Source organism: Priestia sp. D51 (assembly GCF_053345675.1).
This window is the reverse complement of record NZ_JBLTIR010000018.1, coordinates 1-43,415: the sequence shown is the minus strand read 5'-3', so window position 1 is coordinate 43,415 and position 43,415 is coordinate 1. Positions and strand designations below refer to the sequence as shown.

Below are 43,415 nucleotides of genomic sequence, written 5' to 3'. Positions count from 1 at the left end.
TTCCTCATGCAACCGACAGACTCGTTACCAAGAATGCCGTTTCGGATGGAGATCGTCTTTGCGTCTAGATGAGTAGCGTTAGCTACACTGTAAGAAAGCGACTTCTTGTCGCACCATAATCCAGATTCTAGGAACTCTTAAAAGCCTCTGTAATCTACAAAGGCCTTTTAAGAGTTTATTTAGTTAGGTTCTCTGTTTACAGTACCTTCTATTGCTAATAAGTACATTGTTTGAGATTTTGCGCAACCTTTTATCCATTCTGAAAAATCTTTTTGAGCTTGTTCTAACTTATCCTCTGTTATTGCTGCATCCTCTATCATTTGTTTTCCTTTAATTTGAGCTACATTAGCCCAAACTGCAATATGATTATGAAAATCGTGATCATCTTGTTTCGTCTTTTCATTTTGTTGAGTTATTTTTATATCTGTAAGCCCAACTTCTTTAAATATATCTTGAAGGTGATCTGCTATTTCATTGTCCATACCTGCATCAGAGCGCCACTGTAAAAAGGCTTTGTAGAAGGACTTCATTGTTTCAGGAATTTCTGGTTCCCAAGATATTTTTGTATGATTATAATCAAGAACTAAAACTCGACCATTCCTTTTTGTAGACTGAATCATTTGGGATAAAGCATCTTTGGGTTTTGATAACCATTGAAGAACTCTTGCAGAAGTAACAATATCAAATTCACCATAAAAGGGGAGATTATAGATATCAGCAATTTCAAAAGATAGCCCTGGAATATCTTTGTAAGTTTGGCGTGCTTTTTCTATCAAAGTTGGATTATTATCGATACCGACTACGTGAGCATTTGGACCGACTAGCTCTGCAATTCCTGAAGTAATTGTTCCTGTACCACACCCAACATCGAGTACAGTCATTCCTGGTTGTAGTATCTCTGCTAACCTCTTGTGAGAACTCTCAAGAGTACGGGTATCTATTACTGCTGTTTTTGTAAGTTTGGCTCTTTTCATTGCTGCATCATTAATCATATAAGTCTTTACCCCCATTTTTTGGATATTTAAATTAATCTAACACCAACCTATTTAACCGTCAACTACACTTTAACAATTATAATGCAAAGCTTTTTCATGTATACGATATACAGCCCTAGTTAACATAAACACTCTTAACGGAACATACCACAAAAAGAACCCCTTGTGCCACAAGGGGTTTGTTGAGTTCTCTTTTATGGTTTATGCAGCTTTTTATACATCCTTGGTAAATCAACGATGTACATGAGGAGAAATCCGAAAAGAATGAATAAAAAGTGCACCTTTTATTCATATGCCATAAAAGAAAAAAATAGTATTTATGGTAAAAAATATTATATAATTACTTACGGTGCTATGCTATGATTCTTCACTAATTTTGAATCATGAAGAAGCAACCTCGTCCGCCATGTCGAGGTTGCTTTTTATTTTGTTAATAATGTTAAAGTCAAATTATCTTTTCTCTTAGAATAGGTTATTTATTACAAAATATAATTCTTTTTATTTCCTTTTAGTGTAAAATTAACCTGATACTAAATTTTAAATATGGCGAGGATTTACGATGAAATCAATTATAGCAACAGCTTGTATAGCATTTATGGTTACGAGCCTTATGACAGCCTGTAGTGACGAGAAAGAAACTGTTCAAGCAGAACCTCAAAAAAAAGTTGAAAGTACTTTAACTCCTGCAGAAAAGCAAGAGAGGTTAGAGATGGAGCGATTAGAAAAAGGGATTTTGTCCTATCGAGAAAGCTTTAAAGGAGGAGATTATCTTATATCTGTTTTAACTGGAACATACGAGAAAACAAATGAAAGTTCAGGGGAAATTAAGGCCCAAGTCAAGGTGGAGAACGTTCATGATGATGGTACAGCTGTTAACCTTTCTCCCTTGAAGTTTTGGATAGAAAACGAAAAAACAAAACAAAAGGTTGTAGGAAAAGCTCTTCCTAACGATGCTCAACTATACAATAGTCTCCCTCAAGGGCAATCTATAGTTTTTAATGTTTCGTTCTTAATTAAAGATGTAAAGGAATTAGATCAATTCTATTTATATATAGACAGTAAAAATGATCCGTTAGATAACGTGCATTGGAAGCTCGACAATTTAGAAACCACACAACCATAATTTAACAATAGAAAAAAGGAAGGTATTCTTTACCTTCCTTTTTTTCTGTCAGCAATATTCATTTAAAGATTTTAATCCACATAGATAGTAATTATTGTTTGCTTAGAAAGAATAAGAAAAGCAAACCATTTGGATTCATCGGTCAATTAGAAGATAGCTTGTTTGAAGGTAACAAGTTTTTTCGTCTGTATATACTCAATACAATTCCAATTAAGAACGCATTTAACAGAGTCGGCATGAACCCATAGCTAATAAATGGTAAAGATATGTTTGTCATAGGGAAGAATCCGGCAATCATTCCCACGTTACCAACAAGTTGTACTATATAAATCATCATAACTCCCACTAACAATAGTTTGCTGTATGTGTCGTTTAAAGTTCGCGAAATAAATATAATTCTCATGGCAACTAAAGAAAGAACTAAAAGAAGAATTGCTGCAAACAACCAACCATAATAATACGTAAAACTTAAGAATACAAAGTTAGTATGAGCTTGGGGGATAAATTGATCCGCAAATGAATGCTTTCCAAACCATCCTGCCTCCATAAATAGATGATGGATCTTTAGAAGTCCAAATTGTGACGTTAAATATTCTGAGTTATAGGGATTTAGAAATGAAAGAACTCTATACTTTTGATAGTAAGCAACAGTCATCCATCCGATTACTCCCCAGATAACAACTAGAGCAGAGATAGTCCCTAATACAATCAAGATTGTCTTCTTTTTTAATTTGCTCCACCAAATCATCGTAAAAGTCATGGCTACATATATAAAGAGGGTTGTAACATCAAATTGTAAAAAGAAATACGATGAGAGAACAAATAACAGAAGGAATTTCCACATTTTAAAGCGATCGCTTTGAAAAAAGCCTGCCCATGCCAAAAGGAAAAAAGGAATGGCCATTAAACCTTCTATCTTTAAAGATCCTATTTTTAAAATAGCTTGGCCGTCTACTACAGTGTTAAAATGTCGAGTAAAGAACACTAAGAATAAAAGTCCTATTATATAGAATACCCATCCTTTATTGGCGAATTTTCTATAGTCTATAAACATCGTACCTAAAGCAATCATTCCTCCCATGATGACAAAGCCAGCCTTGTATGTAGAAAAATGATTTTCATTCAAATAACCTTGAGACAGCAGTGGAAGGAACCCTAAAAGAAGAGCAGCTGCAAATAACATTAAGGTCACCCAATCTATTTTTGGACGGTGAATACGGTTGAGGTTTTGCCCAATGTTGACGGGATTTCCCATTTGATTAACAGCCTTTTCTTCTGCTTGATCTTCGCTTAGCCCTTTTTGCAGCCAATAGGCTTTGACTTCGTTTAAATGATGGTGCAATTCTGAAGATACAAACGCTCTAGCTTCTTTAGATTTGATTTGAGATTTTACCTGTTCTAAAAATGAATTTCTTTGTTTATCCATATACTCCTTCACCCCTCTAATATTTCTTTAAGACTTACATGGTTAGATAATGGTTGCTTTTCTAATTTTTTTAGTAGTTTGCGCCCCTGTTTATTTAATTGATAAAATTTAGCATCGTCCTCTTGCCAACTGCTCTTTAAAACGCCTTTTAGCTCTAGACGGTGCAAAATTATATACAAAGATCCTTCATTTTCTTTAAAGTTTGAGATCCCTCGGCTTTGCAACAAGCTGACTAACTGATAGCCTGTTTTCTCCTGTACAAGCAATTGCATAATAGCAATTAGAATTTCCGCGTCATTATGAGTTTCCTGCTTAATTTTTGCCCGAATACGGTTCTTATGTTCTGCTGTAAATTTTAACTGCGCAAATACTTCACGATTCATTGTTTTTCGAAGGTTCTTAAGACGTTTCTCCATCATTCATTCCTCCAACATCTCTTTTAAAAGTGCTTTTGCACGTCTCAGTCTCGTTTTTACTGTGTTCGGTCCGGTCTTGGTTACTAACGCAATATCTTTAATCAATAATTCTTCATAATAAAAAAGGTAAATGACTTCTTTATATTTAGTAGGTAGTTTCATAACAGCTGATATTAGTTCGGTGTCTTCTTCCTGCTGAATGATGACTTGTTCTGTATTTTCTTTCTCATTGATACAACTTGAGAAATAGTCGTCCGTCGATACCGTGTTTTTGTTGTACCAACTTCTCAAAAAGTCTTTACAATGATTAATTGCGATTCGCCATAACCATGTTCGAAACTTGGCTTTCCCACTATACCTATGAAGGTTTTTGTAACATTTAATAAAAATTTCCTGTGTCAAATCTTCTGCAATGGCTACGCTATTTACGTAGGAGTACGCAAGCTGCAAGATTTCTTGTCCATATCGATCCATAATTTCATCTATAACTAGTTCTTTGTCTTGTACGTGTATCCATTCTACGGTCAGTTCTTTCACTTCTGCCTCTCCTTTCTTATTCTTAGACGAAGCATTTTATAAAAAGGTTTTTATATTCTCTTTTTTCTTTCACTATAAATAAAGAGTTTTTATCAAAAGATATGTTAATTGTAAAAAACAGTAACCTTTTCCAAATAGATAAGCCAGGTCATCATTAGATTATGACCTGGCTTATCTCCTTTAAAGTTAATTTAGTTTTTTCTCTCCTTTACCGTAAATAATAACCTGATAAAAGTCACCCTTTATCTTCTTCTTCATTTTTTCAGTTGTTAGGAATTCGTTAATGACTTTTTCGAGTTCCTTCGCGAATTCTTTGTCGCTGCTTGAATGACCTAATGAAGTATTTATTAATACTTTTGGCTCAGGATGAACAGAATAACCTACCGTTTTAACATGATATTTCTCTTTCCCTAATAAATCCTCGCCGACGTCATCAGCAATATCTCCCCATCTCATACTTTGTTCATTTTTCTTCATATTAATCCTCTCAATCTCTATAGGCATACCCTTCGCATCATTTTTCGCAAGTACTTTATTGAAAACTTCTTTAATTTCTTCAACACGATTTTTCGGCTCTGTATCAGGAATTTGTAGATGTACAGCCGGGTGCTCCTTACCTTCCTTATCCCTGTTCATACGCGTACCATATTCTAAGATAGGATAATCTAATGAATCTAGTGTATTACTTAAATCGTCTATAATATTTTGCCTCTTTTTTTCCTCAGGACCAAGCTCTTCTTCTTCTACGACAGGAACTTCTCTTGTAACCTTAAATGTGTACGTATCATAGTTTCTTTTCTGTATGATGTCACTAACTATTTTTTCAATGTCTCCTTTGACCTCGTTATAATATGACTCTGATCCTACTACATGTACCTCAATGCTATTTTTACTTCCTTGAAGGGAAATACTGGCACCATTGATGTTATATCCTTTCTTCCTCACCGTATTAACAATCTCATCGCCTAAAGGTTCCTTATAAAAAAGTTGTCCTAAGTAAGGAATCTTAGCCACCACTTGAGCCATAGCTGGAGAAACAAATGCTGAACTGATGAATACCCCACTCAAAATAATGACTGCTATTCCGGAGTACACAATATTTCTCAAAATTATATTTTGTTTAGTTGAGAAAAGGTTCCTTTTAAATCTTCTCTCGTATGAAGTATCTAGATGATCAATCGTCTTTAGGAGTCTTTCTTTTTGTTTTTGTTTTTGGTCTTGATTCCAAACTATAGCATCATTTAATTGTTTTAATGAGTCATTGTCTTTATCAGATTTAAATGGTCTTTTCATACACATATCCGTCCTTTACTAGCTGCTTTTTTAAAGCAGGAATTGCTCTAAACTGAGTCGATTTCACTTTACTTTCGGACCAATCTAATATGTTGGCCGTATCCGTAACAGAAAATCCTTGTATCTTACGTAATAAAATGACTTTTCGATAAGCTTCTTTAAGTTTTTCCAATGAATGATAAAATTCTGCGGAGGTTTCTTTAAGCTCAATCATTTCTTGAGGTAAACGACCCTCATCTCTTTTGGAAGAAAGGAAATCCCTCAAGAGTTTGATAGACCTATGTCTTCTAAAATAATCAATTGTTAGATTGTGAGCAATCCTAAATAACCAGGTCTTTTCGCTAGATTGTTGATGAAACGAGTCATAATGAAGGTAAGCTTTTACAAATGTTTCATGAGTGAGATCTTCTGCTTGTTGATAATCCTTTACTAACATTAAAATGAATTTTAATATTGCGTCACTATGATTATCATACCAACACTCAATGTCTTCTTTTTTAGTATTTATCAAAGTTCCAACCATCCTTTTAACTAATATTCTTTATTTAGACGTAATAGTTTAAAAAAAGTTGTGATTTTCATTAAAATAAAAAAACTCTCTTGGAAAAAGAGTCTTTTACCTTCCAAAATTATAGGATTATTATAATAAGGGGCTATTCAAAATTAATTTAAATATTTTTTAACGTATTTGTTTAATTCGGTCGTTTTTATTCTTTTCCACGCTATAGTATTCTCTTAGTCACAAAACCTTCAGTTAAAAGGCAATTGAAAACTTCTTATGACATTAACTCCTCACGAAAGAAACAACAGCTACTACTAATCATTTGTTTGTTCTCTTCTTTTTTATAAAAATTTTAAGCCAAATTCCACTTAACATTGTCTAATAAGTATAAAAGGAAAAAGCAGAGAGGAAGGATTTCAATTATTAGGATCGTTAAAAAAGCTCAAAAAGGTAATGATAAAGCTTTTTTGAAGCTTTTTCAGACATATGAACAAGATATTTATCGAATGGCTTATGTATATGTCAAAAATAAAGACGATGCCTTGGACGTGGTTCAAGAAGTAGCATACCGTTCTTTTAAAAACATAGATACTTTAAAAAAGCCAGAATACTTTAAGACATGGTTAATCAAAATTACTATTAGGTGTGCAATCGATCATCTAAGAAAGAATAGCAAGGTCGTTCAATTACATCCAGAATACGAAGAAATCATTGGTTCAGACATTGAAGATATCCCCCTTACAATATCCCTTCATCAATTAGTGGAAGAACTAAATGAAGATGAGAAAAGTGTTATTATTTTACGATTTTATGAAGGCTATTCTTTTAGGGAAATAGCTGAGACATTAACCATTCCCTTAGGCACGGCTAAATCTATTTTATATCGTGCTTTAGCTAAACTTCGTAAACAAGTGAAAGGCGTGGGTATTTATGAAGAATAAACTAAAAGAAGAACTTGAACAAATTGAAATCCCAAAAGAATTACATATGAGAGCCAAACTAGGTGTAGAAAAGGCTAAATCAGAGCAACCAAGAAGAACGTTTAAAAAAGCAATCGTATTTCCGGCTGCTGCAGTTTTATTCCTTATAGGTTCTGCAGGTGTAGGCGCAGCGACATTTCCAAGCTTCAACCACTTACTCTCTCTTGTTAGTCCCGACATTGCCTTGTTTCTTCAACCTATTGAAACCACTAGTGAAGATAAAGGAATAAAAATGAAGGTTGTAGGTGCCATGAACGACGACGAAATGGCTGTTATTTACGTTACGATGCAAGATTTAACAGGTAATCGCCTTGATAAAACGCTGGATCTTTATGATTACACATTAACTGACGGGCATATGTTTAATGGCCAAATTGTTAACTACGATAAAGATACAAATACAGCCACATTACGAATTCAAGCAAATGGAGGCACAAACTTTAATAATAAAAAAATCAAATTGCGAATAAGCTCTTTCCTTAGCCAAAGGTATAAGCATGAGGGAATCAAGATAGATACTGATCTGTCAGAGCTAAAGAATAAAAATGTAGATACAATCTCTCTTAGTACAGATAGTACATCTGGAGGAGGTGGGGAAATTACGGACCAACTCGACACGGGAGAAAGTATAGAAATCTTAAAGCCTAACGAAACCATTCTTTCTCTGCCCAAAATAAAATTTATGCATGTATCAAATATCGGATTTGTGAATGGTCAACTTCACGTTCAAACAAAGTGGTCCGATGAAGATATAGATAGCCATGGAGATTTTTATTTAGTTGATCCTTCGGGAAAGAAGATAAATGCTTCTTCTAACATCTCTTATGGAGTAGATAAATCAGGGGAAACTGTTTACGGAAATAACTACGTAGAATATATTTTTGATGTAAATAGTAAAGATCTTAGTAAGTTAAAGCTTATGGGAGACCTTGTATCTAATGGTAATTATACAAAGGGTGATTGGAGTACTACATTTAAATTGCATTCTGTAGAAAGCGAAAAAAGTCTGATCTTTAATGAAGACTTTGGCAGTTGGGAAGCAAATAAAATGACCCTTTCATCACTAGGTGTGACACTATACGGAAAAGGCCAATTTAAAGATACTGACGATATGAAAGTTAGTGTGGAAATGAGAAATGGAAGCATTCAATCACTCGATTCGTTACAAAACTTTAGTGATAATAAAAGCGTTAAAGCTAAATTTCTATCTTCTTCTCCTTTAGATTTATCAAAAATCAAAGCAATCAATGTAAATGGTACAGTTATTAAAGTACCTAAATAAAAGATAAAGCAAAGTTTCTTAATCCTATGAATAAGAAACTTTGCTTTTTTATTGTTCACGGTTTTAACGGCTACCTTAATATTAGTCCATTAAGATCACAACACACACAGTCCGTAAAAGTATACACATGCGGATATTAAGTTTATGAGCTATCTGTCTACTTGTATTCATTTTTAATAGGGATACAGAGTAACTAAGAGACAGTGATTGATATAACTACTATGCTGATTCATAATAGAAAAAAGCACCACCCTATTCTAAACGGGGTGGCGCTTTTTTGCTATCTCTAATATATATTTTATTAATTAAAATTTGAAAATGTCCTTATAATTGTCAATTTAAATTATATAATTATTGTTTATCGATAATTTTTTATTGATTTTATTGAGTTTAAATGGTAAGTTATTCCTATAGAAAATTTTGGAGGAATATTTAATGAACAGTAAAAAAGGTTATCGTGTGCTCTTTCATCTCATGAATAGTTTATTTTGGTTTCTTCTCGCAATTTCAGTAATAGGAGCGATGATAACAACTTATATTTTGTTTGACTCTTCAATCCTTAAAGAAATCTCAGGAATTCATTTTGCTATCTCTGAGGGAGTCCTTGGAATTAATTTAGACAACTATACACCGGATGTACAACTATTACAATTCACAATGGTATGTGCAATTATCGTAATGTTCTTTGTAACTATGATGTTTTGGAATTTTAGAGTTTTGTTTGAAAATGCATCTAAGGGATTTATATTTGTTGACAGTAGTACAAAGTCTATATTCTCAATAGGAATCATTTTATTAATACAATCATTTGCTAGTAGTTTGCCTAAAGTTTATATAGCTGCTAAAATGACTCCTTTTGTCCATATTACGAATGGTTCCTTTAAGGTTTCCTATTCAATAAATGAACTTCTTTTTATCACTGCTATATTCATTCTATTCTTAGGTGTTTTCTTTAAGCAGGCGGTTGCTATTGCTCAAGAAAATGAATTAACAGTATAGGAGAGGATATATGATCAGAGTGAATTTAGATGTAATGATGGCTAAGCGAAAAATTTCTTTAAATGACTTAGCAGAGAGAGTTGGTATCACCAAAAGCAATCTTTCTATTTTAAAGAATGAAAAGGCTAAAGCTATTCGCTTTACTACTTTGGATACCATATGTAAGGTTTTAGAGTGCCAACCAGGCGATATACTGGAATATGTAGAGGAAGAGTAAGGTATTTTCACTCTATATTTATACGTATAAACACTTTTGTAGATTAGAGCAATAAAGTAATTTATTCTAAAATAGAAAGGGGATAATTTCATCATATGAAAATGGCTATCCGCACACATAATTTAACCAAAGCTTATGGAAGACAAACGGTAGTAAATAATTTGAATTTAGAAATTAATGAAGGGCAAATATATGGATTTCTAGGGCCAAATGGTGCTGGAAAGACTACAACTATTCGAATGCTGTTGGGATTAATTACACCAAATAGTGGTCAAATTGAGGTATTTGGTAAAAGTCTAAAAGAGAATCGCCAACAAATTTTAAGACAAGTAGGAGCATTTATTGATTCACCTGCCTATTATGGCCACTTGACTGGATATGAAAATTTGCAAGTGATTCAGAAGATGTTGGGAAACAGTAATGAAAATATACTCCCTACTTTAGATATTGTAGGATTAATTCATGCAAAAAATAAGCTAGTAAAAGAGTATTCTTTAGGTATGCGTCAACGATTAGGAATAGCTTTTGCACTTCTAAACAACCCCAAATTATTAATTTTAGATGAACCAACAAATGGGTTGGATCCTTCTGGAATTCATGAGATTAGAGAATTAATTAAAAACTTAGCGAAAAATGAAGGGCATACAATTCTTGTATCTAGCCATAATCTAAATGAGATTGAGCTAATGGCTAGTCATGTAGGAATGATCCAAAAAGGACATTTAATTTATCAAGGATCTTTGGACAGCCTATTTTCTCAACAAGACTATCAAATAGAAATTGGCACAACTGACATATTAAAAGCAGAAAAAGTACTTAAGGATAAAGGTTATAACATTCAGAAAGAAAGAGACTTATTAATTACTAAAGGTACATCGGAAGATATTATTCATATGAATCAACTTATGGTGAATAACGGTAATGGAGTTTATCATCTTTATCAGAAAAAAAATACACTAGAGGATATTTTCCTATCCCTTACGAGTGGGAAAAGTGAGGCCATAGAATAGTGTACATCAATCTTTTAAAAGCAGAAATACATAAATTAAAAAGAAATAAACTGCTATATGCAATTTTTCTTCTTCCATTCTTTTCAATAGGAGTTCAATTCTGCGTGTTTTTTTATAAGAAACAAGTTACATCTATAAGTTGGAAAGAATATATTGCAATGAATCATGGGTTCTTCCCTTGCTTTTTATATATCTTTTTATCAATTTTTTATTACATAATTGTATGTAGTGAATATAACTATCGAACTTGGGGAGTTATGTTTACTACCCCAATAAAAAAAAGACATATATTTATTATTAAATGGATTGTAGGAAACATAAGTACCTTATTAAGCTTGTTATTAGGTTCTCTACTACTATATCTTTCAGCTCTAATTTTAGGATTTAATAATATTCCTATTAAAGGGGTAATTTATTTCTCATTTTCTATCTGGCTAGGTACACAAGCAATGATTGCTATTTTATGTACTCTGTCTATCATGATTTCAAATGGTATATTTTTAGTTGGAATAGGAATTATTACTTCCTTTTTATATTTACAGTATAACAATCAAAAATTTATTCCGTTTTCTTATCCAGCTTGGACTATAGGACAAAACTTAGAATATGGAACAAGTAGCCTAATAACTTACTCGACATTTTCTATAGTAGTTACATTAATTACGCTGGCTCTAGGAGCGTTATATACAACAAAGAAAGATTTTTAGGGGGCAAAATATTGATTATAAATGGAATAAAGATCGAACTCTTTAAGTTAAAAAGAACAGGAATATACTGGACTTTATTTGCTGTTCCAATCTTATTCACATTAGTCAGTGGAGTATTATACGTGGGGGCCACTAAAGCTGGTTATGATGTGCTAAGAGCTGTTACTTTCCAAATGTTTCTGAGTTTTATTTATCCATTATTAATAGGGGTCATTACAGCTTTAATTGTTCGTATGGAGCGAAAAAATTCGGGTCTCAATAATCTTTTAATATCTCCAATTCCAACAGGACAACTTTATTTAAATAAAATGTTAATATTAGCACTCTTAAATTTGTTTGTTGTAACAGCTATCCATCTGGTTCTTCTATTTTATATGCTTATATTTGATGTAGATGGCTTTGTATTTAAAGAACTATTAATACATTTTATCTCCATCTGGCTATCTGGCTGCCTTATTAGTTCTATTCAATTACTATTTAGTTTTAAGTTTTCAGGTATACTAATGCCCATTAGTCTTTGTACCATATTAACTATTTCGGGACTATTTGCAATCACTTCACCAAAACTTAGTATCATACATTTGTGGGTTTATCCCGTAATGTCAGCGTTTAATGGATATAACATTCCATTAATAATCATTGTTTCTTTATTGTTAACATGTTTATTCACACTAATTGGAGTGTATTATTTTCGAACCAAATGGATTTCTGAAGTCGGGAAGCATTAATTTAGTCAATTATAAATAGTGAAATTAGAAACGGCTATTACTTAGTAATCTTTCTAAATATAAGTTCTTTTATGTTTTAATTCATACTATTTAAATTATTGGAATTAAACCCCATTAACTGCGTATGATTAGTAATAAAAAATTTAAAAGGGTGATAATATGAAAAAATGGATTATAAAGATTATCCTAACTATATTAAGTATTACATTTCTAGCAAATTCTTACCATATTAATCGATTATCTAAAAATATAAACGGTGAAACAAAAATAAATTTATTTCCTTTACCTTTAAGTATAGAAGCAAAGCAAAACATGATTACACTAATTGCTAAGTCTTATCTTTGTATAGGGATAGGCGCAGTATTTATTACTCTAATCTATTTCTATGCTTCATCCAAAAAAGAAAAAACCAGCTAAATATAGTCTGCTATGTTAATTTTAGATCCTCCCCACACTGCGCGATATATTATGTATATTTGAATATTCATAATATATCGCATAGAAATTTTTATCATAATAAGTTCGTAAAAGTATACTTTTACGAACCTTTCTTTTGGATAGGAAATCCATTGTTTTTATCGTTCGTTTAACTTTAAAAATCAATTACGAACGTATACTAAAATACATACACTTTTACGAACTTTTTTGGTGGATTAATCGGGAGAGAAGCGCATACAGGAGGACCGACTTCGGTCCCCTTCATTAGGTCATTTTTTCATAATATTTAGGTGTTTCCTATAATGATAAAAAGCGAATATAATTTGCTTTTTTTGTTAAGACTCTGAATCAACAGAAGGGAAATGTCTATGTGTAGAGTAGAATTCTTTTCCTTTCTGTTCAATTTCTATTGCCTCTGCATTTAGTTCATGTGCTTTTTTCAATAGTTTATCCTCGTCAACTACTGAACCATGAAGTAAAAAGAACACCTCTTCTTTACGCATTTTTACTGAAGTCTCTAAATAATCTATATCCGTCCTAATTTTAGATATTGCCTCCCTTATAATCGTTCCATCAGTATCTAACGGGATAATATAGTTTTTAGCTCTTTCCAAGAATGTGGAAGCTTGTTCTAATATAAATTTGACTTGTTCCTGTAATAGCATTTTATTATGTGCTTGTGTAAGGCTATCCACGACTACCAATTTTTCATTTAATTGTTTTGAATTAATTAAATCTTCTAGTTCTCTCTGTTTCGTTTCTAGGTATTGAGTCTTTTTGTTAGTAGCCTCTGTAAGTTCTTGAGCAGCAGCCATTAAGGTCTGTGCCTTTTCCATTTGTTGCTTAGCCTTTATATTCGAGTTGATTATAAAAGTAATTGCCCCCCCTGCTAATGCAGTTAAAATTCCCACTGCTATACCACAAATCGTGAAGATTGTAGAAATATTATTATTTAAGAAATCAATTTGATCACTTTGAATGCTACTAGCTGTGTCCTGAAGGATTTTAGCTTTTTCATAAATGCCATTTTCTAATTCTGTAAACTGTTGCTCTGTCACTGGCTTAGCTGCAGCGCCTAATACTGTAATTCCCCACATAAAAGTTCCTCCGAATTATCTATTAATGTGTTTATGACCGTTAAAAAGGCCTGTCTGTTCTTTATTAATAAGAATGGTAATTACTTATTTAACATTTGTTATCTTGATTATTATGTTTATGAAAATTGAAATACAGTTAAAAAGTTCAAACACATCTATTTATATAGATGTGTTTGAATTAGTAATTAATGTTTTTAGTACATCGGATGATGATAGAAGTAAGTTGCGAGAGTCTTTATATTGTGTAATTAAGTCGGTAAACTCATTCTGTTGATCTCGCAATTCATCAATTTGGTTATCATTCAGACTTAACTGTCTCCCAAACCAATCTTTTACAAAGGTATTATCTGCATCATTGATTAAGGCATAAAAAACAGTGCTATATTGTTGTAAGAAGTGAGGACCCTTACTTTTTACTAAGAGGTCAATAATTCTTATATTTAGTGAATTTGATATATTTCTAAACTCAATCTCTATATTTAATAAAGTGTTTATTGATCTTAATATCTCTTGTTGTTGATTCTCGTCTAATTTCTCCTCCCAATATAAAAGTGGTTGTTCATTAATAAACTCAAGTACTGAACGAGCATTTTGTGGTAAATATTCACTTCCGTCATAACTCATTATGAGTTCATTAGATAGGAGAAACTTTTGTTTTAATTTTTGAATGAAAATTGCAAACTCTTTTTTTGTTTCTTTCTTTGCCTGCGACCCCTGAACCTTTTCCTGTATAATCCAGATTGCAATACCAGCAATTATACCCGTAACCAGACCTGATATTAGTCCAGAGCTTAAACCTGACCAAAATGAAATATTAAAATCAACAGATTTTGTGTCTGGTATGCCTAACAATTTATTCATTCCTTCACCTCACTGGCTTTGTTACTTTTTTACTGTATTATCATTTTTGGAAAATCAACTACAAGAAAATACTTTTATTTAAGGATATAATCCACTTTTTTTTATAAATCCGAATCCTAAAGAGTAATTTTTAAATAAGGGTTTCTAGATTTCATTACCCACTTAGCATTATTATTTAAAAAATACACACTGAGATTATTTGCATATTCTTTTAAAGGTATTTTTTCATTAAAATTAATTTTTATTTTATCCTTATAGTCTGGACTACAAAGGAAAATACTGTCTTGATATTGCTTGACGTTTAGGATATTACTATTAATGGGAAGACTTTCTCTAAGTGTAAAACTAGGTATTTTAATAGGTACGAGATTAATATTAGATTTAAGTGTTTTTAACATAGTTAACCATTGGAATGTATTATCTGTAATCTCAGCCAATGAATCAAAATGATTAATTATTTGAATTCTTAATCGTCTAACACTCAACTCCTGAAGCTCTGGATTTAGTACAGTGCTCAATTCTGTTGCCGCAACTCTAGATTGAACACCTGTTAAGTATATTTTAGCTGCAAATATATTAGGTAAACCCATTTGTACTAACACTCCTAGAGTTTCAAACTCTTTAGCTTCCTCATCCATGTCCAATGTAGATAACATTCTAGATATCGCACTTATTCCCCAAGGTAGTGTAAATCCAAAATAATCATTACACAATTTTTTTTCTTTTTCATTTAGCTCGCTAATTGATTGACCTCTTATCCATAAGTCTTTAATTTTTTCTTTTGTATTAACACCAATAAATTGCTCTGAAGGGAATTTAGATATAATACATTCAGTTTCTTTAAGAAATGATAACAAGTTTTCGATATTTTTCTCAGAGGTTTGGTAATTAGATAAAACATCTAAAATGCTATTAATTTCATTTTTAATAAATAACCCTGAACGAAGTGGAATACTTGATGAAACTAATCCTCTCCAGTTCGAAGGTTCACCAGCTAACTTCAATACGCCTTTATTTCTTGCTTTTAGGAACGATATAACTGTTTCACCATCGAAGCGTTGAAAGTGAGTTGCCTGGATATATGCTAATGACTGTCTGAAATAATCATCAATCCAGCTAGAAGCATCCCTTTCATTATAGCTTTCAAACTCTAAATTCAATGCAAGTAAGGTATCATCTATCCAATCAAATAAAGTAATGAATTTTTCTGCGTATCTCTCATCTAAAGTTGAATAATTATTTTCCGCAATCATTTGCAATAAGTCTTGAAAATCGACATGTGAAACTTGTGCAATTCGATATATATAATCGACAATATAAAGCAAACCACTTATAGCTTTATCCTGATTCTTATTTCCGAAGTATTCTAAAGCTAATTTTCTGTCTCTGTTTGCCTTCTGTAAACTTTCACTTGCATCTACTACAAAAAGAATTTTCCCTTCTCTATCGATAAAACTCCGACCAGCTCGCCCTACAATGTTCCAAAATTCATTACTAGAAATTTTCTGTTTTCCATCATACCAAACATTAGCAATGATAACAGTTGAAACTCCAATATTAACACCCTGTCCTAAGGTAGAAGTAGCAACAATGATTTTAGGATTATCTTTCCTCATTAATTTTTCCATAGACAATCTAACCTCTGTAGGCAGTCCAGCATGGTGACATAACACACCATACTTTGCATATTGATAAATTGCCGATTCTTCTCCATATGCTTCATCACACGCTAATTTAAAAAAGGCCCATTCATTTTTAGCTGACCATACATGTATTTCTCTTTCCTCCCCCATAGCCTCAAATACTTCTTTAGCTTGTGAAATAACCATATTTTTTCTACAAACAAAAATTAATACAGAACCTGAGAGACAAAGCTTTAATGAAGTTGCCGCAATAGCTTGTTTTTTATTCTTTGGAAACATATATTCTGACTTTGGTCTTTTGACTATAAAAGGTTCTATAAAATTACTATTAAATGACTCTACTTTTCCCTTCCATCTAATGTTCACATTGTTACCGGAGTATTCAAGGAGACCCAACCTTTGAGTAGATGGCCTCCAGTTTGAATTAACTTTCATTTCTTCATTCCCAGTTAACCAGCTTGCTATTTCATCTGCGTTTGGTAATACAGCTGATAGAAGGACCATTTTTCCTTGATTTTCATTTATATAAAAACGTAATTCTTCAATGAGCATTTCACTCAAAACATATCTCTCTTCTGGACCTAGTAGATGTCCTTCGTCAATAATAACCAGTTTAATTTTCGACTTAATTTCTGAGTTACTTCTTAAGATTGCTTTTGCTTTCTCAGCAGTTGATATAATAATATTAGATTCATTTATTACCGTCTCATCTAATTTACTAAATTGTGTACCGCCGTAAAGCTGAGACACCTCAAATTCTAAAGATTCAAATACCTTAGAAATCGAATCCTCTACTTCAAATGCCAAAGATTTAAAGGGAGCTAAATAGAGTATTTTACTATCCGGATCTTTTGTTAAACACTCCAACATAGCAATCTCTGCAATTCTAGTTTTCCCTGCACTTGTTGGGAGACTGACTACAGCTCCCCTTTCATTTAAGACTTGTGGTAAAGCAATTTTCTGAGAATGGAATAATTCAACTACAGAACTTTTCTGAAAAGCCATTGCTGCTATGTATTTCTTTACTATTTCATCTTCATTATTTATATGCGGAGGTATGGCATTCCATAAAGAATTTTCCTCAAACCCATCAATAATAATTTTTAATAACCTTATAACCCACCATAAAGAAGGTTCAGCATCAATAGATAATAGTTCCAATAAATCTGTGAGGTAGTCTTTTGCTTTATCTAACCATTCATTGTCTCCCGAAAATATAAATTCAAGAAGACTGGATAATGATTTTGATAAAATTAAAACATAGATTTTATTATTAGCGATTTCCTCGTCATCAATTGTTGCGATTGTTTTATCATCGTAGCCACCACTAAGGGAAATTTCTGATAATAACTTGTCTAAATCACTATATTGCCTTCGCAAAAAATTAGAGATTAATTCAGAAATTACTGTATCAAATTGTGCATCTTTTAATAAAATAAACGATTTTGAGTACTGATGTGCAGCGTAAAATGCTAAAGAACTAGTAAGAATGAAGTATGAACTATAATCATTTCTGTTAGCTATTGGGCTATATATATTTTCTAAGATAGTAGCACCCTTTTCCAAAGGGAAAATAGCTTGATTTATATTCATATTTTCAGCGTATGTACAACCAATGGATAAATAAGAAATAGCTGTACTTGTTAACTGTTCATCTAAACCTTCTGTATAATTGGGGAAATTCTCAATTGGTTCTTTGACATTATATAAAATGTAACGTGAATCACTTTGAGCAATTAAATTTTGTGTGAAGCTATCACTTTCTAAACGTTCCAGTATCGCTGTTGCTTTCTCATTATTCATCTTCTATACCCCTCTTCAATTTATCGTTTGCTAGAGAAAAGCTCTTAGATATAAGTTCTTCCGGCTGATCTATACCAAGGGATATAAAGATAAAGTTAGGATTTTCTGAATAAAGATTCTTTTCTACATTTGATCTTGTATTATGATTACTTAGTAAAAACCCTACATTTACCACTGGAACTCTACCATGTTTTACTTCAATATTTAATTCCTCCAGTTCATCAGCAAGTTCTTCGTTACCTAACTCACTAAGTCTGTTTGCAACAAATAGTATAGACAAAGGAAGTTTTAGTTTTTTTCCAAATTCATCAGTTATATCTTTAACCACAGCTGTGCCAGGTGTCTTCCTAAACTTTGATTCACCTAATATAATTTGCTCATACAAATTTTCCTTATTAAATAAAAGTACGTCATCTCCTTTAATTGATTGACTTACATTTGGATTGTACCTTAATTTATATAATAAAATTTCTAGTGGAGAAGATTCCTGAAGATATTCAGCCAGAATTATTTCTGCACCATTTCCTCTCATTGTTTTTTCTGCAACAGGAAGCATTTGTTGTTGATTTAAATACTCATCTAAACCATATTTTTTAATTATATTTCCCCTTTTTCTTTTTAATCTCACTAAAGTTGAGTCAGCAATATGATGTTTAAGAATCCAATCTGAAATTTGCTCTATTGCAAACTCCCTCATTCCCTCATTTTCAACTAATGTCCTGTGTATTTTATTCGAAGAAGCAGTAATATCTTCATGAGTTAACCATTCAGCAAATAATGATACCTTAGGATGTTGACCGATAAGTTTACAGTGTATTGATTCAGATTTCTCCATAAATCTTCCCCCAAACCAGTTGTTAACCTTATAAAATCCTTATAACAGAAATCTTTTTAAAGGTAGCATTTCAATATATTTTATATAATTATAAATTTTACTCCAATTCTCACATTATAGGTATATTTTAGTAGGTAATAATTTTTAAAAGTATAGATTTGTACCTATTTTTTAGTCTCACAGTAAATTCACTTCAAGCGATAGCAATAATCGGGAAATGATTCCATTGAATAAAGAACATTTGTTCGTATATAATAAAGAACAAATGTTCTTTATTAAGGAGTTAGTTCAATGGATTATGGACAGCTACCAAACAGAGTTATTATTTGCATCGACATGAGGAGTTTTTTCGCTTCGGTTTCCTCTGTCATACGGGGGTTAGATCCCTTGAAAACAAAGCTTGCTGTTGTAGGAGATATCAAACGGTCGGGGTCTGTTGTGTTAGCTGCCACACCTTTATTAAAGAAAGAAGGGATCAAAACAGGAAGTCGTCTTTTCGACATTCCTAAAAGGAAAGATATCCATGTGGTAAATCCATCAATGGAGAGATATATCAAGGCTTCGAACTATATTTCTAGTTTGGTGTTACAGTATGTGGCTCCTGAAGATTTCCATGCGTATAGCATTGATGAGTTGTTTATCGATGCGACAGCTTCGTTACATTTATTTGCTAAAACACCAGAGGAGCTAGTTCATCGAATACGTAATGAGATCTATCACAAAACAAGACTGACAGCTACCGCAGGAATCGGTCCGAATCTCTTACTGGCTAAAGTCAGCTTAGATCATGAAGCGAAGCACAGCCCAACAGGGGTTGCGTATTGGCGATATGAGGATATTCCCTTTAAGTTATGGTCGATTCATCCAATGAAGGATTTCTGGGGGATCTCGTCAGCTACAGAAAGACGCTTAAAGCGTTTAGGCATCTATACCATAAAAGAACTCGCTCTTTCTTCGAAGGAAATGTTACAAAAAGAATTTGGCATCATGGGACAGGAACTTCACCAACATGCGAATGGGATAGATTTTAGTCGTATTTCCGATGTGTACATCCCTAGTTCCCGTTCCTTTTGGAAAAGTCAGATTCTCTTTCGAGATTATACAAGCCGAAAAGAAGTGGAATTATTACTATTGGAGCTATTGGACGATGTTTGCTTTCGTTTACGCATGCATCAAGTAGTGGCTCAAACTATCCATTTATCGGTTGGCTACAGCAAACAAACAGGTGGAGGCTTTTCAAGGCAAAAGAAAATGGGGCGAGCATCAAACTTAAGCCAAGATATCTTTCCCTATTGTTTAACCATATTACATACGCACGATAATGGAATGCCAATTCGCTCTATTGGGATTTCCTTATCCAACACAAGCATTGAAGAAGAAGAGCAAATGAGTTTATTTGAGGATATCGATCAGCGTGAAAGAGCCTATGCTCTTGCCAAAACGATTGATGAAATTCGGCTGCGTTATGGGAAGAATAGTGTTTTACGGGCTTCAAGCTATCTGGAACATTCAACAGTTCGTTATCGAAACGGCCTTATAGGAGGCCATAAAGCGTAAGGGAGGAAGATATCATGTACCACGATAGAAAAATGAAAAAATGGCGTCCATTCGCCAGTATGCCAGAGCAATACACAGGATTGCAGGAAGTTATAAACAAGCAAGCAGAAGTACCTCAACCTCTTTTAACAGAAGAGCAAATGGAACAAATCAATTTCACCTTGATTGAAGCCTTACATACAAATAAACAAGTTTATCTTACATACTACAAAAAGGGACAATGTATTACAGAAAAAGGATTCATCCAATTTGTTGATTCCCTGGGGAATTTGTTTGTTTTTATCGATGAAGTATTTGAATTGAAAAATAAAATGCGTTTAAGCGAGTTAATAGATGTATATTTTGTATGACTTTAAATAAAAATGAATTACTTATAAAATAATCATCCTAACTAATACATACTTCCATTATAATGAGAGTTAGTTAAAATCTGTATTTGACTAATCTTTATATAAAATAGTCATAATGGGGGAACCGTATGGGATTTTGCATATATCATAAAAAAGCTGATCCAGATTTGAGATTTGATAAAGAAGAGCATGTAATACCAGCAGGGCTAGGTGGAATTAAGAAACTAGAAAAAGGAACAGTCTCAGATGAGGCAAACGAAAGATTTTCTAAAGAAGAACTAGTAGTACTAAGAGATACATTCATAGGTCTTAATAGAATGAATAATGGTCCAGGTAAAAGAGGTAGTCTTAATGTAAAGAAAATTAAGCAACCTATAATGAGAGTACTCAGACAGAAGAAAGAACAGGGTCCCTTAGAATTTCTCTTAGGATTTATATTTGCAGGAGCATCTTATCCCATTCCTCAAATAGTTCTTGAATTTAGTGATTTTAATGATGAAACTGATATATTGTCACCTATGTATATCTCACCTAATATAGATGAGCCTTCTGCAGATAACTTTCGTCTAGAACTGAATAAAGAGCTTATACAATTTTTTAGAAACGATAAAAGGCAATATAAACTCGTGCGTGTACCATTTAAAACAAATAAACATCTTGTACACATAGGTCATTATCAGGGGAAATGGTATATTGCGACTTCTCTTAATAAACCAATTAATATGGATAATTTGGGTCAAACTTTAGTATTGTTAATGCTAAATCAGATGATACAAGAATCTAAAAATGAAAAAAAATTAATAAAGCCCCAAATTGTAAACAAACCTCTATTAGAGTATAAAGATCAACTTAACACAGATGGTACAAAGTTTTATTTTTTATATTTGAAAACAGCTTTTAACGCATTAGCTTTATTTAAAGGAATAGAATTTGTATGTAATGAGATATTTGATGAGATTCGTGAAAGTATTATAAATGTAAAAGATACAGACAAATTTATTTGCTCACGGGCAGAGTTAAATGATCCTGAAGTTAAAGCAACAATCAAAACCTTCCCCGATAAAGCCCATTTTGTGATTATAAGGGCAAAGAATAATAAATTAAATGCATATGTGAGCTTTTATGAGAAAATTCCCGTGATGATAGAGCTAACAAGTAAATATGAGGGTGAGAATTTTATTGATGGTCTTATATGCGATTGGCAGAATAGGAAAGAGTTAAGGTTAGGAGATCTATAACAAATGTTTTATAAAAGGGGATCACTGTTTGTGGTGATCTAAGAAGAGACAAACAGAAATTTTGATTGGTATTCGGAGGAAGTAAAATGTGGGCTATTAGCATTTATTCATCGTTAACCTTAGATCTTTCCACTAAAATTTCTGAGGACTTTAATATATTTAGTGAAACTAATATGTCTGAACATCAACATTTCTATTTTAGCTCCTATCACTTAGATAATATTCCTAAAGACGAGCCTTTAAGAGCTATTTATAGAGCTAAGGCCTTATTACAAATATTTAATGGTATACTATTATTAACTGATGATTTAATTCTCGATTATCATTTACAAGGTATTAATTACCTTGAAATAAACGAAAGGGGTCACTACGAGTGGTCTAGGCCTTCCGTTTATGCAACTAACCGTGAATTAGAGTATGAAGAATTACAAAGCCCTTTCCAAAGTACTCTAGAAAGAGAAGAGAAATATAAAAGAGTAGCAAAGGATCATAAAAATCGAAGGCATTATCTTGTAGACTTTTTTGATTATGCATGTAAAGACGAATTTGTAAAAGAAGTTTTAACTTTATTTATTCTTTCAAAAAACGACATCCTTTTTATTTTAATTAACACAACTAAAATCCTCGAAACAATAGAGCATGATTTAGGGATTAAAAACGCAACAAGTTCAAATGAAAAAATTCAAATGTTAAATAATGAATTCCAACAAGCTTATAAATTCTTTAAAGATCCCAAGAGTAAATTTAGCCATTTTAGTAACAGTGAATATGGCTCAGGAATTTTCGCTCGACATGGTCCTAGTGACAAAAAAAGATACCATGATAAGAACGGTAATTTACTTCCAACAATCTCATTTGACGATATTGATATGAACACTCGTACTTTAATATATGAATGGATTAATTATAAGTTAGAAACAAATAAAGGATATCGCTATCCTCCTGTTAAAATTATGAATAAGTTTAATCCAATAAAACTGAGTGCTAAGGATTTTAAATTTTAAATATTTTGTGATGAAAATATATTAACAATCGAAAGAGAAGGGCTTTCCCTTCTCTTTTTTAATTTAATCTTACTTTCACTCTTTTTAAAACAATTTTAAACAACATATCATATTATTTAATGGAAAATAACTCAATCAGATCTTTGTATTTAACGGGGAGCGAGCTAATTTTATTTGCTTTATAGATCATTGCATCAAAAAAGAGTTCTTTTTCAATCATGTCTTCACAATCTAATAAATAAGTCGGTAAAATTCCAACCCTTATTAAATTATAAAAATATTCTTCTCCAATTGCATGAGTACCAGTATGAAGATAAACAGATATCTTTTCAAATTCATAACCTTTAAAATCTCTACCTAATGGTATATAGTCGTACTTCATATTTTGTAAATTTGTTTTTATAATGTTTATGATAGAGGCCAAGTAATTTCTGTAGTCATCTACAAATGTTGTATCGAAGTTCAAATCTTTATTTAAATTCACTTTTAGGATACGGTAAATATAATTAATTAGATATGCGTATCCTTCAGATGTTCCAAATCGCTTTTTGTTCTCTTCATGTAAAATTCTTAATTGACTAAGATCATCTTTACCCGATAAGATTTGTTTTTTTCTATATGTGATTTCATGGTCATTTAAAATTAGATCAACTTTATTTGTTAAATCGAATAAAAGGTTATAGCGCTTTTCTGCATAAGAATTAATCTCATTTATGCTTATTTCAAAAGAATGATCCTCATCATCATTAGGATCGTTACTATAAAGAAAAACTGAAAAATCTTTATCTCCTAAATGATCCTCGGTTACCCAACTTGCAAAAAACCTTTCTCCTTTTTTTTGAGCTACACCGTCTAAACTCGTCAAATTAACAGGGTGGGCTCCGAAAATAGCACGTATATGCTTGAAATATGTATCGTCACTTATTTTCTCTTGGTTAAAAATACTTTTATCGTTTTCTAAAGAATAAGTAGTTGATTCATATAATACTCTATATAGTTGAATTATTGATTGTACGAGGATATCAATAGAGATTATATATTGCACTAAGTTTAAAGATTGAAGAGAGTCGTAACCAGGACCTTTAGATGTTCCCTTTAAGTTAATTAGGGGAAGTCCTTCTACTGTTATTGTAATCCAATCCATTGCAGAGCAAATTAAATTCCACTTGTTTTTATTTTCGATATTTATATACTTATCAGAAAATATCGATCGTTCATTTACTTTATCTCTAAACTTGTCTATTAGTTCTAAATTTAAATTAATGGTCATAAGTAATATCCCCTAAATTTTGTTTTTCAATTTAACATTTACCTTTATATTTAATCATATAGAGAATAAAGATAGCCACTATTTATGGTAATCTGATAAGAGTTAAATGGTATGGAAAAGAGAGTGATCAACATGGAAGAGAAACAGCAGCAAGAAATCGACCTTGATAAGGTTTATGAATACGCTGAATTTCCGGATAAAATTAGTGGCAGATGCGACAATTGCAACTCTGCTTACTTCAAAAGCTCCGTAAAAGGTGGCGTTTTCTTACGTGAATGTCGCGACTGTGGCATGAAGAAGAGTATCTAAGTATAGATGATTATATAGTAAAAAGAGAAGGGTTTTACCCCTTCTCTTTTTATTTGTTTCTATTTCTCTTTATTTTCGTCTAGTTCTTCAAAGGTCTTTTCAATAGCTTTTTCGAGATCACTATGCATTTCTTTCCAATTGGGACTAGAAAATCTATCAACACTCTGCCTAATAATAGTTAGTATTTTTTCTTTTTCTTCTTCCTCTTTAAACTCATCAGGTGAATAATAATGTAAAATTTCTCTTAAAGCAAAGAAAAATGCGGAAGAATAACTTAGTAAATCATATGCTCTCTGTTTTGTTAAATTAAAAGATCTTTTCACACTCTCAGACCAATCTCCGTCAAAATCATCATCTTCTAACGGCCGTTCACCAAGAAGTTTTTTCATATCCATATCTACTGTATAATTTTTACTTTTCAGTTCCTCATGTATCTTATCAGCTATATCTTCCTCGTCCTGTCCGTTTAGATTAAGTTTAGGATACGTTGGGTTTTCGTTTTGCTTTAATAATTGATTAATGGTTAGTTTTATTTCAACCTTAGTCACTTCATTACCAGAAACTGTTTTCACATCTTTTAGATCACCAGACTTATATCGTGATAGAATTTCTTCTGCGGTCAAACAAAACTGTCTTGGTTTATTATCATAATCATTATGTATTATTAAAAAATAGCCAGGTTTAGGTGAAAGTTGATATTCCTGACGATCATTACGGAATACGTTATATAAGTGCTTTGTGTCTATTGCTATTGGAGTATTTGGGTCTGATACATATTTTGACTGTACAAACCCTATAGATGGTGGATTGATATGTAATAAATCCCTTTTTAAACTACCTCTATGAATTACGAAATCTGCTCCATTTTTATCTATATACCTTCTTAGTACCCACAGGTTATTTTCAATAAGAAGATTAAATGTTCTAGATTCCCCAATCTCCGCACTTTTGGAGCTTTTTAAATGAACTGGGTTTTCTTCTTCATTATTTATTAAACTTATTATTTCTTGTTCGTTTTCAGTATAAGACATGGATTTTATCTCCTTTATTATATTAACAAATTAGTAAATAGGGGTCTTGAATCTTTATAATTTTAAGAATATATTACCTTAATTTACAGTTTTAGTTCAATATATAGTTATATATATTTAAAATTCAATTGTTAAGCGAGGGTAGTTACTTTATAGAGTTTAAGCATCATACTAGAAATACCCTAAAGTAAGACAAGATAAGAACAAGATCAGGATCAAGCTCCACCTGATGAAAATAAATGTCCATAGTCCAAGCTCCAGAAACATTAAAAAGATAAAGTATTCTATAATCATTACCTACTGTGGTATCATTTCTTTTTATTTCTAGGAGTAGACACGCAACCTTGCTGCTGTAGCTACATAGTATCTAAGGAGTTACTACTTCACTCATTAATCAGTATCTATTTATTTAATGTTACCGCATTAATACAAGCTATATACGTTTAGTAAAGCTCTTCATGGAATCTGTAAGGGAGCTGAGCCGAAGAGGCGAAGGGTGCGACCGGATGTGTTGAGCTGAAATAACTGAGACATGAAAGGCGAAAAAATAAAAAGAATGAAAGTAGGTACCCACATGAGAAAAACACAATGGTTTGACTTTCGAAACTTCCTCCATAAACCTTCTTTAAGCTCCTCCATAAAACCTCGTCCTTTTAAAGCTTATTCGTTTGTTCCTTTTAGTCCAGTTGCTATGCTTGATCCTACCATTCTAACCGTAGGAGGGATTGTTTTAGGAATTGCCTTCATTGAACAGGTATTAAATCGATGGGGTGCGATGGATCTTGCCGGTCAGTTTGAAAAGGTGATGCGGTTTATCTTGCCCGTTACCTTTTATGGAGCCTTACTTTACTTCTTTGCGACATTTATGTTTTGAGGAGGGGTTAGATGTTTGAGAAACTAAAATTGCGTGGAATGCTTATTAAAGCGTTTCGTACAGCAGAAATTTATAGAGTCATAAAGCATGGGGATCGTACCTCCTATCAATTTCCGAAAATTCATAAGATCGATCACCAGAATAACTATACTCGGTATGCCTTTTCTTTACTTAATGGCATTGATCCTGACCTTTTAAATAAAAAGAGATGGGCGTTACGACAAGTATTAGGCAGCAATATTGAAGTGAATGGCAGCTTAAAAAACTTTAGTATTACCGTTCATCACAAAGACTTACCTACCATGCTTAAATATGATTATGAAACAATCTATCCTCACATTGAGAAGATGGAGCTGCCTGTCTGTATTGGTCAAGAAATCTATGGAAACTTCATTTCATGGGACTTTGCGGATCTGGAAACCTTGCTAATATCGGGTGAAATTGGAGCAGGAAAAAGCAGTCTCATGCGTGTGATCCTCACAACATGGGTAAAATATGCCTCCCCTGAAGAATTGCGCTTAGTGTTGGTGGATCTTAAACGAGCAGATTTGGGGCTATTTCATGGGATTGAGCATGTGGATGCGCTTTGTTTTGAGGCAAAGGACATGAGAAAACCTTTTGCTTTATTACGAGCTGAAATGTATCGAAGAGGCGATTTATTGTTAGAGCATGGGGTCACTCATATCAGCAGGCTACCTTTTAAGCTGCCTCGTATCGTTGTGGTCATTGATGAAATGTCCATCGTGAAAAGAGAAACGGATCTTGTAGAGATGATCCAACAGTTTGCGAGTCAAGGTCGTGCTTTAGGTGTTCATACCATTATTGCCATGCAGCGTCCTGATGCCGATTTGTTGAATTCAGCACTTAAAGCAAATTTACGGGTTCGGATCTCTGGAAGGCAGGCCGATGGGATAAATGCAAAGGTTGCAGGAGTAATCGGTGCTGAAGAAATCGATGCTGCAGCTAGAGGGCGCATGAAAATTAAAATTGATGAGGTCAAAGAGTTCCAAGCTTATTTCTTAGATGAAGGAGCTTGTAAGGAACTACTTTCGCCTTATAAAACGCTCGTGAAAGATCCTGAACCAGAACTTGAAGTGGTATCACAGTCTATTTTTGGTTTATTAGAGAAGGAGGAACAGCGATGAGTTTCCGGTTATCTCAACGTGATAAAGACATCATCGCGTTTATTGACCAGTTTAGAGCCGTTGATCGAGACTCATTCGTTGACCTATTCTTTAAACACCTTAAATCGCCCGTAAATGCGTGTAATAGTGTGATGGTACGTTTGTATCGACTGGGGTTAATTGAACGCACACAGCAGTATTCTCCAACCGTCTATTTACCTGTGGATGCAAAGATTAAAAAGAATTCTCAAAAAATATTACATTTCCTTTCTATCTTGGACGTCTATAAACAAATGTGTACGTATAGTGTGCCTAAGAATGTCATCGTCGAAGATAAGCCCACCGGACGAAAAGGAGGGATTGAACCGGATCTCTTTTGTATTTTTAAAGGATCTCCTTTTTGGATTGAAATTCAACGAAATCAGTATTCAGAACAGAAAATGCAAGCGAAGATTAACCTCTATGAAGAGTTTTTCTTTTCGGATGAATGGCAGGCACTACATTGGCAGCCAGAGGACCGATCAGCCATTTTCCCTTCCATCATTTTGATTACACCCGTTCGTTATGCCGTGTCTTCAGACCATATCCGCATTATACAGGTAACAAGTATTCATGAACTAATGGAGAAATACAAGAGTCCTGCAAAATCGCAAAAAGAAGCAAGATCAAGAACGAATGTTTCTTCTGGTGGAGTTAAGATCAAATTAACATAATTATCACGGCTACATTAGAAAGTACGAAGATTAAGATTATACTCCTAAAAAAGATTAGAAGATTAACGTTTAAATAGCAACATTGGAACGAAGTTTACTTTTCCAAGCGAACCATAACCTCATGTTATAACTAAATAACATGGGGTTTTTTAATTGAAAAAGTCGTTGATATCTTTGTTTTTATCAATTTTTTTCACCGTATCTATGATTTTTTTTAGTATTTTAGGTGTCGGTATGTAATCTTTCTTATTACACAAGCGCCAAACGGTATTACGTGAAACCTTTGCCCGTTCTGCAAACTCTGTTTGCTCAATACCTTCTCTGTCTAGCCACTTGCCAAATTTGCTACGTTTTGGATTATTCCATGGTAACATTTCTACATCACTCCTTTTCTATTATCCTGTCCAATTTTCACCTATTTTAACCTGCTATCATCTAGGTGAAGCAAAAAGTGGGCATAAAGAGGCAAATTTCGAATAGAATAGAAGAAATTAAGCCAATTTGTGTATCTTGTCGATATTTTTGGAATAATCATATAGCATGAATACAGTTAAGACCGCCTTATACACTAATACATAATGGGCGGTCTTTGTTATGGTTATGTTTTGATTTTTAACTATTTAAAAGATGGAAAATGATTAAAAAGCTATCTTTATATTGGAATATTATTTTTTTCATTTTTTATATTTATTCCAAGTAATCATACCAAATATACACAAAAATATGATTAATGATTCAAGTTGAACCTAATAGATCGTAAGTTAAACTTGAGTTATAAGAAGCACATTTTGATATCGAATAAGTGAACTTAATAGATTAATGGGTTTAACTAACAATAGTAAAATTTTTGTTTAATCTAATTTATGTTGAACTAAAGGTCAACTAAAACGGTGATATATCATCGTTATGCTATCTGTATAACGCTATAATGGTTGTAACGGGTTATGCTACAAATATCATTAAACGTTATTTTAACAAACTTCATTAACCGACACATCGCTATAACGAGTAATTTTTATCAAAAAACACCTTTTAATCGCTATAACGCAGAAAAAAAGATTGTGCTATTATAAAAAAAACAAAAAACCTCAGATTGCCTCTGAGATTTAAAAAGGGTTTATGAAACGCATTTTAGATTTTTTGTTTAACTATGCAAGTAACAAAAGAGGTTATACCGTTCCCTTATGTTCTCCCAAACAAACGAGCGATAAAACCTTGTTTCTTTTGCTCTTCTAATTTATCTGTAGCAGCTGCGATAAGTTTCATGGATTCATTCTGTTCTTCCCGTTGCTCTTGAAGCATTCTTATACCTTCCATAAGCCGATTATCGCGATCCATTAACCTTTTATCCTGTTCTTCAAATTTCTTTTGTATATATGTATCACGTTCTTCAAGACGTTCTGATAATAACTTAATGAACTCAGTCTGTTTGTTAATTAGTTCTGTTTGTTCATCTATACGTTTGGACAACGCTGCCATATCACCATTATGCTGGTCACTTTGTGTTTGATTTGCCGTAACGGGTACTGCTATACCTTCTCCTTTAAGTATTGGTACGAGTTCGTTTGCAGCTTGTTCTAGCGTCATGCTAGTGTTAACTTTAGCACTAATTAATCTTCGAATCGCCATAATGTCTTTATCACTATATTGTCTATGACCTTGATCGTTTTTACCAAAACTCCATCCGGCTCTTTCAAGCTGATATGCATACTTCCGTAAAGTAGATTCTTTTATAGCTAGCATAGCAATCAAATCGCTTGGTGAATAATACACTTTTGAATAATTATCTTCACTGGACATAGCGACCCTCCTTTGATTTCACTTGTTGTTTGTTTCGCTATAGCAGTAGTACAATCCTTTCTATCATAACAAAATAACAACTATATAGAGTAGTATTTTAGTTTGTTGGTAATAAAAAAAAGACCTATTACAAACTTAACAATAGGTCTCCAAAATTTCTCTTAAATTTTGGAATGTAAAAGAGGAGAGACAATGCGCTCATTTGATAGGTATGTCTTTTCCTTTGAGAATAGCTTTAATCCCATAATATCGGGATGAACCTGTACAGTGACGGAACGATAATGTAAGCCGGAATCTTCTATACTAGGAAAATCATTGTTAAGCTTCTTATTGTAATCAGGTTTGAAATAATTAATTAGAGCTGCTTCCGTTACATCTATGATTTGATTATTTAATTCCAGAGGCGGATTCTCTGTGATTTCTTGTAGTTCGAGTAGATCTTCGTCCTCACTGTCTATTTCCTCTAATAATTGTGATTTGAACTCCAATAATAGAAGGGCTAGATCTTTTTCTGGATGTTCACGTAAAATATCTGCTTCTAACTTCTGTAAAGTAGGATCAGACATTAACTCTTCAGCTGGAAGGCGTTCTCCAGTCTCTCCAAATGCCTGCCCAATATAAACGATCTCTGTATCTAGGTAATACTTTGAATGCTCACGATAGACTTGAAGAAGACTTAACTCGATAACACCTTTTTCCCAACCTGTGAATACCATTGCTTTACGTGGCTTCTCATAGTTAAATTCAAATTTTCTGTGATCAAATCCTGGGATAACACTTGGAAAGACGGAAACGTCAAGCGTCTCCCTTGTAGTATGTTCGCCTGTTCCAACGATTACGTCAAAACGTATATAATCTTCAAAGAGTTGGACAGAATCTTCATCTATACTTAATTTTGGTATAAGAGTAGCCACGTAAATATTGTATCTTCGATCATCTGGCGATAAATGACCTAAATCATAAGGGCAACACAAGGTTAGATGATAAGCCCATGTTTGCAGCCCATACTCTGGCATATATTTAGTATTCATAGCTGCCTCCTTAGATCGTACGTTATTTTTGATATTCATAGACAACCGGAACGTTATCCATTTTCATGGTTTTGGCCACAATATAACGACGATAGCCATCCTTTAAAACCTTCGTTTCTTTCTCAATCGTTAACGGCTTGTCAAGGTGTCCTGTACGCTTCACAAATTTAATGACTTCTTCTGTTTTCACAGGGTTTGGACGTGTCTTTAAGAAGGCTTCAGGAGCGATAATGTCATCAAAACTCACAACATCCTTTGTCCCTCTTGGCTGAACAGGTTGCTGCTTTGGTTGTGCAGCCTTTTTCTCTTGAACAGGTGTTTCGTTCACTTCTAGCTGTACCGTTTTTGCTTCTTTTGCTACAGACTCTTGTTTTTCTTCCTGCTTAGTAGCTGCAACCTCTTGTTGAGCCTTAGAAGCCTCTTGTTGGGCTTCTTTCTTATCTTTTGACTCATTGGCTTCTTTATCGTTTTTATTCGGGAGAACGGTAATCTGGAAGCAGATGATACCAATTTCCCCAGGGCACTCGTCAATGGGAATATCTAACGTTGGTTCCCCTTGAATCAAGATTTTTTCATGCATAATACTCTTTTTTGTTAGTCCGGTTTTATTAAAGGCTTTCTTTGCAACAAATACGGTATACGAAATAAACGTACTCTTCTTCAGTCCTTTAGGAGCAGCAGGTGAACCTTTTTCACGCATATCAAAGGCAACGTAGCGATCGTATTCTCGTAATGGTCCTGTCGCAGATCCTGTTATTGTCATTTTATGTGGCATCGTGATCTCCTCCTACGTAGTTATATATATTGATTATTTAGAAGTATGTTCTAAATAATAATACTCTTATTAAACATCGGCTTCCAAGGGATTTCTTCGCTTTTGAATTAGGAAACGGATCCTTTTAACTGGTCCTGTTGGTGCAATAAAGCTTGTTCCTGTGGTGTTAAGGCTTGTCCTAGATCCTGTTTTAGCTGCGCCATTTCTAACAAACTGTACGTAGAACTGTGCTCTTTGAGTAAGTCTTCTTCTTCTGGCGTTAGTTCTTGCCCTAAATCTTGCTTTAATTGAATCATTTCAAGCTGTTGATCCAAAGAAATAGTTTCTTCTTGTGTACACTCATTTTGCTCCTGTTCAGCTTTTAACCAAGCAGGAACCAATTCCTTGCGGATGATATGTTTAGGCGTAAATAAAGCTGTCTTAGCTTCAGTATGTATGTCTGACTCAGATGTTTGTTGTTCTGTATTCCCTTTTAGTAGCTTTGTAAATTGATTGAATGCAATTTGATAAACAAGACGGCACATGTCATCCAGTGATAGGGGAGCACCCTTGTGATTCGCTTCATGGACATATTTATCTAAACCAACAATGGCTGTATAAGCAACTTCATGTACGTGTTCTTTGACAATCTCAATCTCTGTATCTCGTTTTACTGCTTTTGCTGCATTTTGAATACGAGCATAAAAAGCTTTTAGTTGATGACCATATTTACCTGCATACACATTATTTACTTTCTTAGGCACACCTTTGATATAAGCAAACGACTGTGAAGCAGATATTAAATGATTATTTAAATGATTTTTAGGTAAATCAAGGTTAATAAAGGGGGACGACGCTTTTTCGTCCTCAAAGCTTGGTGTATCAACGTTTTTAGCACTTTCTGGACTTGTCACAGGAGTTGTCACAGGAGTTGTCATTTCTTCTTTTTGAAGTGTTTGAATGCCTGTTGTATCGTGTGCAAAAAAGATTTCCTCACAAATTTGATCAAAATTCTTATGGTTTTTAAGGATAAACACATAGCTATCAGGATGAGCACCTGTCGTATCTTCTTTGATATAACGGGCCACGATCATAAACGGTGTTTCCTTTAATGATTTCACAAAGCGAGAAACAGTACTTTGGGATACATCAAACTTTTCCATCAGTGTTTTGGAGTGAATCGCTTGAATGCCTGTGGCAACAAGGTTATAAATCACGTAATCTAACATTTCCATACGTTTTTTAGGGAATACTTTATGTAAGGCTTCTTGTTGTTGTTTAAAATAAGTACGAAGTGTTTCGATAAACGCTTCTTTCTTTTTGCGAAGGGTCGGTTTTTCTTTCCACAACCATTTAAATCGTCCGTTGAAGGTATTTACATCTGGTAAATAGCAAGTTAATATCTTGTTCATTTGTTCATCTTCTCCTTTAAGGAACACAAAAAAGACACTGTTTCCCTGAAGAAAGGAAAACAATGCCGTGATTTTGATGAACTAAGCCCTTGAAATAGATGTCAATTTCATATAAAATAAAAACATAAGTTTTATTTTATAGAAAAACTAACTCTATTAACAAGAGACTTCGACAAGTGTTTTCCCTACCGTAACTAGGGGGAACGGTTTAAGAGTGGTGGTACACTACTTAAACAGTTGAAGTCTTTTTTCTATCCGCACGTTTTTGTTAGTTTTATTATAGCGTTAACTAGTCTCATAATTCAATAAAAATTAGCAAAATATATCAAAACAAGTATTTTTAGCTACGATCTGTTTGTTATTTCTTTAGGAGTCGACTTCATCATAGCTGAATTTGTGGAATCTGGGGAGGGGTATTTTTTTACCCCTCCCTAAGTATTTAAAAGTATGTTATAATACTGCATTTTTATAACGTTAAAGGCTTGGTAATTCGTACACTTTTAATGATAAGGGTAAATAGCTATTCTGGGTAGGGTGATTTTTTCTAATCCTTTTTGGTGGATGGAGTGAGAAAAAAATCACCCTGTTCAATATGCTCATAATATGGTATGAGTAGCTTCTAACTATGAAGGCAGGGGAATAAATTGAGCTTTAAAGGTAGTACAGAAGCTTATATATAAGTTATAAGTTGATCCTAAGTTAAACTCTTGTGTTGAGATTTTGAAATAGAGGGGTAAACGACTTGGAGTTAGTAAAAAGCAATGCGCTACTATATAGTTCATTTAATTTTTACTATATCGTTTGTGAGAGGGAATCGTATGTGTCATCTTGTTTTTAAGATAGCTCTAGAAGCCTTGTACGATTCGTATAAGCCTCTTTAATGTCTTTTGAATAGTTTATACCATTTTTTTATTTTTAGAAGCTCCCAATGACTATTAAAAGTTTCAGCAATAAACTACGTAGCTTAGGGGTTCACCTATAAAACAAATGTAATGTATCGATCAGGACATAGGCATGAAAGCTAAATTTACTCATACATGGCCTTTTTGAACTTAGCTACTCGAACTCTTCATCTCACTATAGTATAGAAGCAGAAAAAGCAGGCCTTGGCCTGCTTTTATAAACGCTACGATTAATCTTCAAATAAATGGTCCATTTCTTCTGCTTCTTCTCGTTTTCTTTTTTCCCTGAAATGCATTTTTTCTTCCTGAATCTTGTGTAGCGCAACTCTTTTGGCCTTCTTGGTAGCCTCTGTTTCACCGAACTCTGTGGACTTAAACTTCTGAATATTTAATTGGTCGTATAAATTATTAACAAGTTCCATTAATACTCGAGTATCTATTTGTGTGTTCTTTGTCGTTTCTTTTACCTCACTTAACTCATCGCCTAAGTACTGATAAAATCCACTTGCTCTTTTCAGGTAAGCCTGACCTATTGCGTCAATTGTAGCAGTATCTAAAAATGTTTCATCAGGCTCATTATTTTTTAATCGTTCATATTTTCGAATGATATCTGCAATGGCGTCCCCTGGAAAACGATAGCCTCTCTCTTTCATATGTTTATGAAGATATTCATCAGCCTCTTCACTCAAAGAAATCATTCTTCTGTGTTTGCTTGCGGTCATTATTCGTCATCCTCCCCAAAGAGTTTATTGAATGTACGATCCATATTTGTCATCGCATCTGAGCATCTTTGCATTGTCTCTATGGTTCGATCATACAAATCATCAATAGCTTGTTCTTGCTTTTCTACTTCTTCCATAATAGATAATGTTTCAATTTGTTCTTTCAAAAAAGCTTGTCGAGAAAGACCTTTTTCTTTGGCTAAACGATCTACTTTACTCACAGCAACCGGACATACATTTCTCACTTTAATCTCCATGTTGGTTCTCCTTTTCTGTATTTTTATTGGATCAACATAAACAGTGTAAAAAACATACTGAAGAGCATAAGGGGTTTTTGCCCCCACAGGGTGTGTGGGGCTAGGCAGAGCCTAGCTTCACCGTGATACCACGAAAGTTGCTTAGGTGCACACCTTAAGGTTCCTTTCTGGGTATATAGTGTGGATATAAAGTCTCCTTTACAGGTGACTCTTTGTGTATATTCTGACGATATGAAGTCCCTCTGCAGGTCACGTCAGTTTATTGGGATTGAAGAATTTTTCTTGATGATTCGTACTCTAAATGTTGAAATTTTTTAACGGCTTCTTTCATGGAGGATACACCTAATTTGCGTATAATCGTTTGTCTTTGTGATTTGATTGTGGCTTCTTCTTTAGACAGAATCAACTGCATTTCCCGTCCAGAATATCCATCTAAAGCAAGCTCGAAAACTTGTTGTTCAGCAACGGTAAATTGATTAAGAAATACTTTTTCTTTAAGGATTTTGCATTCTTCTTCTACACGTTTTAGTCGAGCAACTTCATCAACTAAATCAGATGCTACACTCAAAATATGTTCAATTCCCATTAAAAGTTTTTCGCTTTGTTCCATAATAAGACCCTCCTGTTTTTTGAGGGCAACCCATGTTATAATAGAGGTCCTTACGAGTTCTACATGGGGTGCTTTCCTGGCAGGGAAAGTGCCCTTTTATTTTGTTTTTTTCCTTACTTCTTTGAATCTTTAAAGAGTTCTTTCTCCAAAAGTTGAACAAGAAATTCTTTTTTGCTTACGCCCTCTTCAATACACCTCTTTGCAAATTCTTTAAACAATTCCTCAGGAATGTCAGCATTTAATCGCTTAAATCCGGATGGTGTTTTAGTCATATAATCCCTCACACTCTTTAAATGCAAGTCACTCATTTGAGTGACTTGCATTTAGTTTAAAGGAAATAATTCCTAAAATCAACAGTTGTTCACGTGGAAAAGTAATTACTCAAGGACTTTCTATAAGGTTTTTCATTAGTTATCTGCACCAGATACTAGAATTGTTATGATTGGTGCATTGGTTGCGATTACGTATTCCTACAAGAGCTTTGTTAATCTTACGAGCATATACAAGTATAAATTCAAAGGCTACAAGATAAAAACAGATGGATATCTGAGCATAATTTCATTTTTTACATTAATTTTAATAATATTGAATTTTATATAAATATTATTAAATAGTGATTTATAAGATCGAGAAATTCCCGAAGAAAACAGAACAACTTAAAGAGAGAATATAAATACATTTGAATGCCAACAAATTTAAGCCAAAGGTAATAATAATGAACAAATAAAAAAAGGCGTTGGAATGGCCAAACGCCTTTTTTTATTTATTCATTTCTGCAATCCATACCAAAATAGTAACGATCCAACCTATTACTAGTGAAACAGGCAAAAAAATTGTAAAAAATATATCCCATTTATCTGGTGGGCCTGATTGACTTTTTTTGTTCATATAATCGTCCTTTTGTTGTTTATTTTCGCTAAGAAGTGATGTGCACATTTGAAACTTTTAATTGTAAAATTTTGATTTATATTCTATTTATTCTATCAAAAGGGATTATAAAAGTATATGAAGACCTATCATAAGTGGAAGAAAGTTTAAGCTTGCTTGGAAGTTAACTTTCTGGAAGATTTTTGTTATGTATTAACTTAACTATTGAAATTTAATATATACATAACTATTATTTATTGAATATTACTAATTTTATGTAAATAAAGAAACACTTGTAATAAAATTTCCAAAAATGTATACTTGTTAGGCGAAATAACATAATAAAGAAAATTGGAGATGTTTTTAATGAATTGGAAAAAAAACTTAACTGCTTTAACTGTAGCAGGTATTGCTTTATCTGGAAGTATTGTAGCTAATGCAGGTACTTCTTGGTCTAAAACAGAATATCTATCTGTTCCGGGCCATAATGGTTCAACTACGTCTAGTACTCAAAATAAATCTAAATCTAATGCTTCTTCTGATTTAAAGGTTACTAGTGTTAGTAAAAAGAACTCTATTGATGTTCGAGCTATTGGCGGCGCAGGTCAAGGTACAGGGGCTTGGGTAAGAAACGTAAATACGGGAAGTTATGCAATTCCTAATCCAGTTAAAGCTGGCCATGCTACTCAACTACAGTATAGCTCAGATCTGACAAGTCCTAATATTTCAATGGGCACAAAATGGAAGAGTAATTAATTAAGATATTATATAATAAAGAGCTTGGAGTGATTTTTCACTCCAAGCTCTTGTTTTGAAAATATTCTAATTTATAGAAAGGATGTTATTAAGATTATTAGAAATCTTTTTTTAAAGGAAGTTAAAAACAGTTTAGGTATAAAATTCTTTGCTTTTTTAGTTCTTCTTTTTGCATACCCTTATGTAATTTTTTTTCTAAGACATGATTCTTATATTTTTAGGGATGCATTAGACGTTTATACATTTATGTTTGAAGGAATATTGCCTTTAATATTTGTCTTTTTGACAATTATAGTCTACGTAGGTGGATTTTCAAACTTATTAAGCAATCGTTTTATGGTTTATCAGAGAATGAGAGCACCTTTGAAGACGCTTTTAGGATCTAGTTTACTAAGCAATGTTTTCCTAACATTTATCGTATTTTTTCTGTTTACTTTTAACCTGTTTATATTTTCATTTTACATTCAACCATCTTTAAATATGGTTGAGTATCATCCAGAAGTTTATCATCTTTCTGGTAAGAGCCTTATATTAGATTCATATACTAGAAATACTTTTACCCAGTTCTTAAAATATGGTAATTTTGCGTATGGCTTAGTGTTTTCATTTTGGGTTGGTTTAAATGCTGTATTATATTCTTCTTTGGGTTTCTTTACAGTTTTACTTTTTAAAAACAAGTTAATTGGGATTGCATTTCCTGTATTATTTTACTTAATAGGCACGTTTTCATTTAGCTTTTCAGATACTTTAGCACCTTTTAGAATGGCAGATGTTGTGTTTCCATTTAGTATTGAACAAGAACCTATCATTACAACTTGTGTTACTGTATTTGTCCTATTTTTAATTAATATATTCCTATCTATATATGTATTTAAATTTAAGATTAACAGTTTGGAAGATACAATATGAAGTATTTAAAACAAATAATAGACTATTTATCCAATACAAGGTGGATAATATTTATAATATTTGTTTTGTTTTACAGCTTATATATTAAGAATCAGGTAGTTGATTCTGCTATTGAATATAACGCTAATTATAACGTGTGGGACATCTTTTTTACTTTCTTATCGGATCCTTTTTTTATAATATATTTTATTTTACCAATTTGGATCGTTATTTCTATTAAATTAATAAATGATAGCTGGAATGAAAATATATTTATCCGACTTTCTAGTTACAGACGATGGCTAAGGTATGGACTTACTCAAACTTTCTTATATGCAATAATCTTACAAGGGTTGATTATTGTAATAATCTTGGGGATGAGCTTTGGGGTTCCTTTTTCAATAGAATGGAGTAAATATTCATCTTTAGACATCTTAAGTAATATGTCTTACAACTTAAGTGAAACGAATACTCCCGTATTATATGCAATAGCTCAAATCATTTACTTGCTCTTTTTTTTATTAGATGTATACCTTATACTAGCAGTCCTTTTTTTGTTTATTCCTAAGTATAAGGTTGTGTATAGTCTTGGAGTGTTTATCTTTATTGGAATTATTATTTCCTTTAAGATTTTCACAAATATTCCATATCTCAATATAGCTAATTATATATCTGTCTCATATGCGTATACTTGGCTATTTTCTTATATTTATCCTATTGTTACTTATATTACTTTAATGATTATACTGTTATTGGTAGGTAAGTTAAAAAAATGATTAAAAATAAAACTATGATGGCTACAGTTTTTATTATTTTTTGTTCAGGCTGTATATTGGCTCAAAGCTTTATAATTCCTAAGACATCTTATACTGTCTGGGACAATTTTTACTATCAATATTATGGCGTTTCTACAAAAGGTTTTTCACTATATACGTACATGTTTTTTATTCTTGTTTTTTTCGCCTATCCATTTATTAACCAAAATAAGTATTTAGATATGTTTAATGGAGACATCTACTATATATTAATAAGACATAAGTCTTTTGATAGGTGGTTCAAACAAGTATTCTTGAGGATGATTATAAGTTCTTTTGCAATTATTGCTTTCTTATTTCTTTACACATTTTTGATTAGCTTAAGCATTAATTTAAAACTAGAAAATCACGTTACGAGTAGTACTCATATAACAGCTGGGATATTAGCTTATCAGTTTACAATCAATGGATTCTTACAACTCGTTAATTACAATTTAATCTTATTTATTGTAATATGCGTTACTAGAAAAATTGGATACATTCTATTAATCTCTGGAATTACTATTGTTTTAGGGCTACCAATGATAAACGCATATGGAATATTTCCATCGGCCTTAAACAGTCTGGGTTACTTGTCTAGTAATTATTCGATTGTATTATCTAAAACATCTATTTTACTGTTATATATCTTTATTGAATTAACTATCGTAAAACTTTTACTAAACAAGAAAAATATTTTTTTCCTAAATATAGGAGGAGCTTAATGAACATTATTAGTGTCAAAAACGTAAATAAAACGTTTAATAATATCGAATTGTTTAATGATATAAATATAGAATTTCAAAAAGGGAAAATATATGGCTTAGTTGGCCCCAATGGATCAGGTAAATCCGTTCTTTTTAAAATGATTTGTGGTTTTATAAAACCCGATTCTGGAAAAATTGATATTCATGAAGACTTTATGGATAAGAAACAAGATTTCCCTAACTCTTTTGGAGTGATTATTGATAGACCTGCTTACCTTGCAAGTAAAACAGGTTTCGAAAATTTAAAACGCCTAGCTAACATTCAAAATATTATTTCTGAACAGAATATTAAGGATACAATGGAAAGGGTAGGATTGGACTGGAAGTTAAAACAAAAAGTGAAAAATTATTCTCTAGGGATGAAACAAAAACTTTCTATTGCACAAGCAATAATGGAAAATCAAGAAGTATTAATTTTAGATGAACCTTTTAATGGATTGGATAAAAAAAGCGTGGAATCTATTAGAAACCTCATATTAGAATTAAAGAGAGATGGGAAGACCATTATTTTTACAAGCCATAATCAAGAAGATATTACGAAACTCTGTGACATAGTTTATGAAATTGAAGAAGCTAAAGTAATCTGTCAAAGTGAATAAACTATATTATTACAAATAGGATAGCCAATATTTTTAGGTATTTAAACGGCTGTCCTACTTGTGTGCTTGCAAATAAAAAACGCTTTTAGAAAGATATACTACATCTGTTAGCTATAAATAATGATTAAAATTTAGTCCTTCTTCCTTTATGCCTTTTATAGTTGTACTCCTCATTTTTGTTAGTTCATACCCTTGTTCCTTTTCCTGTCAACAATATTTATTTCAAACAATTTAATCCAGGTATATAGTAATTGGTCTTTTTTTAGAGTTAAAGCTAACTTCCTTTATAATTGACTCCCTTTACGCCTAAAAAAAGCTTCTTTTTATAGAAAATAATACCATAAAATTAATTCTCATAAATGACATAAAGTATAGCCATATACAGAATAAAAATCTTATTATATAGAATAGTTGTAAACGCTAGAATATAATTGACAGTTTTTGCTCAATGTAATTTTACACTTTTGCTTCAATAAGCTAGAACTCTAGTAAAATAATAGAATGTGTTATTTTACTGGGGGGACAGCGTCTTGGAGGAGAAGTTAATGCTTTATTTAAATATTCAACAACTACATCAACGGAAGTTTAAAGTATCTCAAATTGCACAGGAGCTCAAAGTATCAAGACCAACCGTTTATAAATATTTAAAAATGACATTTGAAGAGACAAAAGCATACATGGAACAGCTTCAAGGTAAAGGTAAGAAGTTGGATCCCTACAGGGATTGGATTATCGCTTGGCTTGAAGAATACCCTCATCTCAGTGCAGCACAAATCCACGATTGGCTCCTAGAGCGTTATCCCGATTTAGTTGTGGGCGAGAGTACAGTAAGAGCATATGTGAAAGAGATGCGGGAGATTTATCAGATTGAGAAAAAAGTAATAATTCGGCAATATGAAGCAATCCCTGAACAACCTATGGGTAAGCAAATCCAGGTGGATTGGGGAGAAACGAAACAGAAGACAACTGAAAAGAATGAAATCAAACTATATTTCATCGCTTTTGTCTTAGCTCACTCTCGATACAAATACATGGAGTGGCAGGACCGGCCTTTTACAACAAATGATGCCATTCGATGTCATGAAAATGCATTTCAATTTTACGGAGGACGTACAGAAGAAATTGTGTATGATCAGGATCGTTTAATTACAGTAAGCGAAAATTCAGGTCAGCTACTTTTAACTTCTGAGTTTCAAAGCTATGTAAATGAGCGTAAGTTTAAAGTTCATTTATGTCGTAAGGCAGACCCAGAATCAAAAGGAATGATTGAGAATGTTGTAAAGTACATAAAGGGAAATTTCGCAGATAGCCGAGTATTTAGCAATATTGAAGATTGGAATAACCGTGCGTTACAGTGGCTACATCGCACTGGAAATCAACATGTTCATCAGACAACGAAAAAAAGACCAGCTGAAGTGTTCCCCGTCGAAAAGCAACACTTACAGCCCGTCTCTTCACCACTTTCATATGAAAGCGTCATTACCCCAAGTATAACAAGGAATATTAGTAAGGACAATACAATACGGTTCAAATCAAACCGTTATTCCGTTCCTCTCGGAACGTATAGTGCAGCCTCTGATAATGAGGTTTTTATTGAAGTCACTTCGAGCCAACCGCCAACGCTGATTATCCGGAAACAGTTAGAGGGAGAAGTAATTGCTGAACATAGCATTAGTAATGAAAAGGGAAAGCTTATTCAACATCTACATCATATCCGGGATCGCTCAAAAGGTATTGAAGAATTTAAGAAACAACTGGTTTCACATTTTGAAGATCAGGAACGTGCAACTTTTTATTTAAATGAAATTTGTTTAAGATACCCACGGTATCGGCGTGATCAGCTCATAATTATTCAAAACGTCATTGAGAAATACCCAATGTGGATTGAAGACACTTTGACTAAATGCATCATAGATAAACTTTACAGCGCCAATGACTTTCGGGATATCGCAAACCATCAAGATGCATTACAAACTGAATGCACCCAAAAGGTGAAGCCTCCCTTTATAAAACATTCAGGTAAAGACAACATCATAGTGACAACTCGCTCCCTTACTGCTTACACAAGTATTTTAGGGGGTGAACCACAGTGAATAAGACTGTAAATGACTTGCAGGAGCACTTTCGCCAATTAAGGTTATCGGAAACAGCTGAGGAGCTACCAAAGCTCCTACGTGAGGCTGAAAAATCTTCTTGGACGTATTTAGAATTTCTTGAATCTATCACACGTTATGAACTGAGAAAACGTGAAGTAAAGAGTTTAGAAAGAAGAATGAAGTGGGCGCACTTCCCTTACGTGAAGTCATTAAGTGAATTTAATTTAGAAGAGCAAAGAGCTTTAACGGGGCGCCAATTGACCCAGCTCGCAGAGCTAAACTGGCTTGAGCAGCAGTATAATTTAATTTTATTGGGACCGCCAGGCGTTGGTAAAACATTTTTAGCAATCGGTTTGGGAATTGAGTCTATTCACAGAGGTTTCAACGTCTATTTCGTAACTATGGGTGAGCTTATTCATCTTTTAAAAACGGAAGAATTTCTAAATAAATCAAAAGTGCAGCTAAAGCGATTAAGAGGCGCCGATCTGGTCATTATTGATGATTTAATGTATATGGCAATGGATCAGCGAGAAGCAAATTTGTTTTTTCATTTAATTAATCATTTGTATGAACGAAGTTCCATCATTCTCACATCCAATAAAAGCCCTGAACAGTGGGGTGAATTAATGGGAGATCAAGGAATTACCACTGCAATTTTAGATCGTTTACTTCATCGTGTAGAAGTCATTCATATGGATGGAGATAGTTATCGAATGAAACATCGAAAAAGTGTATTTTCAGCAGAAGTGTAAAAAGCAAATAAGCAAAAAGTGTAAAATTCGACGGCTCTTTCTCACT

Annotated in this window: 43 protein-coding genes; 22 read left to right on the top strand and 21 right to left on the bottom strand. The window is 33.0% G+C overall.

The features are described 5' to 3' along the window. Nucleotides 1–179: 179 nt before the first annotated feature. Complete coding sequence (locus tag ACNHOZ_RS27830; protein ID WP_447697425.1) at nt 180–992, bottom strand: class I SAM-dependent methyltransferase; 813 nt, start codon at nt 990–992, stop codon at nt 180–182. Nucleotides 993–1,554: 562 nt separating this feature from the next. On the opposite strand from ACNHOZ_RS27830, the gene ACNHOZ_RS27825 reads away from it, so the two are divergent. Further along, the gene (locus tag ACNHOZ_RS27825; RefSeq protein WP_425204671.1) at nt 1,555–2,118 is read left to right on the top strand and encodes a hypothetical protein; all 564 of its coding nucleotides are present in this window, start codon (nt 1,555–1,557) and stop codon (nt 2,116–2,118) included. A 142-nt stretch (nt 2,119–2,260) separates the two neighbouring features. On the opposite strand, the gene ACNHOZ_RS27820 is transcribed toward ACNHOZ_RS27825, so the two are convergent. The 5 genes from ACNHOZ_RS27820 to ACNHOZ_RS27800 all read right to left on the bottom strand — a co-directional run bounded on the left by ACNHOZ_RS27820 (nt 2,261) and on the right by ACNHOZ_RS27800 (nt 6,301). Beyond that, nucleotides 2,261–3,544, bottom strand: a complete 1,284-nt coding sequence (locus ACNHOZ_RS27820; protein ID WP_155010731.1) for an FtsW/RodA/SpoVE family cell cycle protein — start codon at nt 3,542–3,544, stop codon at nt 2,261–2,263. Nucleotides 3,545–3,552: 8 nt separating this feature from the next. Then, on the bottom strand, nt 3,553–3,960 hold the full coding sequence (locus ACNHOZ_RS27815; protein ID WP_155010740.1) for a PadR family transcriptional regulator: 408 nt from the start codon (nt 3,958–3,960) through the stop codon (nt 3,553–3,555). A gap of 3 nt (nt 3,961–3,963) precedes the next feature. After that, on the bottom strand, nt 3,964–4,497 hold the full coding sequence (locus ACNHOZ_RS27810; protein ID WP_155010730.1) for a sigma-70 family RNA polymerase sigma factor: 534 nt from the start codon (nt 4,495–4,497) through the stop codon (nt 3,964–3,966). Between the two features lie 186 nt (nt 4,498–4,683). Then, nucleotides 4,684–5,790, bottom strand: a complete 1,107-nt coding sequence (locus ACNHOZ_RS27805; RefSeq protein ID WP_447697424.1) for a DUF4030 domain-containing protein — start codon at nt 5,788–5,790, stop codon at nt 4,684–4,686. Further along, nucleotides 5,774–6,301, bottom strand: a complete 528-nt coding sequence (locus ACNHOZ_RS27800) for an RNA polymerase sigma factor (protein WP_155010728.1) — start codon at nt 6,299–6,301, stop codon at nt 5,774–5,776. Before ACNHOZ_RS27800 ends, ACNHOZ_RS27805 begins: the two co-directional genes overlap by 17 nt. Nucleotides 6,302–6,705: 404 nt before the next feature. Here ACNHOZ_RS27800 and ACNHOZ_RS27795 point away from each other — a divergent pair, with 404 nt between their 5' ends. The 8 genes from ACNHOZ_RS27795 (at nt 6,706) to ACNHOZ_RS27760 (ending at nt 12,632) form a co-directional block, all read left to right on the top strand. Beyond that, nucleotides 6,706–7,233, top strand: coding sequence for an RNA polymerase sigma factor (locus ACNHOZ_RS27795; RefSeq protein ID WP_098113904.1), 528 nt, complete (start codon nt 6,706–6,708; stop codon nt 7,231–7,233). Continuing rightward, nucleotides 7,223–8,554, top strand: coding sequence for a DUF4179 domain-containing protein (locus ACNHOZ_RS27790; RefSeq protein WP_155008822.1), 1,332 nt, complete (start codon nt 7,223–7,225; stop codon nt 8,552–8,554). The genes ACNHOZ_RS27795 and ACNHOZ_RS27790 overlap by 11 nt, the downstream gene beginning before the upstream one ends. Before the next feature lie 435 nt (nt 8,555–8,989). Then, complete coding sequence (locus ACNHOZ_RS27785) at nt 8,990–9,553, top strand: hypothetical protein (RefSeq protein WP_447697423.1); 564 nt, start codon at nt 8,990–8,992, stop codon at nt 9,551–9,553. Nucleotides 9,554–9,563: 10 nt separating this feature from the next. Beyond that, nucleotides 9,564–9,770, top strand: coding sequence for a helix-turn-helix domain-containing protein (locus ACNHOZ_RS27780; protein WP_155008820.1), 207 nt, complete (start codon nt 9,564–9,566; stop codon nt 9,768–9,770). A gap of 95 nt (nt 9,771–9,865) precedes the next feature. Continuing rightward, nucleotides 9,866–10,780 carry an ABC transporter ATP-binding protein gene (locus tag ACNHOZ_RS27775; protein ID WP_447697422.1) on the top strand — a complete coding sequence of 305 codons (915 nt, stop codon included), beginning with the start codon at nt 9,866–9,868 and terminating at the stop codon, nt 10,778–10,780. Then, nucleotides 10,780–11,487, top strand: coding sequence for an ABC transporter permease (locus ACNHOZ_RS27770; protein WP_186808560.1), 708 nt, complete (start codon nt 10,780–10,782; stop codon nt 11,485–11,487). Before ACNHOZ_RS27775 ends, ACNHOZ_RS27770 begins: the two co-directional genes overlap by 1 nt. A gap of 11 nt (nt 11,488–11,498) precedes the next feature. Continuing rightward, nucleotides 11,499–12,215 carry an ABC transporter permease gene (locus ACNHOZ_RS27765; protein WP_186808559.1) on the top strand — a complete coding sequence of 239 codons (717 nt, stop codon included), beginning with the start codon at nt 11,499–11,501 and terminating at the stop codon, nt 12,213–12,215. Nucleotides 12,216–12,374: 159 nt separating this feature from the next. Next, a complete protein-coding gene (locus ACNHOZ_RS27760) occupies nt 12,375–12,632 on the top strand; it encodes a hypothetical protein (protein WP_447697421.1) in 258 nt (85 codons plus the stop codon). Nucleotides 12,633–12,988: 356 nt separating this feature from the next. On the opposite strand, the gene ACNHOZ_RS27755 is transcribed toward ACNHOZ_RS27760, so the two are convergent. The 4 genes from ACNHOZ_RS27755 to ACNHOZ_RS27740 form a co-directional block, all read right to left on the bottom strand. After that, nucleotides 12,989–13,750, bottom strand: a complete 762-nt coding sequence (locus ACNHOZ_RS27755) for a hypothetical protein (RefSeq protein WP_447697420.1) — start codon at nt 13,748–13,750, stop codon at nt 12,989–12,991. Nucleotides 13,751–13,909: 159 nt separating this feature from the next. Beyond that, nucleotides 13,910–14,611 carry a hypothetical protein gene (locus ACNHOZ_RS27750; protein WP_447697419.1) on the bottom strand — a complete coding sequence of 234 codons (702 nt, stop codon included), beginning with the start codon at nt 14,609–14,611 and terminating at the stop codon, nt 13,910–13,912. Between the two features lie 116 nt (nt 14,612–14,727). Next, nucleotides 14,728–18,057: a DEAD/DEAH box helicase gene (locus ACNHOZ_RS27745; protein ID WP_447697418.1), complete on the bottom strand. Its 3,330-nt coding sequence runs from the start codon at nt 18,055–18,057 to the stop codon at nt 14,728–14,730. Next, entirely contained in the window at nt 18,050–18,892 is an 843-nt protein-coding gene (locus tag ACNHOZ_RS27740; protein ID WP_447697417.1) for a Hachiman antiphage defense system protein HamA, read from the bottom strand. The genes ACNHOZ_RS27745 and ACNHOZ_RS27740 overlap by 8 nt, the downstream gene beginning before the upstream one ends. 291 nt (nt 18,893–19,183) lie before the next feature. Here ACNHOZ_RS27740 and ACNHOZ_RS27735 point away from each other — a divergent pair, with 291 nt between their 5' ends. The 4 genes from ACNHOZ_RS27735 (at nt 19,184) to ACNHOZ_RS27720 (ending at nt 23,041) form a co-directional block, all read left to right on the top strand. Continuing rightward, entirely contained in the window at nt 19,184–20,449 is a 1,266-nt protein-coding gene (locus ACNHOZ_RS27735; RefSeq protein WP_447697416.1) for a Y-family DNA polymerase, read from the top strand. Nucleotides 20,450–20,463: 14 nt separating this feature from the next. Beyond that, complete coding sequence (locus ACNHOZ_RS27730) at nt 20,464–20,799, top strand: YolD-like family protein (RefSeq protein WP_447697415.1); 336 nt, start codon at nt 20,464–20,466, stop codon at nt 20,797–20,799. A 128-nt stretch (nt 20,800–20,927) separates the two neighbouring features. Then, on the top strand, nt 20,928–22,037 hold the full coding sequence (locus ACNHOZ_RS27725) for a hypothetical protein (RefSeq protein ID WP_447697414.1): 1,110 nt from the start codon (nt 20,928–20,930) through the stop codon (nt 22,035–22,037). A gap of 86 nt (nt 22,038–22,123) precedes the next feature. Then, complete coding sequence (locus tag ACNHOZ_RS27720) at nt 22,124–23,041, top strand: hypothetical protein (protein ID WP_447697413.1); 918 nt, start codon at nt 22,124–22,126, stop codon at nt 23,039–23,041. Nucleotides 23,042–23,153: 112 nt separating this feature from the next. Here the strand turns inward: ACNHOZ_RS27720 and ACNHOZ_RS27715 are convergent, their stop codons facing one another. Continuing rightward, a complete protein-coding gene (locus ACNHOZ_RS27715) occupies nt 23,154–24,311 on the bottom strand; it encodes a hypothetical protein (protein ID WP_447697412.1) in 1,158 nt (385 codons plus the stop codon). 132 nt (nt 24,312–24,443) lie between these two features. Here ACNHOZ_RS27715 and ACNHOZ_RS27710 point away from each other — a divergent pair, with 132 nt between their 5' ends. Continuing rightward, nucleotides 24,444–24,620 (top strand): hypothetical protein, encoded by a 177-nt coding sequence (locus ACNHOZ_RS27710; protein WP_447697411.1) that lies wholly within the window; start codon nt 24,444–24,446, stop codon nt 24,618–24,620. Between the two features lie 59 nt (nt 24,621–24,679). Here ACNHOZ_RS27710 and ACNHOZ_RS27705 read toward each other — a convergent pair whose 3' ends face one another. Beyond that, nucleotides 24,680–25,651: a hypothetical protein gene (locus ACNHOZ_RS27705; protein WP_447697410.1), complete on the bottom strand. Its 972-nt coding sequence runs from the start codon at nt 25,649–25,651 to the stop codon at nt 24,680–24,682. A gap of 574 nt (nt 25,652–26,225) precedes the next feature. Between ACNHOZ_RS27705 and ACNHOZ_RS27700 the strand changes: the two genes are divergently transcribed. The 3 genes from ACNHOZ_RS27700 to ACNHOZ_RS27690 are packed head-to-tail and all read left to right on the top strand — an operon-like array spanning nt 26,226 to nt 28,362. Next, nucleotides 26,226–26,525 (top strand): hypothetical protein, encoded by a 300-nt coding sequence (locus ACNHOZ_RS27700; RefSeq protein WP_097825505.1) that lies wholly within the window; start codon nt 26,226–26,228, stop codon nt 26,523–26,525. An 11-nt stretch (nt 26,526–26,536) separates the two neighbouring features. Then, nucleotides 26,537–27,670 carry an FtsK/SpoIIIE domain-containing protein gene (locus ACNHOZ_RS27695; protein ID WP_447697409.1) on the top strand — a complete coding sequence of 378 codons (1,134 nt, stop codon included), beginning with the start codon at nt 26,537–26,539 and terminating at the stop codon, nt 27,668–27,670. Next, nucleotides 27,667–28,362: a hypothetical protein gene (locus ACNHOZ_RS27690; protein WP_447697408.1), complete on the top strand. Its 696-nt coding sequence runs from the start codon at nt 27,667–27,669 to the stop codon at nt 28,360–28,362. The genes ACNHOZ_RS27695 and ACNHOZ_RS27690 overlap by 4 nt, the downstream gene beginning before the upstream one ends. Before the next feature lie 149 nt (nt 28,363–28,511). Here the strand turns inward: ACNHOZ_RS27690 and ACNHOZ_RS27685 are convergent, their stop codons facing one another. From ACNHOZ_RS27685 to ACNHOZ_RS27645, 9 genes are all read right to left on the bottom strand, one after another. Further along, nucleotides 28,512–28,736 carry a helix-turn-helix domain-containing protein gene (locus tag ACNHOZ_RS27685; RefSeq protein ID WP_047933701.1) on the bottom strand — a complete coding sequence of 75 codons (225 nt, stop codon included), beginning with the start codon at nt 28,734–28,736 and terminating at the stop codon, nt 28,512–28,514. A gap of 808 nt (nt 28,737–29,544) precedes the next feature. Beyond that, nucleotides 29,545–30,162 (bottom strand): hypothetical protein, encoded by a 618-nt coding sequence (locus tag ACNHOZ_RS27680; protein ID WP_098804228.1) that lies wholly within the window; start codon nt 30,160–30,162, stop codon nt 29,545–29,547. A 161-nt stretch (nt 30,163–30,323) separates the two neighbouring features. Continuing rightward, nucleotides 30,324–31,193: a hypothetical protein gene (locus ACNHOZ_RS27675; protein ID WP_447697407.1), complete on the bottom strand. Its 870-nt coding sequence runs from the start codon at nt 31,191–31,193 to the stop codon at nt 30,324–30,326. Between the two features lie 22 nt (nt 31,194–31,215). Continuing rightward, entirely contained in the window at nt 31,216–31,968 is a 753-nt protein-coding gene (locus tag ACNHOZ_RS27670) for a plasmid stabilization protein (protein WP_447697406.1), read from the bottom strand. Between the two features lie 107 nt (nt 31,969–32,075). Further along, nucleotides 32,076–33,359, bottom strand: coding sequence for a replication protein (locus ACNHOZ_RS27665; protein ID WP_447697405.1), 1,284 nt, complete (start codon nt 33,357–33,359; stop codon nt 32,076–32,078). Between the two features lie 1,132 nt (nt 33,360–34,491). Continuing rightward, a complete protein-coding gene (locus ACNHOZ_RS27660; RefSeq protein ID WP_447697404.1) occupies nt 34,492–34,983 on the bottom strand; it encodes a hypothetical protein in 492 nt (163 codons plus the stop codon). Beyond that, the gene (locus ACNHOZ_RS27655) at nt 34,983–35,240 is read right to left on the bottom strand and encodes a hypothetical protein (RefSeq protein WP_255906763.1); all 258 of its coding nucleotides are present in this window, start codon (nt 35,238–35,240) and stop codon (nt 34,983–34,985) included. Before ACNHOZ_RS27655 ends, ACNHOZ_RS27660 begins: the two co-directional genes overlap by 1 nt. Nucleotides 35,241–35,499: 259 nt before the next feature. Continuing rightward, nucleotides 35,500–35,850 (bottom strand): helix-turn-helix transcriptional regulator, encoded by a 351-nt coding sequence (locus ACNHOZ_RS27650; protein ID WP_241097493.1) that lies wholly within the window; start codon nt 35,848–35,850, stop codon nt 35,500–35,502. A gap of 113 nt (nt 35,851–35,963) precedes the next feature. Continuing rightward, nucleotides 35,964–36,122, bottom strand: a complete 159-nt coding sequence (locus tag ACNHOZ_RS27645; protein ID WP_155404447.1) for a hypothetical protein — start codon at nt 36,120–36,122, stop codon at nt 35,964–35,966. Between the two features lie 961 nt (nt 36,123–37,083). Here ACNHOZ_RS27645 and ACNHOZ_RS27640 point away from each other — a divergent pair. The 5 genes from ACNHOZ_RS27640 (at nt 37,084) to istB (ending at nt 43,369) form a co-directional block, all read left to right on the top strand. Continuing rightward, nucleotides 37,084–37,473: a hypothetical protein gene (locus tag ACNHOZ_RS27640; RefSeq protein WP_255906762.1), complete on the top strand. Its 390-nt coding sequence runs from the start codon at nt 37,084–37,086 to the stop codon at nt 37,471–37,473. Between the two features lie 246 nt (nt 37,474–37,719). Beyond that, a complete protein-coding gene (locus ACNHOZ_RS27635; RefSeq protein WP_255906761.1) occupies nt 37,720–38,382 on the top strand; it encodes a hypothetical protein in 663 nt (220 codons plus the stop codon). 1,497 nt (nt 38,383–39,879) lie between these two features. Continuing rightward, nucleotides 39,880–40,521, top strand: a complete 642-nt coding sequence (locus ACNHOZ_RS27630; RefSeq protein ID WP_255906760.1) for an ABC transporter ATP-binding protein — start codon at nt 39,880–39,882, stop codon at nt 40,519–40,521. A gap of 545 nt (nt 40,522–41,066) precedes the next feature. Then, nucleotides 41,067–42,614, top strand: a complete 1,548-nt coding sequence (gene istA / locus ACNHOZ_RS27625; RefSeq protein ID WP_205663343.1) for an IS21 family transposase — start codon at nt 41,067–41,069, stop codon at nt 42,612–42,614. After that, entirely contained in the window at nt 42,611–43,369 is a 759-nt protein-coding gene (gene istB / locus ACNHOZ_RS27620; protein WP_221817256.1) for an IS21-like element helper ATPase IstB, read from the top strand. The genes istA and istB overlap by 4 nt, the downstream gene beginning before the upstream one ends. Nucleotides 43,370–43,415 lie beyond the last annotated feature (46 nt).

What these genes read in the sequence shown, in the direction of transcription:
- ACNHOZ_RS27830 (WP_447697425.1), bottom strand. Translation starts at nt 992, where the DNA reads ATGATTAATGATGCAGCAATGAAAAGAGCCAAACTTACAAAAACAGCA.
- ACNHOZ_RS27825 (WP_425204671.1), top strand. Translation starts at nt 1,555, where the DNA reads ATGAAATCAATTATAGCAACAGCTTGTATAGCATTTATGGTTACGAGC.
- ACNHOZ_RS27820 (WP_155010731.1), bottom strand. Translation starts at nt 3,544, where the DNA reads ATGGATAAACAAAGAAATTCATTTTTAGAACAGGTAAAATCTCAAATC.
- ACNHOZ_RS27815 (WP_155010740.1), bottom strand. Translation starts at nt 3,960, where the DNA reads ATGGAGAAACGTCTTAAGAACCTTCGAAAAACAATGAATCGTGAAGTA.
- ACNHOZ_RS27805 (WP_447697424.1), bottom strand. Translation starts at nt 5,790, where the DNA reads ATGAAAAGACCATTTAAATCTGATAAAGACAATGACTCATTAAAACAA.
- ACNHOZ_RS27790 (WP_155008822.1), top strand. Translation starts at nt 7,223, where the DNA reads ATGAAGAATAAACTAAAAGAAGAACTTGAACAAATTGAAATCCCAAAA.
- ACNHOZ_RS27785 (WP_447697423.1), top strand. Translation starts at nt 8,990, where the DNA reads ATGAACAGTAAAAAAGGTTATCGTGTGCTCTTTCATCTCATGAATAGT.
- ACNHOZ_RS27780 (WP_155008820.1), top strand. Translation starts at nt 9,564, where the DNA reads ATGATCAGAGTGAATTTAGATGTAATGATGGCTAAGCGAAAAATTTCT.
- ACNHOZ_RS27775 (WP_447697422.1), top strand. Translation starts at nt 9,866, where the DNA reads ATGAAAATGGCTATCCGCACACATAATTTAACCAAAGCTTATGGAAGA.
- ACNHOZ_RS27760 (WP_447697421.1), top strand. Translation starts at nt 12,375, where the DNA reads ATGAAAAAATGGATTATAAAGATTATCCTAACTATATTAAGTATTACA.
- ACNHOZ_RS27755 (WP_447697420.1), bottom strand. Translation starts at nt 13,750, where the DNA reads ATGTGGGGAATTACAGTATTAGGCGCTGCAGCTAAGCCAGTGACAGAG.
- ACNHOZ_RS27750 (WP_447697419.1), bottom strand. Translation starts at nt 14,611, where the DNA reads ATGAATAAATTGTTAGGCATACCAGACACAAAATCTGTTGATTTTAAT.
- ACNHOZ_RS27745 (WP_447697418.1), bottom strand. Translation starts at nt 18,057, where the DNA reads ATGAATAATGAGAAAGCAACAGCGATACTGGAACGTTTAGAAAGTGAT.
- ACNHOZ_RS27740 (WP_447697417.1), bottom strand. Translation starts at nt 18,892, where the DNA reads ATGGAGAAATCTGAATCAATACACTGTAAACTTATCGGTCAACATCCT.
- ACNHOZ_RS27735 (WP_447697416.1), top strand. Translation starts at nt 19,184, where the DNA reads ATGGATTATGGACAGCTACCAAACAGAGTTATTATTTGCATCGACATG.
- ACNHOZ_RS27730 (WP_447697415.1), top strand. Translation starts at nt 20,464, where the DNA reads ATGTACCACGATAGAAAAATGAAAAAATGGCGTCCATTCGCCAGTATG.
- ACNHOZ_RS27725 (WP_447697414.1), top strand. Translation starts at nt 20,928, where the DNA reads ATGGGATTTTGCATATATCATAAAAAAGCTGATCCAGATTTGAGATTT.
- ACNHOZ_RS27720 (WP_447697413.1), top strand. Translation starts at nt 22,124, where the DNA reads ATGTGGGCTATTAGCATTTATTCATCGTTAACCTTAGATCTTTCCACT.
- ACNHOZ_RS27715 (WP_447697412.1), bottom strand. Translation starts at nt 24,311, where the DNA reads ATGACCATTAATTTAAATTTAGAACTAATAGACAAGTTTAGAGATAAA.
- ACNHOZ_RS27710 (WP_447697411.1), top strand. Translation starts at nt 24,444, where the DNA reads ATGGAAGAGAAACAGCAGCAAGAAATCGACCTTGATAAGGTTTATGAA.
- ACNHOZ_RS27705 (WP_447697410.1), bottom strand. Translation starts at nt 25,651, where the DNA reads ATGTCTTATACTGAAAACGAACAAGAAATAATAAGTTTAATAAATAAT.
- ACNHOZ_RS27700 (WP_097825505.1), top strand. Translation starts at nt 26,226, where the DNA reads ATGAGAAAAACACAATGGTTTGACTTTCGAAACTTCCTCCATAAACCT.
- ACNHOZ_RS27695 (WP_447697409.1), top strand. Translation starts at nt 26,537, where the DNA reads ATGTTTGAGAAACTAAAATTGCGTGGAATGCTTATTAAAGCGTTTCGT.
- ACNHOZ_RS27690 (WP_447697408.1), top strand. Translation starts at nt 27,667, where the DNA reads ATGAGTTTCCGGTTATCTCAACGTGATAAAGACATCATCGCGTTTATT.
- ACNHOZ_RS27685 (WP_047933701.1), bottom strand. Translation starts at nt 28,736, where the DNA reads ATGTTACCATGGAATAATCCAAAACGTAGCAAATTTGGCAAGTGGCTA.
- ACNHOZ_RS27680 (WP_098804228.1), bottom strand. Translation starts at nt 30,162, where the DNA reads ATGTCCAGTGAAGATAATTATTCAAAAGTGTATTATTCACCAAGCGAT.
- ACNHOZ_RS27675 (WP_447697407.1), bottom strand. Translation starts at nt 31,193, where the DNA reads ATGAATACTAAATATATGCCAGAGTATGGGCTGCAAACATGGGCTTAT.
- ACNHOZ_RS27670 (WP_447697406.1), bottom strand. Translation starts at nt 31,968, where the DNA reads ATGCCACATAAAATGACAATAACAGGATCTGCGACAGGACCATTACGA.
- ACNHOZ_RS27665 (WP_447697405.1), bottom strand. Translation starts at nt 33,359, where the DNA reads ATGAACAAGATATTAACTTGCTATTTACCAGATGTAAATACCTTCAAC.
- ACNHOZ_RS27660 (WP_447697404.1), bottom strand. Translation starts at nt 34,983, where the DNA reads ATGACCGCAAGCAAACACAGAAGAATGATTTCTTTGAGTGAAGAGGCT.
- ACNHOZ_RS27655 (WP_255906763.1), bottom strand. Translation starts at nt 35,240, where the DNA reads ATGGAGATTAAAGTGAGAAATGTATGTCCGGTTGCTGTGAGTAAAGTA.
- ACNHOZ_RS27650 (WP_241097493.1), bottom strand. Translation starts at nt 35,850, where the DNA reads ATGGAACAAAGCGAAAAACTTTTAATGGGAATTGAACATATTTTGAGT.
- ACNHOZ_RS27645 (WP_155404447.1), bottom strand. Translation starts at nt 36,122, where the DNA reads ATGACTAAAACACCATCCGGATTTAAGCGATTAAATGCTGACATTCCT.
- ACNHOZ_RS27640 (WP_255906762.1), top strand. Translation starts at nt 37,084, where the DNA reads ATGAATTGGAAAAAAAACTTAACTGCTTTAACTGTAGCAGGTATTGCT.
- ACNHOZ_RS27635 (WP_255906761.1), top strand. Translation starts at nt 37,720, where the DNA reads ATGTTTGAAGGAATATTGCCTTTAATATTTGTCTTTTTGACAATTATA.
- ACNHOZ_RS27630 (WP_255906760.1), top strand. Translation starts at nt 39,880, where the DNA reads ATGAACATTATTAGTGTCAAAAACGTAAATAAAACGTTTAATAATATC.
- istA (WP_205663343.1), top strand. Translation starts at nt 41,067, where the DNA reads ATGCTTTATTTAAATATTCAACAACTACATCAACGGAAGTTTAAAGTA.